Origin of the sequence: Isoptericola maris, from assembly GCF_048065335.1 — a bacterium.
GTDB lineage: Bacteria > Actinomycetota > Actinomycetes > Actinomycetales > Cellulomonadaceae > Isoptericola > Isoptericola rhizosphaerae.
Genome location: NZ_JBLUNY010000004.1, coordinates 113873 through 168932 on the forward strand (window position 1 = coordinate 113873; position 55060 = coordinate 168932).

Genomic DNA, 55060 nt, shown 5'->3' on the forward strand with positions numbered 1-55060 from the left:
ACTTCGAGGCGAGGACGAGGTGCGGCACGTCAGGGAGCCTAGTCGACCGCCAGGACGTCGCCCGAACCGTTTCATGCCCTTTCGGCGCGTGCGTTTAACGTTACATTCGGGTGGCGCGGACCAGGCTGGCACCGGCCCCGCGTCACCGTCCCGGCAGCGTCGCCGAGGACCCCACCGGAGGGAGCGTCATCATGCGACAACCCATCAGGACCCGAGGCCGTCGGGCGCTGCTGTCGTCCGCGGCGGCACTGCTCGTCCTCGGCGGAGCCTACGCACCCGTCTCGGCGACGTCGCCGAGCACCACGGCGCAGCAGACGAGCGCCGCACAGGCCGCGACCGAGGGTTGCGGTCAGCCCGCAGGCCTCACCACGGGGAACCACACCATCAACAGCGGCGGGCAGGCCCGCTCGTTCCGCCTCGACGTGCCGGACGGGTACGACCCGGACCGGGCTCACCGCCTCGTGGTGGGGCTGCACTGGTGGCACGGGACCTCGGCGGACGTGGAGAATCAGCGCTACTACGGTCTCGAGCCGCAGGCCGGCGACAGCACCGTGTTCGTCGCGCCGCAGGGCATCGACAACGCGTGGCCCAACTCGGGTGGCCAGGACGTCGCGTTCATCGACGACGTGCTGAGCACCGTCGAGTCGGCACTGTGCATCGACACCTCCCAGCGGTTCGCCACCGGCTTCAGCTACGGCGGCGGCATGAGCAACGCGCTGGCGTGCGCGCGCGCCGACGTGTTCCGCGGGGTGGCGGTGCTCAACGGCGCGCAGCTGTCCGGGTGCGCCGGCGGGTCCGAGCCGATCGCCTACCTCGGCTCGCACGGGGTCGTCGACGACGTCCTGAACATCTCCCAGGGCCGCCAGCTGCGTGACCGCGCCCTGCAGACCAACGGGTGCCAGGCGCAGAACGCGCCCGAGCCTGCCCCGGGCAGCGGTACCCACGTCAAGACCACCTACTCGTGCGACGACGGCTACCCGGTGGTGTGGATCGCCTCGGACAGCGGGCACATGTGGGACGCGCGCGACCAGGGGCAGGCGCAGTCCTGGGTGCCGGGCGAGATCTGGGAGTTCTTCACGGCCCTGGGCTCCGAGTCGCCGGACCCGGACCCGACGCCGGACCCGGACCCCACGCCGGACCCGGACCCCACGCCGGACCCGGACCCCACGCCTGGTGAGGACTGCACGGCGACGTACAGCACCGCGAACTCCTGGTCGGGTGGGTACCAGGGCGAGGTCACGGTCCGAGCCGACGCGCCGACGTCGTCCTGGAGCGTCAGCTGGGAGCCGTCCGGAAGCGTCGACCAGGTGTGGAACGGCGAGGTGACCACACAGGGCGGGACCGTCGTCGTCCGCAACGCGTCGTGGAACGGCCAGCTCCCTGCGGGGGGCACGGCGACGTTCGGCTTCCTCGCCAGCGGCGAGCCGACCACCCCGGACCTGACCTGCTCGAGCTCCTGACGCCGACGGCGCCGCGCTCTCAGTAGCCCATGTACCGGCCCGGCCGGTGGTTCAGGGCGAGCACGAGGTTGAGCAGCGCGGCGCCGACGGCGGAGACCAGCACGGTGAGCGGTTCGACGACGGTGAGGGCCAGCAGCACCACGGCGGTGTCGAGGGCCATCTGCACGTACCCGGCGCGCCAGCCGAGCCGTTCCTGCGCGACGAGCGCGACGATGTTGAACCCGCCGATGCTGGAGCGGTGCCGGAACACGATGAGCAGGCCCACCCCGGCCAGCACGTTGCCGCCGAGCACGCCGAAGAGGGTCGGGACGTCGATCGTGCCGAACATCGCGGCCTGCAGGGAGCTGAACAGCGACACCAGCGCGATCGAGAGGCCGGTGCGGAGCGTGAAGTCCCACCCCTTCTTCCAGATCGCCAGGGCGAAGAACGGCAGGTTCACCAGCGCGAAGAGCCAACCGAACGGGAGGTCGACGGCATAGCTCACGAGCAGCGACAGCCCGGCCGTGCCCCCGGTGACCGCCCCGACGGACTGGAGCAGGAACAGCCCCAGCGACACCACGAACGTCCCGGTGAGGAGGCCGAGGGCGTCCTCCAGGAGGCTGTGCCTGACGCCCTCCGGCTTGAGGTCGGACTGACGGGGTGCGGTGCTCATCGAGATCCCTCCGGGGTCGGGGCGGGTGGCGCCGTCGACCGGGGGTGGTGGTGCGACGGCGTGCCTATGTTCACACGTCGACGCGGCTGCTACGTCAGCAGCGCCGCGGCGACCAGCAGGACGACGGGCGACGCGAGCGTCGTCACCAGGATCGTGTCCCGGGCGAGCACCTCGCCGCGCCGGAAGCGTGCCGCGTAGTTGAAGATGTTCTGCGCCGCGGGCAGCGCGGCGAGCGTGACCGCGGAGACCACCGCGTCGTCGTCGAGCCCGAACCCGTAGCGCGCCACGACGAACGCGACGGCCGGCATCACCACCGCCTTGAGCGCTGCCGCGACGACCACCGCCGCGCGTCCCTCCTGGCCGCGCAACGGCCTCGAGCCGTGCAACGACATCCCGAAGGCGAGCAGGATCATCGGGATCGCTGCACCGCCGAGGATCTCCAGCGGGGCGAAGACCACGTCCGGCACGCGGGCACCGGTCAGGGACACGGCGCCGCCCGCCAGCGCGCCGAGGATGATGGGGTTGCGCACGGGCTGGCTGAGCACGAAGCCCAGCGAGACACGGTTCTCGCTGGTGCTGGAGTCCAGCAGGAGCAGCACCAGCGGCGAGACGATCAGCAGCTGCAGGCCGATGACCGGCACCACCGCGGTGGCGTCGCCGAGCACGTAGAGGGCCACGGGAAGACCGATGTTGCCGGCGTTGACGTAGCCGGCACCGAGCGCGCCGATCGTGGCCTCGGGCACGCGCAGCCTCAGCCACAGCAGGTTGACCGCGACGAAGACCGCCGCGGCGCTGGCGCCGGCGATCGCCTGGACCAGCAGCGGCGCGCCGAGCAGGGCGCCGAGGTCGGCGTCCGCCACGACCGTGAACAGCAGGGCAGGGCTGGCGACGAAGAAGCCGATCCGGTTGAGCGTCGTCCCCGCCTCCGGGCCGCCGAGCCGGAGCCTCCCGGCGACGTACCCGGCGGCGATGACGACGCCGATGATCGCGAAGCCGGTGAGGATGCCCTGCACGTCAGGCGAGCGCCTCGCGCAGCACGTCCAGCCCGACCGAACCGAGCCCGAGCGCGCGGGCGTGGAACGCGCGCAGATCGAGCTCCTCGCCCTGTGCGGCCGCGGCCGCACGGGCCTCGTCGCGCGCCTGCTCCCACAGCCGCTGCCCCACCTTGTACGACGGCGCCTGGCCGGGCCAGCCGAGGTAGCGGTCCAGCTCGAACCGGACGAACTCCTCGGGCATGTTGACGTTCGCCCGCAGGAACCGCCAGGCGTTCTCTGCATCCCAGGTCTCGCCGGTCCCGCCCCAGGCGGCCGGGAGGTCCTTGCCGAGGTGGACGCCGATGTCGAGCACGACGCGGGCCGCGCGCAGCCGCTGGGCGTCCAGCATGCCGAACCGGTCGCCGGCGTCGTCGAGATAGCCGAGGTCGGCCATCAGCCGCTCGGCGTACAGCGCCCAGCCCTCGCCGTGCCCGGACACCCAGCAGGCCAGGCGGCGCCAGGAGTTGAGCGTGTCGCGGGCGGCGACGGCGGCCGCGCACTGCAGGTGGTGCCCCGGGACGCCCTCGTGGTAAACCGTCGTCTTCTCCCGCCACGTGTTGAACTCCGTGACGCCCGGGGGCACGGACCACCACATGCGGCCCGGCCGGGAGAAGTCGTCGCTGGGCGGGGTGTAGTAGATGCCGCCGGTCTGGGTCGGGGCGATCATGCACTCGATGGTGCGGACCGGTCCCTCGATCTCGAAGTGCGTCCCGGCGAGGTCCGCGACGGCCTCGTCCGCGCACTCCTGCATCCAGGCCCGGAGGGCACGGCTGCCCACGAGCCGGCGTGCCGGGTCGGCGTCGAGGGCGGCGACGGCGTCGGCCACGGTGGCGTCGGGGCCGGCGATGGTGCGGGCCAGCTCCTCCTGCTCGGCCACGATCCGAGCCAGCTCCTCGAGCCCCCACTCGTAGGTCTCGTCGAGGTCCACCGTCGCGCCGAGAAACTCTCGCGAGTGGCGCGTGTAGGCCTCGCGGCCGACGGCGTCGGCGTGCGGAGCGCGGGGAGCGAGCTCGCGTTCGAGGAAGTCGGCGAGCTCGCCGTACGCCTGGCGAGCCGCCGTGGCACCGCGCTCGAGCTCGGCACGCACCAGGCTGCAGGCGGAGGACTCGTCGAGCACGAGGCCGGCCTGCTCGCTCCGCACGAGCGCCGTGAACGTGGAGCTGTCGCCCGCCAGCTCGCGGGCCTGCGCGGCGGCGGCTCGCACCTGCCGGATCGCGGCGACCCGGCCGCGCTCCGCGCTCCAGGTCAAGGACTCGGTGTACCCGGCGAGGGCCTGCGGGATTCCGTCGAGCCGCGCGGCGATGTTCTCCCACGCCTCGACGGTGCCGGTGGGGACCACGTCGAACAGGTCGCGGAGCTGCTGCACCGGGGATTCGATGTTGTTCAGCGACGACTGCGGGTCGCCGGCCTCGTGCTGCTCGACGGCGAGCCCCACGCGCTCGCGCATCGCGGCGAGGGTGACCCGGTCGACGTCGTCCACCGGTGCGGCGCCCGAGGCCTCGAGCTCGTCGAGGCGGCGCAGGAGCGCACGGTCGACGTCGGCGCGGGCGTCGTGGCCGGCGGGGGAGAGGTCGGGGAGCTCGTGGTCGTGGCCGGGCAGCCCCATCATCGTGGCGGCGTTGGGCCGCAGCGCCGCGACGTCGCGGACGTACGCGTCGGCGACGTCGTCGAGCGGGGTGCGGGGCCGGGCGGTGCCGGGGTGGTCGCCGGTGGTCGCGCCGGTGGTCGTGGCGCTGGTGGTGGCAGGCGTGTCGTGGGTCACCCGCCCGAGGCTATCTCAGCGCCAGCAACCGGTTACCTCGCCACGAGCGTCTCTGTCCGGCCCTCATGGACCGCTGATACGGGACGGACAGAGACGCTCGCGGTGGCTCGGAGACCGTCAGACCGGCGGGGGCGTGCGGTCGTCGTACCGCTCGACCCGGTGGCTCGTGTGCGAGCGCTGCCTGTTGTAGACGAGCCCCAGGATCAGCGCGAGGACACCTGCGGCGATGCAGATGTAGCCGACGACGTTGAGATTGACGACCTCCCACGTGTCCGGCGCGATCGCGAAGGCGAGGATCGCCCCCACCACGATGAGGAAGATGCCGCTTCCGATACCCATCAGCGTGCCTCCAATCCCGGGCGACGGGACGCCCGCGTCCCCTCGATCATCGCCAAGAACGCCTGGTCACGCACGTGCGGCGCGGAGGAGGAGAACGAGCGTCACCGTCCGGTCGTGTAGCGGGGACTCACGCATGAACCTCCGATGCCTGATCTTCCGCTACGTCGCCCGCTGGAGTCGCAGCGTCGGCGAACCAGGCAGCTACCACGTCGACGAGGAGGCTCTTCTCTGCTGCCTGCACGCGGGCACGCAGCTGCTCGATGTCGTCGTCCGGCCGGACCTCGACCTCCCGTTGGGCGACGATCGGTCCCTCGTCATACTCCGCGGTGACTTGGTGGACCGTCGCGCCGGTTCGCGTCGCGCCGTCTGCCAGGACGGCTGCGTGCACCCGGTCGCCGTACATCCCGTGGCCGCCGTAGGCAGGTAGCAACGCTGGATGAGTGTTGACGACCGCGCCCTCGAACCGTTCCAGGACCCGCGGACCGAGCCGCTTCATGTACCCGGCAAGCACGACGAGGTCGGCCCCGGCTGCGTCGAGGGCGTCCAGCATCGCGGCATCCAGCACGTCCGGTCCCGGGTGGGTCCTGCCACTGAGGTGAAGGGTCCTGACACCGCGGTCGCGTGCACGGGTGAGGATCCCGGACCGGCTGTTGTTGCCGACCACGATGGCGACGTCCGCGTGGATCGTGCCGTCGTCGACGGCATCGAGCAGGCGGGAAGCCGTCGTGCCGCCGCCTGAGCCGAGGACAGCGAACCGGCCGCGAGGTCGGATGGCGTCGCCGCTCACGGATGCTGCGAGCGACGGACGTCGTCGGCCCAGCCGCGGTGGTAGCGGACGACGACGGTGTCCGAGCCCGGCGCCCACCAGACGGCGACCGGGTCGTCGGGTCGCGGGCCGGGGGCGTCACCGTCGGCCCGCAGCAGCGACCAGGTGTCCTCCGCCGTCTCGTCGCCACGTGGGTAGGTGAGCAGGCCGCGCAGCATCGTGCCGTCCTTCAGCTCGCGGGTCGAGACGGTGACCGAGCCGGTCACGGCGCGTGCGTCGGACTGCAGGGCAGCGGCGGACCGGTCCTCCTGCGCGAACCGCTGGTCGTCGCGGTAGCGGACCAGGGCCGCCACGGCGGTGACGGCCAGCGCGGCCATCAGGGCGAGCATCAGCCACATCTCGAGCTCGCCCGACGGGTTCTCCACGAGCCGCTGGGCCACGTACACGGCGACCGTGGCGACCAGGGCCGGCAGCCACAGCCACCGGCGGACCACACCGGGGCGCTCCGGTCCGGGCACGTCGCCGAGCGGCACCTCGACGTCCTCCGGTGCGTCCACCTGCTGCCAGACGACGCTCACGAGCGCAGGCTCCAGCGCCACGCGTCGGCATTGTGCCGGCCCGCGCGGCCGCCGAAGCTCCGGGCGGTCGCGCCGGCGCCGTTGCCGCGCAGCGTGCGGACGTGGTTGGTCCACTCGTCGACCGGTGCGACGTCGTCGGGCTCGTCACCGTCGGCCGACACGGCGGCGAGGCCCGCCACCAGCGCGGCCACCTCGACGTCGTCGGGCTCACCGCGCACCACACGGAACTGGGCGTTCACTCGTCCTCCTCGTCGTCGGGGTCGTCGCCGAACGCGGGCGCGAGGCCGCGCGACGCCGCCCACTCCAGCACGTGGTACCCGCCGGTCACGAGGCGGGACGCAGCCTCCTGGCCGGCCTCGTCCAACAGCTCGATGACGCCGTCGAGCGTCATCGACGCGCCGGCGGGCGGGTCCGCCACCACGAAACCGAGGTAGAACGCCTCGGCGGGGACCGTGCCCTCCGGCAGGTCCTCGTCGGTCTCGGTGTGCTCCGCGTCCGGACCGGGCTCCCAGACGGACGTCGTCAGGTCCGGGTGCATCCCGAGCGCGTCGTGCAGCTGGTCGAACACCGCCGCGTTGAGCGTGCCGACGCGGTTCTCCAGCGCGAGGATGCGCGGGTCGTCGTCCGCCTCGGACGCACCGAACTCCGCCCGGACGCCGACGGCGGTGTCCACGTACTGGTGCAGCGCGGCCGTCAGCGCCTCCACGGCGCGGTGCATCGGCTCGGCGTCCACGTCTCCCAGCGGGGCCGGGCCGTGGGTGGCGTCCTCGTGGCTCATCGGTCGATCTTCTCAGACCTCACAGCGGGATGTTGCCGTGCTTCTTGGGCGGCAGGCTCGCACGCTTGGTGCGCAGCGCGCGCAGCGACCGCACGACCTGCACGCGGGTCTCGGACGGGCGGATCACCGCGTCGACGTAGCCGCGCTCGGCCGCGTCCCACGGGTTGACGATCCGCTCGGTGTACTCGTCGGTGAGCCGCTGACGCTCCGCCTCGACGTCCCCGCCGTCGTCGGCGACCTGCTTGAGCGCGCGCCGCTGCAGGATGTTCACCGCGCCGGACGCGCCCATCACGGCGACCTGCGCCGTCGGCCAGGCGAGGTTGACGTCCGCGCCGAGCTGCTTGGAACCCATGACGATGTACGCGCCGCCGTAGGCCTTGCGGGTGATCACCGTGACCAGCGGCACCGTGGCCTCGGCGTACGCGTAGATGAGCTTGGCCCCGCGGCGGATGATGCCGCTGTGCTCCTGGCCGACGCCGGGCAGGAACCCGGGCACGTCCACGAACGTCAGGACGGGCACGTTGAAGGCGTCGCAGGTGCGCACGAACCGTGCGGCCTTCTCCGCCGCGTCGATGTCGAGCGTGCCCGCCATGGACAGCGGCTGGTTGGCGACGATGCCCACGCTCTGGCCCTCGACGTGCCCGAAGCCGATCAGCACGTTGGGCGCGAACAGCGGCTGCACCTCGAGGAACGAGTCCGGGTCGAGCACCGTCTCGACGACGGAGCGCATGTCGTACGGCTGGTTGTCGCTGTCCGGGACGATCTCGTCGAGGGTGGCGTCCGAGTCGGTGACCTCGAGCTCGCTCTCCTCCTCGGGCGGGAACGTCGGGGCGTCCGAGAGGTTGTTCTGCGGCAGGTAGCCGACCAGGTGGCGCACGTAGTCGATGGCGTCGTCCTCGTCCTCGCCGAGGTAGTGCGCGACGCCGGAGGTGGCGTTGTGGGTGCGCCCGCCGCCGAGCGTCTCGAAGTCCACGTCCTCGCCCGTGACCGTCTTGATGACGTCCGGGCCCGTGATGAACATGTTCGAGGTCTTGTCCGCCATGACGATGAAGTCCGTCAGGGCGGGGGAGTAGACGGCGCCGCCGGCGCTCGGCCCGAGGATCAGGGAGATCTGCGGCACCACGCCCGACGCCGCGACGTTGCGCCGGAACATCTCGGCGAACTGGGTCAGCGCCGCGACACCCTCCTGGATCCGTGCGCCACCGCCGTCGGAGATGCCGATGATCGGCACCCCGGTGCGCAGCGCCAGGTCCTGCACCTTGGCGATCTTCTCGCCGTGCACCTCGCCCAGCGAACCGCCGAACACGGTGAAGTCCTGGGAGAACACGCACACCTGGCGGCCGTCGATCGTGCCGTGGCCCACGACGACGCCGTCGCCCGGCAGCCGCTTGGCGTCCATGCCGAAGTTGCGGCTGCGGTGGGTCGCCAACGCGTCGAGCTCGGTGAAGCTGCCCTCGTCCAGCAGGGCGTCGATGCGCTCGCGGGCGGTCTTCTTGCCACGGGCGTGCTGCTTGGTCCGGGCGTTCTCCTCGGGCTCCGCGACGGCGATGGCGCGGCGGCGCTCGAGCTCGGCGAGCTTGGCGGCAGTGGTGTTCACGCAAGCGACCCTAGATGGTGGGAAGCGACGAATCGATGCGCGACAGACCTTGAGGCCTCCGGGATCTTTGTGGGGACCGCACAACCCGACCGCCGTGGCGTGCACCGGCCGCACCCGCGAGGATGGACCGGTGAACCGCGAACCGCTCGACGTCGACGCCCTCCGCCACGCCCTCTGCCGTCCCGACGGTCCGCTCGCGCGGCTCGACGTCGTGGGGAGCACGGCCTCGACCAGCTCCGACCTGGCCGACCGGGCTCGGGCGGGGTCGGCCCAGGTGCCCGCAGCCCTGGTGGCCGAGCATCAGACGGCGGGCCGCGGACGGGCGGGGCGGACGTGGCGGACGCCCGCCCACGCCGCGCTGACGGTGTCGTTCCTCCTGCGTCCGCAGGTGCCGCGCGCGGCGCTCGGCTGGGTGCCGCTCGCCGCGGGGGTCGCCGTCCTGCGCACGCTCGCCGTCCTGGGTTGCGAGGCCCGGCTGAAGTGGCCCAACGACGTCCTGCTGGAGGCGTCCACGCCCGTCGAGGGGCTCGGCGCCTATCGCAAGGTCGCGGGAGTCCTCGCCGAGGTCGTGCCCGACGGCGGGGCACCGGCCGACGAGCCGCCTCTCGTCGTCGTGGGCATCGGTACCAACGTCTCGCAGCAGGCCGACGAGCTGCCGGTGCCCACCGCCACGTCCCTCGCGCTCGCGGGTGCCGCGGCCGACCGGAACGCGCTGCTGGTGGGTCTGGCGCACGAGCTGACGGACGCGGTCGGACGCCTGGAGGCGGCGGCGGGTGACGCGTCCGGAGCCAACCTCGCCCAGGAGTACGCGGCGGCGTCGGCGAGCCTGGGCAGGCGGGTGCGGGCGGAGCTCGCCGGCGGCGACGACGTCGTGGTGGGCATCGCGGACCGGGTGGCCGAGGACGGCGCCCTCGTCCTGGCGACCCCTGGCGGCGAGCGCGTGGTCAGCGCGGGCGACGTGCACCATCTGCGGGAGCATCCGTAGCCCGGACGTCGAGGAATCTCCCAGGTGACGCTGGCTACAGTGGCCCGGTGACCAGCGACACCCCCCAGAACAGCGCCGCGGCGGTCGACGACGCCGCCGGCCGCGCCGACGAGGCCATCCTCGGCGGTCCGCGCACCTACACCCTCGACGACCTCGTGCAGGGCACGGGCCTGTCCCGGGAGTTCGTCGAGTCGTACTGGCGCTGGCTCGGGCTGCCCGTCACGCGGGGGGACGAGGCGCGGTTCACGGCGGCGGACATGGAGTCCCTGCGGGAGATCGGCGCGCTGATCGAGGAGGGGCAGCTCGACGAGCAGGCGCAGATGACCCTCGTGCGCTCGCTGGGGCACACGGCCGACCGGCTCGCGCTGTGGCAGGTCGAGGCGTTCGTCGAGCACCTCGGCCGTCGGTTCGAGCTGGACGACGTGAGCGCGCGGCTCGCGGCGCTCGAGAGCATCCCGGGGTTCGCCGACATCCTCGCGCGTCAGCTCGAGCACGCGTGGCGTCGTCAGCTCGCGGCGCTCATGGGCAGGTTCGCCACCGAGTTCGGGGGATCGCAGGGCGCGCGCCCCGTGCCGGACGAGCTGCCCCTGCGGCGCGCGGTCGGCTTCGCCGACATCGTCTCGTTCACCAAGCGGACCGCCGGCCTGGGCTCGCAGGAGCTCTCGGAGTTCGTCCAGCAGTTCGAGGCCCGCGCCCGCGACGTGATCACCGAGGCGGGCGGCCGGGTCGTCAAGACCATCGGCGACGCCGTGCTGTTCGTGGCCGACGACGTCACCACCGGTGCGGAGTGCGCTCTCGGCCTCGCGGCGCCCCACGCCACGGAGCAGGAGATCCCCGTGCGGGTCGGTTTCGTGTGGGGCCGCGTACTGTCGCGGTTCGGCGACGTGTTCGGCCCGGACGTCAACCTGGCGTCACGCATCACCGAGCTCGCCGAGCCGGCCAGCGTCCTGGTGGACCCGCCGACGGCGGCGCTCCTGGCCTCCTCGTCGAGGTACGCGCTGACCGCTCAGGCGCCGCAGGAGGTCCAGGGCCTCGGCGAGATCACCCCGGTGCGCCTGCACCGCGCTTTCACGGCGTCCTGACCAGGGTGCCCTGACGGGACCGCGGGTCATACCGCCCGGTCGGCGGTCTTCCCGGCGTGCCCGCCCTGCAGGTTCTTCAACGCTCCCAGCGCCCCTGGCAGCAGCCTGAGCTGTGCTCGCCGCTCGGCGGCGAAGGTGCGCCGGTCGCCCGCCGACCACCGGCGGTCGAACAGTCGCTTCGCCGCCGCGAGCGCCTCGGGGCGGCGCTCGACGAACCGGGCGGCGAGGTCGTGGGCGTCGTCGTACGGCGTGGCCGACGCCGTGCCGGCGAGCCCGAGCGCGACCGCCTCGGTGCCGCTGACCTCGTCGGCGGTGAAGGTGAGCCGCTTGGCGGTCTCGATCCCGACGAGCTGGGTCAGCGAACGGATCCCCGTCATGTCCGGCACCAGCCCCCGCGCGGTCTCCATGACGCACCAGCGTGCGTCGGGCGTGGTGAGGCGCAGGTCGGCGGCGAGCGCGAGCTGGAGCCCTGCTCCGAGGACGGCGCCGTGCGTGGCCGCGATGACGGGGACGGGCAGACGTCGCCACGCCCAGCAGGCCTCCTGCAGCGGGTTCGTGCCGCGCCACGTCGGCACGAACGCGCGAGCGGTGCCGCGCGGGTCCCGGGCGGCGGACCCGAGGTCCATCCCGGCGCAGAAGGCCCGCCCCGCACCGGAGAGGACGACGGCACGCAGCGAGCGGTCGCGACGCAGTCGGCGAGCGGTGGCACCGAGGTCGTGCACCATGGCCAGCGACAGGCCGTTGAGCTTGTCCGGGCGGTCGAGACGGACGTCTGCGACGCCGTCGGTCACGGTGCAGGTCACGTGGCTCATGGCGGTCACCCTATGGCGTCGGGCGCCCGGCGGCCGTGGTGCGGGAGCCCGGCGAGCGGCGACGGTCCGCGCTCAGACGCGGACGACTCTCAGCGCGTCCAGCTCGGCCAGCGGCGAGAAGTCGTCGTCCTGGGTGACGACGGGCAGGTCGTTGGCCAGGGCGATCGAGGCGATCCAGAGGTCGTTGACGTTGATCCGGCGTCCCGACTCGGCGAGCCGCACGCGGAGGCGGGCCCAGTGTGACGCGGCGGCCGCGTCGACCGGCAGCAGCGCCAGCGGTGAGATCGCGTCGAGGGTGGTCAGCCTGCGCGCGCGGGTCTCCGAGCTCTTGGCCGCCAGGACTCCGGCCTGGAGCTCTGCCCGCGTGATCACCGAGACGAACGACTCCTCGGGGAGCGCGGTGCCGTCGAGCCGTCGACCGGACTCGGAAGCGATGAAGACGCTCGTGTCGAGCAGTCCTCGCGTTTCACCGGCGGTCACCGGACGGGACCGAGGTCGTCGGTCGTGTCCCCTGCCAGCTCGGCCAGCTCGCGGCGGAGGTCCGGATCGGCCTGGACCGTGCCGAGGATCTTGAGGAGCTCGGCACGCCGGAGCGAGCGCGGGCGGGTCGAGCTCACGGGCCCGATCTCGGCGACCGGGGTGCCGTGCTGCGTGACCGTGACGTGATCGCCGCCGGCGACCCGTCGCAGGATCTCCGACGTGTGGTTCCGCAGGTCGCGGCTGGCGATCGTGGTCATGTGCGCAAGCGTAGCACTTTGCGCACACCTGCTGACCGTCCATCCCGAGGAGCTGAGCGATAGCGTTCCGCACACCGACGGCGCTCGGTGGCAGCCCGGCCATGATCGAGATCGCCCGCCAGTCCCTGGGGGACGTCGTCCCGCTGCGGGTCGCGGATCTCGAGGATTGACCCGAGCTCAGGCGGCGCCGACGACGTCGGGGTCCAGCGGTTCCGGGTCAGGCTCGAGCAGGCCGGGGTCGTCGTTGCGGACGTTGCCGACGCGCGACCGGACCGGCCGGACGGCCATCGGCGTCTCCGTCGTGTCCAGGAGGCCGTAGGCCTCCTCGGCGCCGACGGCCGGGTCGAGCCAGGCGTCCCAGGCGGACCGGGGGAGGGTCGCGGGGGTGCGGTCGTGGATGCGCTCCAGGTCCCCGGTGGCGGCCCGGGTCACGATCGTGGCCGAGACCATCCAACGGTCAGGGTCGTCGTCCGCGCGGCTGCGGTCGCGCCAGAACTCGTAGAGGCCGGCGAAGGCCGCGACGCCGCCGTCGGCCGGGTGGATCCAGTAGGCCTGCTTCGGGACCTTCTTCGTGGTGGTCGGCAGGTCGAGCTTGCGCCACTCGTAGTAGCCGTCCGCCGGGACGAGGCAGCGGCGGACGCCGAGCGGCCGGGCGAACGCCGGCTTGTCGAGGAGCGTCTCGGAGCGGGCGTTGATCATGCGGGCACCGATGCTCGGGTCCTTCGCCCAGCCCGGGACGAGCCCCCACCGTGCCGCCTGGAGCGAGCGGGTGATCTCGCCCGACGTCGTGCTGCCGTCCGCGAGGCGCTCGCGGCGCGGGCGTTCGACGACGATCCGGACGTCGTCCGTCGGGGCGACGTTCCAGCGAGGGCCGAGCACGCGGGCGTCCTCGGCGATCTCGGCGATCGCGAGATCGTCGGCCAGCGCCTGGGAGTCGGTGAACGAGGCATACCTGCCGCACATGTGCCCATGGTGGCGCACGCCACCGACAACCGTCAGTCGCCCGGTGGTGAGCGGGCTCACCGACCCTTCCCGTCGCCCTTCTCAAATCGTTTCGATACGATGGCGGTCATGCCCGAGAACCCGACCCAGCCGCAGCGTGCGCGCTCGTCGTTCCGCTGGGTCGTCATGCTCGGGTCGCTCGCCGCGGTCCCGGCCTTCACGGTCGACATGTACCTGCCGTCGCTGCCGGAGGTCGCCGCCGACCTGGGCTCGAGCGCCTCGTTCGCCGCGCTGTCGGTCTCGATCATGCTCGTCGGCGGTGCGGCCGGGCAACTCGTCATCGGGCCCCTGTCGGACCGCTACGGCCGACGCCGTCCCCTCATGTGGGGGCTGGCGATGCACGTCGTCACCTCGCTGCTGTGCGCGTTCGCGCCGAATATCACGATGCTGGTCGCGCTGCGCCTGCTGCAGGGCTTCTTCAACGCCGCCTGCGGTGTCGCCGCGATGGCGATCGTGCGCGACCGGTTCGTCGGCTCCGAGGCCGCCCGCATCCTGTCGCGCCTCATGCTCATCATCGGCATCGCGCCGCTGCTCGCCCCGACGTTCGGCTCGCTGGTCGCGAGCGTCGCGTCCTGGCGCTGGGTCTTCGGGGTGCTCGCCATCATCGGCGTCACCATGGGCTTCGTCGTGTGGAAGTTCCTGCCCGAGACGCACCCGGTGTCGCGCCGCCGGGCCGGCGGGGCACGCACGGTCGTGGGCGGCTACCGCCACCTGCTGCGGGACAAGCACTTCATGGCGCTGGCACTGCTGCCCGGCCTCGGCATGGCCGTGCTGATGAGCTACGTCGTGACCTCGCCGTTCGTGTTCCAGGAGGTCTACGGGCTCAGCCACGCGCAGTTCTCCCTGCTGTTCGCCCTGAACGGCGTGGGCCTGGTCGGCTCGGCGCAGATCAACGCCGCCCTGGTACGCCGCGTGGCGCCGATCAGGATCCTGCGAGCGTCGCTGGTGCTCCAGGGCGTGGCGGCGGTGGCGCTCCTGGTCGTGGCGATCACCGGAGCCGGCGGGCTGGTGGGGCTGCTCGCTGCGCTCTGGGTGACCGTCGCGTTCACCGGCCTCATCCCGGCCAACGCCTCGGCCATCGCGCTGTCCCGGCACGGGGAGCGCGCGGGCACCGCCGCCGCGGTCATCGGCGCCGTGCAGTCCGGCGTCGCGGGCATCGTGTCGCCGCTGGCCGGGGCGCTCGGCGGCGACGCCGTCGCGATGACGGCCGTGATGCTGGGGGCCTGGACGTGCGCCATCGGCGTGCTGGCCATCGCCACCCCCGCGTTCCGGCGCGGTGGCTGGGTCCAGCTCACATAGCAGCACTTCACCCGGTCGCCCTCCAGGTTTCACCCGGGGTTGGGCCGGGCGACGCCCTGGCTCAGTGGTATGTGGCCATGCGCAGAACAGCGAAGTCCGCACACCTTGCCCGTACCGTCGCGGCCGGCACCGCCGCGACGTTCCTGCTCACCGTCGCCCTCGCGGCTGCCGGCACCGCGACCGCCGGGACGGCCGCGGCCGGCGACCGCCCCGGACCGGGTCGGCACCACCACGAGATCCCCGTCCTGGAGGGTCGAGCGACCCTCAGCGCCGACTTCCTCGCCGAGGGTCCGCCGTCGGGCGCCGACGCCTCGTCCGCGAACGGTCGGCAGGGTCCCTGGGACGGTCAGGTGATCCCGGGCTTCTCCGCGATGGTCGACAACGGGGACGGCACGTTCTGGGCCCAGCCGGACAACGGGTTCGGCACGCAGGACAACAGCGCCGACTTCCTGCTGCGCAGCTACCTGGTCGAGCCCGACTGGGACACGGGCACGCGGCGTTCCGGGTCGGGCGACATCGAGATCCTGGACCGCATCGACTACGACGACGCCGACCACGTGCTGGACTTCCCGATCGTCGGTGAGGACACCGAGGAGCGGCTGCTCACCGGGGCGGACTTCGACATCGAGTCGGTGGTCCGCGCGAAGGACGGTTCGTTCTGGGTCGGCGAGGAGTTCGGACCGTTCGTCCTGCACTTCGACGCGAGCGGAACGCTCCTCGAGGCCCCGATCCCGCTGCCCGGCGGGCTGCGGTCCCCGCAGAACCCGTACCTGGGCGACGGTGAGACGCCCGGCGTGCGCGCCAGCAGCGGCTTCGAGGCGATGAGCGCCTCGAAGAACGGCCGGTACCTGTACCCGGTCATCGAGAACGCGCTGGTCGGCGCCGAGGACGAGCGCCGCCGCGTCGTCTACGAGCTCGACACCCGTTCGGGCGAGTACACCGGCCGCACCTGGAGCTACCAGACGGACCTGCCGGGCAACGTGATCGGTGACTCGTTCACCGTGGGCAAGGACAGGTTCTGGTTCGTGGAGCGCGACAACTTCGACGGTGCGTCCTCGGTGACCAAGCGCGTGTACGAGGTGGACCTGCGCCGCACGGACGCCGAGGGCTTCGTGGCGAAGAAGCTCGTGCTGGACGCGCTCAAGATCGCCAACCCCCGCGGGATCGACGCGGGCGAGGGCTACGGCCTCGGGGAGAGGTTCGCGCTGCCGGTGCAGTCCTTCGAGACGGTTCTGCGCCTGCGCGACGGCCGGATCCTCATCGGCAACGACAACAACTACCCCGGCAACGACGCCCGCGTGCCGGGCACCCCGGACGACACGGAGATGGTCGTCGTCGACCTGCAGCGTCAGCGCACCCGGGACGACGGCGTCACCGTCGTCGGGCACCGCGGCGCGTCCGGGTACCGGCCCGAGCACACGCTCGCCGCCTACGAGCAGGCCATCCTGCAGTGCGCGGACTACATCGAGCCCGACGTCGTGGCAACGAAGGACGGGGTGCTCGTGGCGCGCCACGAGAACGAGATCGGAGGCACCACGGACGTCGCGGAGCACCCCGAGTTCGCCGACCGGCGCACCACCAGGACCATCGACGGCCGGGACGTCACGGGCTGGTTCACCGAGGACTTCACGCTGGCCGAGCTGCGGACCCTGCGGGCCGTCGAGCGGCTCGGCGACCTGCGCCCGGAGAGCGCCGTGTTCGACGGTCTCTACCAGGTGCCGACCCTCGACGAGGTGCTCGACCTCGCGCGTCGCTCCGAGACCTGCGACGGCCGGCAGGTGGGCGTCTACCCCGAGACCAAGCACCCGACGTACTTCGACTCGATCGGCCTGTCGCTCGAGGAGCCGCTGGTGGCCGAGCTGGAGGCGAACGACCTCGGTTCGCGGCGCGACCCGGTGATCCTGCAGTCGTTCGAGACCGGCAACCTGCGCGAGCTCGACGAGATGACCGACGTGTGCCACAGTCTTGCGAACATTCGGGCGTGGGTTTCCGCCGATGACCTGCACCGCCTCCGCAACGGGTTCCTCCTACGGGACGGACAACTGGACCGACCGCAACCGCTGCGAGGGCGGACCACTGAGCGTTAGGGGGTCCCGTCCGGCTCCGATGCCCTCTCCAGGCTTCGGACCGCTGCCAGGCGGTGGAGCTCAGACCGTCGGATGAGGAGTGCGGCAACGGGCGCCCGCGATCGCGCTGGCGGCGTGATGATTGGTCGTCATTCGCGCCCTTTGGTTCCTTCGCGCACCATCCGACGATGTTCGCCGCGGCCGGCGGCGTGCCCGCGTTGCGGGCGGAGTCGTTCAGTCGCGAGCGATGCGAAGGGCGACCCAGAGCGCGCACCTTCGGCAGATGTAGGCCGGTTCGCTCCCGAGTGCGTGGAGCGACCTTCGTGGCCGCTGGCGGCCGCAGCACGAGCATCGTTGCTGGGTGTCATCGGCCATGTCGCGATGGTGCCACGGGCCGGTGACCTTCGCGGGTCACAGGTAGCGGCAGACGTCCTCGGGGGAGCATGTGGCCGGGTCGCCGGTGGTGGCGTGCTCGCGCAGGATGGCGATCGTGGTGCGTAGCTGCGCGAGCTCGGCGAGCTGCCGGTCGATGACCGCGAGGCGGGTGTCGAGCAGGTCGGTGACGTGCTGGCAGGGGGCCTGGCCCCGGTCTCGGATGGCCAGCACCTGGCCGATCTGGGCCAGGGTCAGCCCGGCGGCTTGGCCCCGGCGGATGAAGTGCAGCCGGTCGAGCACCTCGGGGCCGTAGTCCCGGTACCCCGCCGGGCTGCGGTCGGGGTCGGGGAGGAGTCCGACGTCCTCGTAGTACCGCAGGGTCTTAGCTGTCGTGCCCGACGCCTGAGCCACCTCACCGATCCGCATGCCACTCATTCTGCCTTGACCTTCCAGTGCACTGGAAGGTCGATCCTGGTCCTGAGGCGCGGCAACAAGGGAGGACTCATGACGGCAACGGACAAGGGCAGGTCGTATGACCTGGCAGTGATCGGGTCCGGTGGGGCGGCGTTCGCGGCCGCGATCCGCGCCACCACCCTGGGCAAGCGGGTGGTGATGATCGAGCGCGGCACCATCGGCGGTACCTGCGTGAACACCGGGTGTGTGCCCTCCAAAGCCCTGCTCGCGGCCGCCGAGGCCCGCCACGTCACACTCGACGCCGCCCGGTTCCCCGGTCTGCCACTCCCCGACGCCCCACCGGTCGACATGCCCGCCATGGTCGCCGGCAAGGACAAGCTCGTCGGATCGCTGCGCAGCGAGAAGTACGCGGCCCTGGCCGCCGAGTACGGGTGGGCCCTCCACCCCGGCGAGGCCACCTTCGTCGGCACACCGACTGAGCCGGCACTCCGCGTGACCGGCCCGGACGGCACGGCGGAAACCGTCCGGGCCGCGCACCACCTCATCGCTACCGGCTCCACGCCCTGGGCGCCGCCGGTCCCCGGCCTGCAGGAGGCCGGTTATCTGACCTCGACGACCGCGATGGAGCTGGACCACGTCCCGGAGTCGCTGCTGGTCATCGGCGGCGGCTACGTCGCCATGGAGCAGGCCCAGCTCTTCTCCCGCCTCGGTGCCCAGGTCACCATGCTCGTCCGCTCACGGCTGGCCTCCCACGAGGAACCCGAGGCCGCCACCGCCCTGGAAGAAATCCTCGCCGACGAAGGCATCGAGATCATCCGCGGCGCGGTGCCCACCGCGGTGCGCCGCGACCCGGCCACCGGCGAGGTCACGGTCACCGCCACCACCGCCGACGGCTCACACGAGCTCCGCGCGGCCGAGCTCCTCGTTGCCACCGGCCGCCGCCCGGTCACCGGCACGCTCGGCCTCGACACCATCGGCGTGCGCGCCGGCAAGCGCGGCGAGGTCATCATCGACAGCCACCTGCGCACCACGAACCCGCGGATCTGGGCCGCGGGTGACGTCACCGCCCACCCGCAGTTCGTGTACGTCGCCGCGGCCCACGGCGCCCTGGTCGCCGACAACGCCCTCACCGGAGCCGGCCGGGAGGTCGACTACCGCCACCTGCCCCGGGTCGTGTTCACCAGCCCCGCCCTGGCCTCCGTCGGAATGACCGACCAGCAGGCCCGCACTGCCGGGATCCGCTGCGACAGCCGCGTCCTGCCCCTGGCGCACGTCCCGCGCGCCATCGTCAACCGTGACACCCGCGGGCTCATCAAGATCGTCACCGACGCCGACACCGGCCGCATCATCGGCATCACCGCCCTCGCCCAGGACGCCGGTGACCTCGCCGCCGCCGGCGTCTACATTCTCGAGGCCGGCATGACCACCGACCAGGTCGCCAACCTCTGGAGCCCCTACCTGACCATGGCCGAAGGCCTCAAACTCACCGCCCAAACCTTCACCACCGACATCACCAAACTCTCCTGCTGCGCAGCATGAACCCGCACAGGGATCCCTATACCGGAGCGTCGAGCCTGGCGACCTCTCTCGTTCGCTTTGGCTCCGTCAGAGACCGAACGCTCCTCCGCTGACGAGGATGACGATGCCGAGGCCGATCAGGACGATGGGGAACAGGATGTGTTCCCAGCGCTCGAGGACTTCAGCGATCGGCGGCCGGGTGGCAACGAACTTGGCGACTACGACCAGGACCGCGACGAGCGCGAGGAAGACGAGGCAGTAGGCGACCACTGCGATGGGTTCCACGCTGAGGAAGACGGGGACATAGACGCCGATGTTGTCTCCGCCGTTGGCGAAGGTGACTCCTGCGACGGTCCACGCGCTGACCTTCGTGCCCGTGACCTTGGCGTCATCGTCGTCATCGTCTCCGCGCCAGGCTTGCCATGCAGCCCAGAGACCGAGGGCCAGGGGGATGAGCCCGAAGTACGGGATAGCTGCTGAGGGCAGGAATGCTCCGGCTCCGATAGTCACCAGCACAGCGGCACCGAGGATGCAGGCGAACCCCACGTACTGGCCGACCAAGATGCGGGTGGTCGTCCCGCGTTGGCCCGCGCCGCGGGCGAAGAACAAGGAGAGCACGATGATGTCGTCGATGTTGGTCGCGATGAACAGGCCGATTGCCTGCAGGACCGCAGCCAGGATCACGCGCCCGCCTCTGCTGCGTCGCATCCGTGCACCGAGCAGGCAGGATCGATGCACGGGGCGTTCTCGTCAACCGCGAGGGTGACGTCAACCAGGGCGGTCAGCGCCTGCGTCAGGTGGGGATCGGCGATCTCGTAGCGCGTCTTGCGGCCCTCGGGTTCGGCAGCAACGATGCCGCAGTCGCGCAGGCACGCCAGATGATTGGACACGTTGGAGCGTGTGAGGTCCAGATCGCGGGCCAGCTCTGCCGGGTAGGCCGGCCGGTCGAGCAGCGTCAGGATGATCCGGGACCTGGTCGGGTCGGCCAGCGCGCGGCCCAACCGGTTCATCACGTCCAGGCGAGAAGCAATGGTCAGCATGCGCTGAACTATACAGCGAGGACTGAAGTGGTTTTACGCAGCCCGGAGTCGCTAAGCGTGCGAACGAGGCTGTGTCAGTTGGGGATCGACCCACGGGACGATTCGCCCGATCATCAGGGAACTCACGAAGCGGCGACAGAACCCCGCCACATAACGGCCAAGGCCACAACCGACGTGCGCCTCGCGCAGCTCGTCTCGGCGAGCGGCGCGCCGTACGACCTGGTCGCCGCAGGGGAGGACACGACGTACGAAGACCTGGTCACGCGGCGCGGCCTGCGGCAGATCTCCCGGTATGCGGACGGCATCGGTGCGGCCAAGGACGTGCTCGTCCCGCGGGAGGCCGACGGCACGCTCGGTGAGGCGACGGCGGTCGTCCGGGACGCCCACCGTGCCGGTCTGGAGGTTCACGCCTGGACGTTCCGCGCGGAGAACACCTTCCTGCCCGCCGAGCTCCGCTCGTCGGACGACCCGGCCGAGCACGGCGACCTCGCGGGTGAGATCCGCGCGTTCCTCGACGCCGGGGTGGACGGGCTCTTCACCGATCACCCGGACGTCGCCGTCGCGGCCCTGGACGGCCCCGCGGCCGGTGAGCGCCCCGGCCGCCCGGTGAAGGTGCCGTGAAAGGGTCGTTGTCCTGACACGCCCGGTAGGCCTGAATCCGGCGACCGGCTTAGGGTGACGGTGTGGAGAGCGCCAATCCCCGGCACGCAGGACCTCATGCCGGGCACAAGGTCCTGCGGTGGACGGCTCTCGGGCTGACGGGTGTCCTGGCCTTCGTCGGCTCAGGGGCGGTCGCGGGATACATCGACCTGCAGAACCAGATCGAGGTGTCCGACGTCGACTCCCTCCTGGGACGCGACGGCGACCCCGAGCCGCAGGCGGAGCCCCAGGAGCCGGAGGACCCGACCGACCCGTTCGCCGGCGAGTCCCTCAACATCCTGGTGATGGGGACCGACTTCCGCGACGCCGCCAACGCCGAGCTGGCCGGCTCCGGGGACGAGTTCCACTCGGACACCACGCTGGTGGTGCACATCAGCGGGGACCGCAGCCGGATCGAGACCATCTCCATCCCGCGTGACTCGCTGGTGGACATCCCGGCCTGCCCGCGTCCGGACGGCAGCACGACCTCGCCGCAGTACGGCGCCATGTTCAACTCCGCGTTCGCCCTCGGCGGCGGGCCGGAGCAGAACATCACGGGGGCGGCCGCCTGCACCATCCTCACCGTCGAGGCCCTGACGGGTCTGACCATCGACGACCACGTGGTCGTCAAGATGAACGGCGTGGTCGACATCGTCGACGCGATCGGCGGCGTCCCCATGTGCCTGCCGGAGCCGGTCGTGGGGGACAGCCGCTACAGCGATCTCGAACTCGCGGCCGGGCGGCAGGTGCTCGACGGCGAGACCGCCATCCAGTTCCTGCGGGTGCGCAAGGGCGAGGGCATGGGGCTCGAGCTCGGCAGCGACCTGCAGCGCATCGAGCGCCAGCAGGCGTTCATCGACTCGATGATGCGGGAGGTGCTCGCCCAGAACGTCATCACCGACACCCCGGCGCTGTACCGGATGGTCCAGGGTGCGCTGCGTGCCATCTCGACCAGTCCTGAGCTGGCCAGCCCTCGGGCGCTCGCGGGGCTCGCCTGGAGCGTGCGCAACGTGGACCCCGCGGACATCGTCTTCGAGTCGGTCCCGGTCGTCGACGCACCGTCCGACGCGAACCGCGTCGTGTGGACGGTGGAGGCGGCCGAGATGTGGGAGAAGTTCGCCGCCGACGAACCTCTGGTCGCCGAGCCGGAGCCGAGCACGTCCTCGTCGAGCAAGGGCGACGGCGGCGGGCAGGGCGACGAGGCCGAGGACGCCGAGGAAGTCAGCGTGGAGAAGTCCTCGCCGGCACCGTCGCCCAGCCCGTCGTTGCGCGAGGGCGTCTGCGCCTGAGGCGGTGGTTCAGCCCGGTGGGCCGGCCGGTGGCAGCACGCGGCGGGCCTGTTCCCGCAGCGCCGCGGTGACGCGGTCCAGCACGGTCGACCGCAGCCGCCACTGCTGGAGGTAGAGCGTGACGTCGACGGTCTCGGGCGCGAGGGGGACGACGTCGTCGTCCGGTGCGAGCACGTCGAAGCGTGCGCCGTCGCGGGGCAGCGGCCCCCACATGCCCCATCCCAGGCCGGCGCGGACGGCGGCGAGGAACTCGGCGGTGGAGGGCACGTGGTGGCGCGGAGGGTCGGGCACGTCGACGCCGGCCCGGTACGCGACGTCGCGCAACCAGCGGTCCTGCAGGTCGTCCGTGCGGGCGAAGACGACCATCGGCGCTGCGTCGAGCGCCTCCGCGGTGGCGCCGTCGGGGAACCAGCGGGACACGAAGCCCCGGGCGGCGGCCGGGCGGTAGCGGGTCACGCCGAGCGGCACCGAGGTGCAACCCTGGACAGGCTCGCGCTGCGAGGTCACGGCCGCCATGACGACTCCGGCCGGCAGGAGCTCGGCCGTGCGGTCCTGGTCGGCGACGTGCACGTCGAAGCAGACGCCGTCGACGGCCGAGAGCGCCGGCATGATCCAGGTCGCCAGCGAGTCGGCGTTGACCGCGATCGGCACGGTGACGGGCCGGCCGGTGTCGTCGTCGGCCGGGCCGAGCTCCGCCGCGGCCTCCGCGCCGAGCAGCTCGACCTGCCGGGCCAGGCGGAGCACGGTGCGGCCCGGTTCGGTCGGCACCGTGGGGCGCGTGCGGCGGACCAGCACGGTGCCCGTCGCGTTCTCGAGCGCCCGGACCCGTTGGCTCACGGCCGACGGGGTGACGTGCAGCGCCCGGGCCGCAGCCTCGAACGATCCTTCGGTGATGACGGCGGCGAGCGCCGCGAGCTGGCCCGAGTCCCATCGCATATCTGAAGTATCGCTTCATCAGGCGCAGAATGTTTCGCTGGACTTCATCGCGGCGCCTGCCTAGCGTCGGAGGAGTGCTCACCTTCCTCGCCGGGCTCGGCCTCGGTCTGTCGCTCATCGTCGCCATCGGCGCGCAGAACGCCTTCGTGCTGCGCCAGGGCGTGCGCCGTGAGCACGTGGGCGTGGTGGTGCTGGTGTGCGCGGTCTCGGACGCGCTGCTCTACGCCGCGGGTGGTGCAGGGCTGGGCGCCCTCGTCGAGCAGCACCCGGGGCTCGTCGAGGTGGCGCGCTGGGCTGGCGCTGCCGTCGTCCTCGGGTACGGCGCGCTCGCCGCCCGCCGGGCGTGGCGCGGCGGCGAGGAGCTCGAGGCGGTTGACGCCGTCCGGCCCGACGCCGGACGACGGCTGCGGCCGGTGCTGCTCACGGCGCTCGCCCTCACCTGGCTCAACCCGCACGTCTACCTGGACACGGTGGTGCTGCAGGGTTCGATCGCGGCCGGGTACGGCGACGACCGCTGGCTGTTCACGGGCGGCGCCGTGGTCTCCAGCGTGCTGTGGTTCGCCGGGCTCGGCTACGGGGCGCGGTACCTCGCGCCGCTGCTGCGCCGGCCGGGCGCCTGGCGGGTGGTCGACGGCGTGATCGCGCTCATCATGGTCGCGGTGGCGGCCTCGCTGGTGCTCGGCTGACCCCGAGGTGGTACCGCTCACGGCGAGGTGGTCGTCGGTACGGCCCGGCCCCGCTACCGCCCCAGCGCCGCGAGGCGCCCGACGGCGTCACGCAGCACCTCGGGACGCTTGACGAACGTGAACCGCACGCGCGAACGCAAGGCGTCGGCCGCCGTCGACCCCTCGCGGCAGAACGCCGAAACCGGGACGCCGACCACGCCGGCGAGCTCCGGCAGGCGCAGGCACAGGTCGTGGCCGTCCTCGAAGCCCAGCGGGGCGCCGTCGGCCACCACGAAGTACGTGCCACGCGGGACCACGACGTCGAAGCCCGCCGCCTCCAGGCCCTCGCACAGCAGGTCCCGGCGTGCGGCCAGCGACGCGGCGAGGGCGCGCGGCGTCTCGTCGTCCGCGAGGGCCAGCGCGATCGCCGGCTGGAACGCCGAGCCCGAGGTGTACGTCATGAACTGTTTGACGGTGCGCACGGCGGTGACGAGCTCGGCCGGGCCGTGCAACCAGCCCACCTTCCAGCCGGTGAGGCTGAACGTCTTGCCGGAGCTCGAGACCGTCAGCGTGCGCCCGGCCATGCCGGGCAGCGTCGCCATCGGGACGTGCTCCGCGTCGTCGTAGACCAGGTGCTCGTAGACCTCGTCGGTGAGGACGACGGCGTCGCGCTCGCGGGCGACGGCGGCCACCTGCTCGAGCTCGGTGCGCGTCAGCACGGTGCCGGTCGGGTTGTGCGGGGTGTTGACCAGGATCATGCGGGTGCGATCGGTGGCGGCCGCGCGCAGGGTGGCCGCGTCCAGGCGCAGGTCGACGGTCAGCGGGACCGGCACGTGCGTGGCACCGGCCATGGCGATCGCGGCGGCGTGGGAGTCGTAGAACGGCTCGAGGGTGATGACCTCGTCGCCGGGACCGGTCAGGGCCAGGATTGCGGCCGTCAGGGCCTCGGTCGCCCCGGTGGTGGCCAGGACCTCCGTGTCCGGATCGACGTCCAGGCCGTAGTGGCGCTGCTGGTGCTCGGCGATCGCGCGGCGCAGCTCGGGGACGCCGTCGCCGGGCGGGTACTGGTTGCGGCCCGCGTCGATGGCGGCCTTCGCGGCCTCCTTGACGTAGTCGGGACCGTCCACGTCGGGAAAGCCCTGGCCCAGGTTGATCGCGCCGGTACGGTTCGCCAGCACCGTCATCTCCGCGAAGATCGTCTGCCCGACGGTGCCGTCGGGCGCGAGCAGACCGGTCGCCGCGGCGACCTGGCGCCAGCGAGGGGTGGAGGTCATGCACCTGACACTACCGACCATGACCTCCGGCACTGGTGTTCCGTCGGCGCGCCGGGCGAGGGTGGCGGCGTGTCGTCGTTGCTGTGGGTGGGGCTGCTGATCGTTTGGGCCGTGTGAGCCGCGGCCCGGACGAACAGCCGTCTTTGCTCAGCCGGCCAGCAGGGCGTCGAGCTCGGCGTAGAACGCCGCGGGGTCGCCGGCGAGGGACGCCTTCACCATCGCGGTCCAGTCATCGACGATCACCTCGATCGAGCCGGCGGCCAGGCCGTCGAGCGACGTGCGCGGCACCTCACGCGGGTCGATCTTCGGCCCGTCGTAGCCGGCGGCGATGGCCGTGTCGGCCGCGCCGAGGAGCACGCCCTGGACGAGCGTGCCCTGACCGGCGAGCTCGAGGCGCACGCCGTTGGTCATGCTCCACTCCGCCGCCTTGGCGATGGCGTACGAGCCGGTGCCCGGTGCGACGAACCACGACAGTGCCGAGAGGACGTTCACGATCGCGCCCCCGCCGTTGGCGGCGAGGGCGGGGCGGAGCTCGCGGATCACGTCGAGCGTGCCCCACAGGTGCGTGTCCAGCTCGCGGCGCACGTCCGCGAGGTCGCCCGTGACGAGGGTGGCGCCGGTCGCGATGCCGGCGTTGTTGATCAGGAGGGTCACGTCCTGGGCCGCCGCGGCGGCCGCGGCGACGGACTCGTGGTCGAGCAGGTCGAGCCGCAGCGGCACCACCCGCGGGTCGTCGAGGTCGAGGCTCTCGGGACGACGGGCCGTCGCGTAGACCTTGCTGGCTCCACGCTCGAGCAGCTCCAGCACGAACTGGCGCCCGATGCCGCGGTTGGCTCCGGTGACGAGGGCGATCTGACCGGTGACGTCCATGGGTTCCCAGCTTTCTGCGTGCGGCATCTCAGGTTCGACCGGGTCGTGTCCGGCCCGGCGTCGGCTACGCTAAAACCTCACGTTGACGTCAAGGGCAAGTTTTGAGACCAGAATCACAGGAGGTGCGGATGCGCATCGGCGAGGTGGCGCACCAGGCGAGTGTCAGCACCAGAGCACTCCGCTACTACGAGGAGCAGGGCCTCCTCACCTCGGAGCGCACGGCCAGCGGCCAGCGCACCTACCCCGAGTCGGCCGTCGAACGGGTCCGGCTGATCCAGCAGTTCTTCGCCGCCGGTCTGCCCAGCCGCACCATCCTGCAGCTGCTGCCCTGCGTCGAGACCGGGCACGCCTCGCCCGAGCTCTTCGAGCTGCTGGCAGCCGAGCGTGACCGCATCACCGCCGCCATGGCGGACCTCACCGCCGCACGTGACGCGCTGGACCGCATGATCCACATCGCGAACCATCCGACGCCCGAGCACTGCCCAGCGCTGCGCGAGCCCGCCTGGGGTCCGTACGACGCGTCGGGTGCGACGGCGGTCGGCGTCGGCGGGGAGGCGGTCGGCCCGGGTGCGGCTGCGCCCACCGCCGTCTGAGCGCACCTGGGGCACCCGGGTCCACGATGCGGACGCGCGCGGTGTGTTCTCGATCATCGAGGGGGTCGGTGCGGGGACCACGGCGGAGGATCACGCCGCCGCGAGTTGTGAACAAGCATGTCGCCGCTGTGCCGTCGGTTGTCGGTGAAGTGGCAGCGGATCTGCACACGAGCACTCTGGCCCGGTGCAGGGCCGGGACTCCGGAACAGGCCGAGTGTGGGTCGGCGGCCTACTTCGTCTGGTTGGGGTGCCGCGTGTGGACCTGTTCGAGCCAGACCTGACCTGGTCTGCGGTCGGCAGGTGCGATCACCCAGTACCAGATCCGTGCCCCTCCGGGCAGCTCATACTGCCAGCGCTCGTGCTGCTTGCCGTCACGGTGGATGTATGCGAGATCGGCTTTCATCTCGTGGCAGCGTTCGGAGCGATCTCGTGGAGTCCTGGTGAGGTGGTCCCACGCCGTAGCCAGGGGGTTGAGCACGGTTGCCCTGAGGTCCTGCCAGCCTCGTTCGGCGTCGCGGCTAGCGAAGTAGAGGTCGTACTCGTTCTTGCGGGTGGGACGGGGGACGCGGCTCGCCTTGGCCACGGTCAGGCCACGGGACGATCGACGGTGCTCGGCTCGTCGAGCCACTCGGGCTCGACCCCGACCAGGCCGGCGGCGTAGGCCTCCGCGGTGGACTGCCAGGCGTGGATCGTGGTGGCCAGGTCTTCGAAGGCGGAGACGGCGGCGCAGGCACGCGCGACCTCGAGTAGTTCGGCGGCGAAGTCCTCGCGGTGCGGTTCGGGCAGGAACCGGATCCAGGGGAACGGTGCCTTGAGGCGCTCGGCGAAGCTGCCCGGCCACTCGCTGACGGCAACCGCGACGATCTGCGCAGCGAGCTGTAGGCCAGCGCGGCGCTGCTCGACGACGCTTGCGCGTTCCAGGACGAGGTCTTCACCGTCTCGGCGCGTGATGGTGACAGCGCCGCGGTCGGCGGCAGCCGCGACCGACTTGGAGTCGCGCGAGAGGTCAGAGAAGCGGGCGGTCTGGGTGAGCATGGTCAGATCGTATTCTGAATGTATTCAGAAGTCCAGGGTGCTGTGCACGAGGTGGCTGACCTGTCTCCCGGACGGACAGCTCGTCATCCGGCCCTCCGGCTCGCTGAGTCCGGGGTTCACACACGTCTCGGCTCGGATCCTCCCGATACCTCGGTGGCCGTGCGGTGCGCACACCTGGCGGAGGGCTGCCGGTGATCAGGGCGAGGCGGTGTGCGGACTCCCTGCGGTGCTGGCGGACGATATCCACGATGCGGACGCCGTGCGTGACCCGGTCAGGGAGGGGATCGGGGACGGTGCGGGGCCGATGGCCTGGCTGCAGCGCTCTGACCTGGGAAAACGCCCGATGAGGGTCGCGAGGACCACGGCGGGAGATCGCGCCGCCGAGAGTTGTCCACAGAGCGGCGGCAGGGCGGCGCATTCTTCGCTACTGTCGGCGACGCCTGGAAGGTCCGGATTACCCCCGAGGGAGAGGTCTGCCGGTGACCATCGACGTGCCCTTGCGCGACGATGCCACGAGCATCCTGCATCACGAGGTTCGCGAGCTGATCCGCCGCCGCGGCATCGACCCGGTCAGTGACCGTGCCGGCCTCGACCGGCTGGTGGCCGAGGCGGCCGCCGACTACGCCGAACGGGTGTCGCTCGGCGTCGTGCCTCCGCTGGCCGACACCTCCGCCTCGGTGCGGGCGGTGGCCGACGCGCTCGGTGGCCTCGGGCCGCTGCAGCCGTACCTCGATGATCCCGAGGTCGAGGAGATCTGGATCAACGCGCCCGCGCAGGTGTTCGTCGCCCGGCGGGGCGTCAGCGAGCTGACCACCACGCTCCTCACGTCCTCCCAGGTGCGCGACCTCGTCGAGCGCATGCTCACCTCCAGCGGCCGTCGCCTCGACCTCAGCAGCCCGTTCGTCGACGCGACGCTGCCGGGCGGAGAACGTCTGCACGTCGTGATCCCCGACGTCACGCGCGAGCACATGGCGGTCAACATCCGCAAGCACGTGGTGCGCGCCCATCACGTGGACCACATGACACGCCTCGGCGCGCTCACGCCCCACGCCGCGACGTTCCTCGACGCGGCGGTGCGGACAGGTCTGAACATCCTGGTCGCCGGGGCCACCCAGTCCGGCAAGACCACGATGCTCAACGCGCTCGCCGGATCGATCCCGGCAGGGCAGCGGGTGGTGTCCTGCGAGGAGGTGTTCGAGCTCCGGCTGCCGGTCCGCGACCACGTCGCGATGCAGTGCCGCCAGCCGAGCCTCGAGGGCACCGGCGAGATCCCGCTGCGGAGGCTCGTCAAGGAGTCGCTGCGGATGCGCCCCGACCGCATCATCATCGGTGAGGTGCGGGAGGCGGAGAGCCTCGACCTGCTCGTGGCGCTCAACGCAGGAATCCCCGGCGCCTGCACGATTCACGCGAACTCCGCGCGCGAGGCGATCACCAAGATGTGCACGCTGCCCCTGCTCGCCGGGGAGAACGTCTCCGAACGCTTCGTCACCCCCACCGTCGCCTCGGCCATCGACCTGGTGGTGCACCTCGGGGTCTCGGCGGACGGCGTCCGGCAGGTCCGCGAGATCGTCGCCGTGACCGGGCGCGTCGAGGAGAGCCGGGTCGAGACCGCGCAGATCTTCCAGCGTCGACCGGTCGCACTGGGTGGCGAGCTCGTCCGCGGTGACGGGTTCCCGCCGGGGGTGGAGCGCTTCCACCGTGCGGGGATCGACGTCAACGCGCTGCTGGCCGGTGAGTCCTGATGGGAGTGCTGATCGGCCTGGTCGCGGGCGTGGGCCTCGTGCTCGTCTGGCTTTCCTGCTGGGAGCCGACGACGTCCCGGGTGCGTCGCAGCAGGCGCAACCAGGTGCTGCAGGACGTCCTGGTCCAGGCCGGCGTGCCCCACGTCGGGCCGGGCGCTCTCTACGCGTTCAGCGCCGGCGTCGGCGTCATCGTGATGCTCGTCGGCCTCGCCCTGACCCGGTCCCCGGCCATCGCCTGCTGCTTCGCGCTCATGGCGGCCGCCGCGCCGGAGGTGCTGCTCCGTGTGCGGGCACGACGGCGGCGCGAGGGTCTGCGGGACGTCTGGCCGGACGCCGTCGACCACCTCGCCTCGGGTGTGCGTGCCGGGCTCTCGCTGCCGGAGGCGGTCGCACAGCTCGGTGAGCGCGGGCCCGCGGAGCTGCGCGAGCCGTTCGCTCGATTCGCCGCCGACTACCGCGCCACCGGGCGGTTCGGCGAGTGCTTGGACCTGCTCAAGGCGAGGCTCGCCGACCCGGTGGCCGACCGCATCATCGAGGCGCTGCGGCTCACCCGAGAGGTGGGCGGCACCGACCTCGGACGGCTGCTCAAGAGCCTCTCCGAGTTCCTGCGTGAGGACGCGCGCACGCGGGGCGAGCTCGAGGCGCGGCAGTCGTGGACCGTCAACGGTGCGCGCCTGGCCGCCGCCGGACCCTGGGTGGTCCTCGCGTTCCTCGCGACCCGACCCGAGACGGCACGGGCGTACGACTCGGCGGCCGGTGTGGCGGTGCTCGCGGCCGGGGCGGGATGCTCGGTGCTGGCCTACCAGCTCATGCGTCGGATCGGGCGGTTGCCCGAGGAGAGCCGGGTGCTGCGATGAGCCTCGCCGTCGCCGGGGCCCTGCTGGGGCTCCTCGGGGGAGTCGGCCTCCTGCTGGTGATCGCCGGGCTGCGGGGGCGGCGGATCACGCTGGACGAGCGCCTCGCCCCCGCTCTGCGTCCTCGCGACGCGTCCTCCGGACTTCTGCGCGACCACACGGTGCACAGTCCCTTCGGCGTGGTCGAGAAGCTCCTCGCACCCTGGGTGTCCGACGCCGCCCACTGGTTCGAACGGTTCGGCTCGACCCGTGAGGAGGTCCAGCGTCGGCTCGACCGCGCGGGCCGGGCCGAGACCGTGGAGCAGTTCCGTTCCCGCCAGCTCGTCTGGACGGTCCTCGGGCTCGTCACGGGCCTGGCCTCGGCGGTGCTTCTCGCAGCCACCCGCGGTTCGGCGGTGATCCCGCTCGTCGCTCTCGTGCTCCTGGCGGGAACGCTCGGCTTCGTCGCCTGCGATCGGCGGCTCAGCACGCTCGCCCAGCAGCGCGAGGAACGGATGCTCGCCGAGTTCCCGACGGTGGCGGAGCTGCTGGCGCTCGCCGTCACCGCGGGAGAGGGCCCCATGCCCGCCCTCGAACGGGTCGCCTCCACGGCCCGGGGCGAGCTCTCCACCGAGATCTCCACGATGCTCGCCGACGTCCGTGCCGGGGCACCCATTGCCGCGGCGCTGACAGCGATGGCAGACCGCACCAACCTGCCGTCGCTGACGCGGTTCGCCGAGGGGGTCGCCGTGGCACTCGAGCGCGGCACCCCGCTGGCCGACGTGCTGCGCGCCCAGGCGCAGGACGTCCGTGAGTCGGGCCGTCGCGCCCTGATGGAGGCCGGCGGCAAGAAGGAGGTCGTGATGCTCGTGCCCGTCGTCTTCCTCATCCTGCCCATCACCGTCGTCTTCGCCGTCTTCCCGTCCCTGGCCACCCTGCAGATAGGCCTCTGACCCACCGAAAGGCTGACCATGTCGCACGAAAACTCTGCCCGCCGACCGCTCGAGGCAAAACTGCGCCCGGTCCGGCGACCGGCGGCCGACGACCCTGAACGGGGTGACGTCCCCGGCTGGGTCCTCGTGACGCTGATGACCGCAGGGCTCGTCGTCGCGCTGTGGGCGTTGGCCGGGCCGCTGCTCGAGAGCGCGTTCACCGATGCGATCCAGAGTGTCACCGGGCGCTGACACCGTGACGGCCGGTTCGGGGGTCGAGCCCTCGTCCGCGACGGACGGCGAGCGAGGGTCGGCGGTCGCCGAGTTCGCGATGATCTCCGCGCTGCTGCTCGCCCTGTTCCTCGGCGTGGTCCAGGTGACCCTCGCGCTGCACGTCCGTGCACTGACGATCGACGCCGCGGCCGAGGGGGCGCGGGTGGCGGCTCGCGCAGACCGTGACCTCGCCTCGGGCGCACAGCGGACCCGGGATCTGCTGTCGGCTTCTCTCGGCAGCCGGTATGCGGACCAGGTGGTCGCACGGGACACCGTGCAAGAGGGCCTCGCCGTCGTCGAGGTGACGGTGCGCGCGCCGCTGCCGGTGGTCGGGGTGCTGGGACCGTCGGGGGCGATGACCGTCTCCGGCCACGCCCTGGAGGAGGCGGCATGACCGAGCGACGCGACCCCGAGTCTGGTGCAGCCGTGGTGGAGTTCCTGGGCGTCAGCGTGCTCCTCCTGGTGCCGCTGGTCTACCTCGTCGTGGCCCTGGCCCAGGTGCATGCCGCGGCGTTCGCGGTCGAGGGTGCGGCTCGTGAGGCGTCGAGGGCGGTGGTCACCGCCGACTCGTCGTCCGAGGGCGCGGCGCGAGCGGCGGCCGCGACCCGCCTCGCGCTGGGCGATCAGGGCTTCGACGTGGACGGCGCGGAGCTGCTGACGGTGGAGTGCTCCGCCGACCCGTGCCTGACGCCGGGCGCGACGATCGGCGTCTCCGTGCGCTACGAGGTGCCGTTGCCCCTCGTGCCCGCCGGGCTGCGCGGATGGGTGCCGCTGGCGGTCCCGGTCGAGGCGGCTCACGTGGCGCCTGTCGAGGAGCATGTGGCGGTGCGGCCATGACCGGGGCGCGGGAGGATGGGCGCATCATGCTGCTCACGGCAGGGTTCGTCGCCGTCGGGCTGATGCTGGTCGGGATGGTGGCTTCCGCGGCGTCGGTGCACCTCGACCGCAAGCACCTGTTCGACCTCGCCGACTCCCTGGCCGTCGCCGGTGCCGACTCGATGCGCGAGGCCACCTACTACGACCTCGAGAACGTGGGCAAGCCCGGGGCAGCCGGCACACTGACGTTGTCCGACGGCGACGTCCGGCGCGCGGTGGGGGAGCACCTCGCGCGTCAGCCGGCTTCGACGTCGCCCGGTCTGCGGGACGTCCAGGTCGTCGAGGCGGTCAGCCCGGACGGACGTGGCGCGCGTGTGAGCCTGGTGGCGAGGTCGCATCCGCCGCTGATCCGGTGGTTCACCGATTCGTTCGGTGGCGGCATCACGGTGACCGCGACGGCGGCCGCGCGAGCCGGATAGTCGACCAGAGCCGCCACCGGCACGTCGTCGGCATTCGGGTGCGCGAGTAGCCTCAGGTGGCCAGCTCCTGTCGCCAATCACCGAAGAACGTGCGGAGCTTGCTGACGTGATCGGCGCGCAAGGGCAGTCGACTATCGCCCAGCCGGTCGAGCTCTCCGAACATCTCGCGCAGCACACTGGTATCGAAGCCGGGGGCACGCTCTCGAGCGAGACCGATGAGGTCGTCCCGCGTGAAACACGCTGCGAGCGCGTAGACGTCGACGAAGTCGCGCGGGGCAGCCCGGCCGAACAGTGCGAGCATCTTCTGCCCTGCACTCTCTTCCACCGTGATGGTGGGACCGAGGACGGTCAGCGTCGGAACGGTCAGAGGCGGCGCATCGACGGCCAGATCGACAACGAGTTCGTCGCCGCCGACGGTCAGCAAGAGTCGCACGAACGTCGGGCTCGAACGCACGGTCTCGGCCACCCAGCCGTGGGCGGTCGCGGTCGCGATGAGCTCTCGACTCGCTTCTTCGATGCTACCCGCGCCGGTCGCGGTGAAGAGGTCGAGGTCATCCGTCGTCCGAGAGACGACACCTCTGGCGATCAGCGCCGAGCCACCGACGACCATGAAGCCTCGCGAGGACGCCAGGTCGAAGAATGCAGTCGCCACGGCGACGTGTGCCTGCGACAGGGTTTCGTGCGTCTCGGTGGTCGTGAGGACCTCGTCCTTCGCCTGCGGATCGGGCTGTCCGGTCATGCGGGAATCGTCCGCGCGGCGTCCACCAGTGGTTGCCAAGCCTTGCGGACCGCCGGTGGCAACCACATGCGATCCCACATCTCGGAGAGGAGCAAGCCGTCAACGAGCCGGAGGATGTCTGCCGGTTCACCCTCGCTGAGCACTGCCGCGTAGACCTCGGCACGGTCGTCCGGGACGGACAGGTCGAAGGAGTCGCGGTGGGACGACCAGAAGATGCGGCGTGGGACCTTGACGGTGCGCAGTGCTTCCGCCGTATCGAGGCGGGGAAGACGGTCGGGTACCCACACGTAGCGGCCGCGACCGATGTCGTGGCGCCTGAATGTCGGGGCCGTGTCCGCAAGCGCGACATCCGTTCCGGCCGCACGCAGAAGCCGAAGCAGTGTGTCGGCCGTCGGTATCTTGCGGTCGTTCTCATATGCCGAGATGGCGGTCCGCGACGTCGCAGCTCGCTCGGCGAGTTCCCGCGCACTGACGCCAGCGCGTGAGCGCGCCTCGCGCACCAGGCGACCAGCGGTGAGAGTATCCATGTGGATACGGTATCCCTCCGGATAATCAGCGGGCAAGCGCGCCACCCGTGCGGCTTGCCGCTCCTCGGACATGCCCTCGCAGCGCGGGGACGAGCGCCTGCGCCTGTCGGCGGCGTGCGCGTCAGCCACTTCGCGATGCGCGCTCGAACAGGCCCGGATAGTCGACGACGAGCCCGTCGCCGTCCACGGTGATCTCGCGCCGGAAGTCGCTGTCGCGGGACTCGTACAGGTATCGGTCGGTGTCGAGTGGGGTTACCGCTGCGGGTCGGTGGTGACCGTGAACGACTCGTGGTCCACGTACACCGTCACGATGTCCGCGAACTCGCCGACCGCCAGCCCGAGCCGACGGATCGGCAGCGTGTTTGTCGACCCTACTGGCCTGCTTGGCGAGGCCCTCGCGGAGGACTGCTCGACCACTATGTCCGAGACTCGCTCATCGTGAGTGCTGTGAAGGGTTCGCTTACGCGGTGGCCGCTCTAAGTCTCGTCGAAGACGACCCCAGCGACCGCGCTACACCACTCTGGCCAGCGCACCCCGTAGCGTTGGACAAGGTCGAGGTCCTCGAGAGCGATCAGTGGTTGGCGCTTCTGATCATCGGGGACCTCGACCCCTACCTCCAGCCCGTCACCCCGCCCGGGCTACTCCCCACCGGATCGGCGAAGAGCCGGATGAGTCGCGCCATCGTGCACACGCCATACTGGCCCCCATGAACGACAAGCTGCCCGTCGACCTGGACCAGATGTTCGACCTCGCCCGCGCCGGCGAGAGCCTGCTGCTGGAGTTCGTCGACGCCGGCGTCCCGGCCGACCACGCCGACGCCCAGGGCAACACCCTGCTCATGCTCGCCGCCTACCACGGGCACGCCACGCTCGTCCGCGGTCTGGCCGACCGTGGCGCCGACGTCAATCGTCTGAACGCCCGCGGTCAGTCGCCGCTGGCCGGAGCCGTGTTCAAGGGCGAGCCCGACGTCATCGAGGCCCTGATCGAGGCCGGCGCCGACGTCGACGCGGGGGAGCCGAGCGCCCGGGCGACGGCCGCGATGTTCGGACGGACCCTGCCGGGAGCCTCCTGAGCGGCAGGTAGGCTTGAACATCGTGGCCACCATCGACTTTCCCGCCGAGATCAAGGCGCTCCGCTCCACCCTCAAGACCATCGAGTCGGTGAGCGACCCCGCTGAGCTGCAGGAGCGGATCGAGATGCTGTCCGACCAGGCGGCCTCGCCGGATCTGTGGGACGACCAGGACAACGCGCAGAAGGTCACGTCGGCGCTGTCCCACGCGCAGAGCGAGCTCGAGCGGGTGAAGCGTCTCGCCAGCCGGATCGACGACGTCGAGACGCTCGTCGAGCTCGGCAACGAGATGGAGGACGCCGACTCCCTCGACGAGGCACAGGCCGAGGTCGAGGCGATCCGCAAGGACCTGCGGTCGCTCGAGGTCCGCACGCTGCTCAACGGTGAGTACGACGCCCGTGCCGCCGTCGTGACGATCCGTGCCGGTGCCGGTGGCGTCGATGCCGCGGACTTCGCCGAGATGCTCATGCGCATGTACCTGCGCTGGGCCGAGCGCCACGGTTACCCCACCAAGGTCATGGACACCTCCTACGCGGAGGAGGCCGGGCTGAAGTCGGCGACGTTCGAGGTCGACACGCCGTACGCGTTCGGTCACCTGTCGGTCGAGGCCGGCACGCACCGCCTGGTCCGCATCTCGCCGTTCGACAACCAGGGCCGCCGGCAGACGTCGTTCGCCGCGGTCGAGGTGATCCCGCTCATCGAGCAGACCGACTCGATCGAGATCCCGGAGAACGAGCTCAAGATCGACGTCTTCCGCTCCTCGGGCCCGGGCGGCCAGTCGGTGAACACCACGGACTCGGCCGTGCGCATGACGCACATCCCCACGGGGACCGTCGTGTCGATGCAGAACGAGAAGTCGCAGATCCAGAACCGCGCCGCCGCGCTGCGCGTCATGCAGTCGCGTCTGCTGCTGATCCGCCAGGCGGAGGAGGCCGCGAAGAAGAAGGAGATGGCCGGGGACATCAAGGCGTCCTGGGGCGACCAGATGCGCTCCTACGTGCTGCACCCATACCAGATGGTCAAGGACCTGCGGACCGAGCACGAGTCGGGCAACACGCAGAACGTGTTCGACGGCGCGATCGACGAGTTCATCGAGGCCGGCATCCGCTGGCGTCGTTCGGGTGGCGAGAGCTGACCTGAGCGCGACCGCGCCCACTACCTCGCGGCGTCGCGTACTACCTCGGCCGATCCGGTACTACATCGCGGGGCGCCGCTCTCCCTCGGCGGAATGGGTACTACCTCGGCGTTTGGCGGATTTCCGCGGTTTGTCCGTTGTTGCGCCAAGCAACAACTCGACCCTCGACCTACCGGCGTGTCCTCCGTCGGGCGGGCAGTGCCGTCGTGCGACTCTCAACCAGGCGAGCACCCGAGTCGAGTGGTGCCCGTCGGGGGGAGGGGCACGCAGTGATCAGGTTCGAGAGCGTCTCGAAGGTCTACGCCAGGGGGGCCAGGCCGGCGCTCGACGAGGTCTCCGTCGACGTCGAGCGTGGTGAGTTCGTCTTTCTCGTGGGCGCTTCCGGCTCCGGCAAGTCGACGTTCCTGCGGCTGGTGCTGCGCGAGGAGCGGCCCACCGGCGGGCGGGTCTACGTGGCCGGCCGCGACCTCACCCGCCTGTCCGGCTGGAAGGTGCCCTCGCTGCGGCGCGGCATCGGGATGGTCTTCCAGGACTTCCGGCTCCTGCCCAACAAGAACGTCTACGAGAACGTGGCCTTCGCGCTGCAGGTGATCGGGCGCCCGCGGCACACCATCAGCACCACCGTGCCGGAGGTGCTGGAGTGGGTCGGCCTGGACGGCAAGGAGAAGCGCCGCCCCCACGAGCTCTCGGGCGGCGAGCAGCAGCGGGTCGCGATCGCGCGAGCCTTCGTCAACCGCCCGCAGATCCTGCTCGCCGACGAACCCACGGGGAACCTCGACCCGACGACGTCGCTGGGCATCATGCGCCTCCTGGACCGGATCAACAGCACCGGCACCACCGTGGTCATGGCGACGCACGACGACGAGATCGTCAACGAGATGCGCCGCCGCGTGGTCGAGCTCTCCACCGGGAGCGTGGTGCGTGACGAGGCCGACGCCCAGTACGGCCGGCGGGAGGACATCCTCCCGCTGGTCGGCCCGGCCCCCGTGCTGGACGCCCCCGGCCGCGGCGTCCCGCGCCGCGGCGCCACGCCACGGATCGTCGTCCAGCCCGAGCCGGGCGACGTGGCCGCCGAGGAGGCGGCAGAGGCCGCCGTCGAGCAGGGCGCGTTCGAGCACGACGGCTCGCAGAAGGCACCGCCCGAGGACGGCACCGGGGAGCCCGACACCTCCGAGCTCCCGTCGCGCCGGTCCCGTCGTGCGATGTCCGGCGCCGGTACCGGGCACGAGGAGGCCTGAGCGGTGCGGCTGCAGTTCATCCTCGTCGAGGTCCTCCAGGGTCTGCGGCGCAACGCCACGATGGTGATCTCCGTCATCCTCGTCACGTTCGTCTCCCTCACGTTCGTGGGCGCCGCAGCGCTCCTGCAGGCGCAGGTCACCAAGCTGAAGGGCGACTGGTACGACCTCGTCGAGGTGTCCGTCTTCCTGTGTCCCGAGGGGTCCACGGAGCCGACGTGCGCGGAGGGCGAGGCCACCGAGGAACAGATCGCCACCATCGAACGGGCCATCGACACCGAGCTCGGCGACGTGGTCGCGACGACGTACTTCGAGTCGAAGGCGGAGGCGTTCGAGGCGTTCGAGGCCCGTTACCCGGACGGCTACCAGGGCACGCAGCTCACCGAGGACGACATGCAGGCGTCCTACCGGCTCCAGCTCGCCGACCCCGAGCAGTACCAGGTGGTCGACGAGGTCCTCAGCGGCCGTGACGGCGTCGAGGTGATCGAGGACCAGCGCGCCGCGTTCGAACCACTCTTCCTCGCGCTCAACCGCGCGTCCCTCGTCGCCGTCGGCCTCGCCGCCGTCATGCTCCTGGCCGCAGCACTGCTGATCACCACCACGATCCGGCTCTCCGCCGTGTCGAGACGGCGAGAAACAGGCATCATGCGACTCGTGGGTGCATCGAACCTGTTCGTCCAGCTCCCCTTCATGCTGGAGGGCGCCATCGCCGCGCTGGTCGGCGCCGTGCTCGCCGTGGGCGGGCTCTGGCTCGCCGTGCAGTACCTGGTGGTCGACTGGCTCGCCCAGTCCGTCGACTGGGTCAACTACGTCACGACCGCCGACGTGCTCGCCATCGCACCGTTGCTCCTCGGTGTCGCCGTCGCGCTCGCCGTGGTGTCCTCCGTCGTCACTCTGCACCGATACACGAGGGTGTGATCCCGTGACCCGCCGTCCCGCCTCCCGCCTGCGCCGGATCGTCGGTGCCGCCGTCGTCGGCCTGCTCGTGCTCGGGCCGTCCGCGCCCGCGCTCTCCGACGAGATCGACGACCAGCGAGCCGCCGCCGAGCGGGAGAAGGCCGAGAAGGACGCTGAGCGCGAAGAGCTCGAGGTCGCTCTCGAGGACACGAACGCCGAGTTCGCCCAGGCCGTGCTCGACCTCAACACCGTCGAGGCACGCCTGCCCGTCGCCCAGGCGGAGCTGGCCGAGGCCCAGGCCACGCTCGCCGAGGCGCGACGCAAGGCGGAGGTGCTCGCCCAGCGCCTCGCCGACGCCGAGGACGAGGAGGCCCGGATCTCCGAGGAGATCGCGGCCGGGGAGGGCAAGGCCGAGGAGGCCCGCACCGACGTCGTGGCCATGGCTCGGGAGGCATACCGCCGCGGTGACGACGTCAGCACGCTGGGGCTCGTGACGGGCGCCCAGTCCACGCGGGAGTTCCTCGAGGACGTGGCCGTCAACTCGTCGGCCGCGCGCAGCCAGTCCCGCGCCGTCGCCGAGCTGCAGGAGGCGGAGACGGTGGCGCGCAACCAGGAGGCGCGCCTCGCCGCGATCCGCGAGACCATCACCGAGCTCAAGGCGGAGGCGGACGCGAACGTCCTCGTCGCCGAGAAGGCGGAGCGGGACGCGGCGGAGCGCAAGGCCGAGGTGGAGCAGCTTATCGAGGAGCAGAAGCAGCTCAAGGCGACCATCGAGGAGCGGCGCGACGAGACCGTCGCCGAGCTCGAGGAGAACGAGGCGCAGCGCGCGGCCCTCAAGGACGAGATCCAGCAGATCATCGTCAAGCAGGAGGAGCGGGACCGCCGTCTCGAGGAGGAGCGCAAGCGGCGTGAGGCCGAGGAGCGCAAGCAGCGCGAGGCCGACCGCAAGGCCAACAAGGGCAACGGCGGTGGCGGCGGATCGAACTCCGGCGGTGGCGGCGGATCGAACTCCGGCGGCGGTGGAGGCGGAGGCGGGTCCAGCTCCGGCGGTGGCGGATCCTCCGGCCCGTTCCTGGGGTGGCCGACGAACTACCACGTGGTGACCAGCTCGTACGGTCAGCGCTTCCACCCGATCTACAACGCGTGGCGGCTGCACGCCGGGACGGACATCCGCTCCTACTGCGGCACCCCGATCTACTCCGCCCAGAGCGGGTACGTCGAGCAGGCGTACTACGGCAGCGGCCCGGGCAACAACGTGCTCATCAACCACGGCCGGCACAAGGGCGACAACGTCATGAGCCGTTACCTGCACCTGTCGCGCGACGTCGTCAGCGTGGGGGAGAAGGTCAGCAAGGGCGAGATCATCGGCTACTCGGGTACCTCCGGGAGCTCGACGGCGTGCCACCTCCACTTCGAGGTGTACGTCAACGGCGGCACGGTGGACCCGATGGGCGGCTGGCTGAACTGACCGGCGCGCGCCACCCCCCTGATCGCCGAGCGCGGAAACACCTGGACCCCCGCCGTCGGCCGCGTATCCTGAGACGCTGCGGTACCACGACCAGGGAGGAGGAGCCGTGTCCACCAAGGCCAAGGGCGCCAAGAAGAAGAAGTCGGACGACCCCCGCCAGGTCGTGGCGAACAACAAGAAGGCGCGCCACGACTACACGATCGAGGACGTCTTCGAGGCCGGCATCGTCCTGTCGGGGACCGAGGTCAAGGCGCTGCGCATGGGGCGCGCGTCGCTGCTGGACGGTTACGTCGCGATCGATCATGGCGAGGCGTGGCTGGAGAACGTCCACATCCCGGAGTACTTCCAAGGGACGTGGAACAACCACACGCCGCGCCGCAAGCGCAAGCTCCTGCTCCACCGCGACGAGATCGACCGCCTGGGCGTGAAGTCGCGGGAGAAGGGGCACACGATCGTGCCGCTGCGGCTGTACTTCCTGGACGGCCGGGCCAAGGTGGAGATCGCCCTGGCCCGAGGCAAGAAGGAGTACGACAAGCGGCAGAGCCTGCGTGAGAAGCAGGACGTGCGCGAGGCGCAGCGGGCGATGCGCCAGAAGGAGCTCCTGAGCTGACGGCTCCCACCCGACCGGGCCGGCCACCGAAATAAACCCGCGGCCCGCCCGGTTGATGATCTAGACTGGTCGCACCCGGACCACCACGTCCCAGCACGTCGGGGCAGGTGGGGGTGCGGGCTTTGACAACACCACAGGGGCTGATCGGTTTCGACGGTGGTCGTGATTCCAGGAGAAGCGGGCCGAGGAGGCAGGCTCATCTCGTGAACGATGCCTGCAAACCTATAGGTGCCGATAACAAGCGCACCGACTTCGCCCTCGCCGCCTGAGCGAGCCTCGAAGTCCGTGAGCCCGGGATTGCTCTCGACCCGGTAGCTCACGTCATCTAGAGAGCCACTGCTCGCAGTCCTCGTCGTCGGGACTGCGGGGACTTCTCGACGACTGGGCCCGTCCACACCTTGTCTGCGTGAGTGTGGGGGCCGAGAAAATCACAGCAGACTGCGCCCGGAGAAGTCCTGGAACAGCGTCACCGGACCCGGGTTCGATTCCCGGCAGCTCCACCCCGTGCACAAGGCTCGGACACTTGCCAGCGAACTCGCCGGCAGGAGTCCGGGCCTTGTGGTGTTTCGGGCACGGCTGTCTTCCGAGCCCGGGCGGCGAGGGCGATCCGTGGACCCGGTCGAGCCGCGTGCGCCGGGCGCGTCACACTGGTGCGCATGTCCGTGTCCGCACTCGTCGACCTCCTCGCCGCCCCACCGACGCTGCCGGTCGTCGACGGGCTCGGCGAGCTGGACGCGGCGGTGCAGGCCTCCGGGTCTGCGGTGCTGCAGTCCCCGCCGGGAAGCGGGAAGACCACCCTGGTCCCACCCGCGCTCGCCGTCGCCCTGGGCGGCCGTGTCGTCGTCACGCAGCCGCGTCGGATCGCCGCCCGCGCCGGCGCTCGCCGGCTTGCCGGCCTCCTCGGCGAGCCGGTGGGCCGCACGGCCGGCTTCTCGGTGCGTGGGGATCGGCAGACCGGTCCCGAGACCCTCGTGGAGTTCGTGACCGCCGGCACCCTGCTGCGCCGCCTGCAGCACGACCCGGAGCTCCCGGGCGTGAGCGCCGTCGTGCTCGACGAGATCCATGAGCGACAGGTCGATGCCGACCTCCTGCTCGCCATGCTGGTCGAGGTCCGTGCGGCGCTGCGCGACGACCTCGCCGTCGTGGCCATGTCGGCCACGGTCGAGGCGGGCCGGGTCGCGGACCTGCTCGGGGCCGGCACATCGGTCGTGACGGTGTCCGGGGCTCTCCACCCGGTCTCGACCGTGTGGTGCCCGACGCCGCGCTCGGCACCGCGGTTGACACCGGCGGGTACCGGTCGCGAGTTCCTCGGCCATGTCACCGACGTCCTGGGACGGGCTCTGCGGGAGCAGACCGGTGACGTCCTGGTCTTCCTTCCCGGTGCGCGGGAGGTCGACGACGTGGTGCGGCGCGCCCGCGCGGCGTGGCCTGATGCCGACGTGCTGCCGCTCCACGGCCGGCTGCCGGGACGGGAGCAGGACCGTGCGCTGCAGGCGACGTCCCGGCGGCGCGTCGTCGTCTCCACGGCGGTGGCGGAGTCCTCGCTCACCGTCCCGGGCGTCCGGGTCGTGGTGGACGCCGGACTCGCCCGCGAGCCTCGCACCGACCACCACCGTGGTCTGGCCGGGCTCGTCACCGTCAGCGTGAGCCGGGCCGCCGCCGAGCAGCGCGCCGGACGGGCCGGGCGCCAGGGCCCCGGGGCGGTGTACCGGTGCTGGTCCGAGGGTGAGCACGCCCAGATGGTGCGCCACCCCCGACCCGAGATCCTCACCGCGGACCTGACCGGCCCGATGCTCGAGCTCGCCGTGTGGGGTGCACCGGGCGGGCGAGGGCTCGCACTGCTGGACGCGCCACCGCCCGCTGCCGCGGAGGCCGCTCACGCCGTCCTCGCCGAGCTCGGCGCCGTGACGTCCGACGGCTCCGTCACCGCGCGCGGGCGGGAGATCGCTGCGGTCGGTATGGACCCTCGGCTGGCACGGGCGCTGCTCGACGGCGCGGCGGTGGTCGGCCCCCGCATCGCGGCGGAGACGGTCGCCCTGCTCGCTGCCGACGGCGGCCCGAGCGACGTCGACCTGACGGCGGCGCTGCGCCGCCTGCGCTCCGCACCGGGGCGAGGCGGCTCGTGGAGGCGCGAGGCGGACCGCTGGGAGCGGATTGCCTCGCGACCGGGCCGAGGTTCGCGCGTCGGCCGGGCCGGGAAGGTGTCCGGTGTGCCGGGGATGAGTCTGGACCTCGCTGTCGGGACCGTGACGGCCTTGGCCCATCCCGACCGCATCGCCCGCAGGCGGCCCGGGTCCGACCGGTACCTCATGGCCGGGGGAGCGGGCGCGCGCCTGTCCGGGGGCGCCCTGGCCGGCAGCGAGTGGCTCGCCGTCGCCGAGGCGACCCGGTCACCCGGGCAGCCCGACGCCCTCGTCCGGTCGGCGGTGCCGATCGACGAGGCCACCGCCAGCGACGCGGCTGCCGGGCTGCTGGGCACGGTGGACGACGTCGCGTGGCGGGACGGCCGGCTGGTGTCACGCCGCGTGGCGCGACTCGGGGCGATCGAGCTGTCCGCGGAGCCCCTGACCCACCCTCCGGCGGACCTGGTCGCCACAGCGGTGCAGCAGGGCCTGCGCACGGAAGGGCTCGACCTGGTGCCGTGGCCTCCGGCAGCCATCTCGCTGCGGCGTCGGCTGGCGTTCCTGCACGCGGCACTCGGCGAACCGTGGCCGGACGTCTCCGACGCGGCGCTGGAGGATCGTGTGCCCGAGTGGCTCGGGCCGGACCTCGACCGGGTGAGGACGGCCCGGGACCTGCGCCGCCTGGACACGACGACGGCGCTGCGCCGGCTGCTCCCGTGGCCCGAGGCCGCCCGGCTCGACGTGCTCGCCCCCGAGCGCGTCGTCGTCCCCACCGGCTCGGCCCTGCGTGTCGACTACTCCGACCCGGACCGTCCTGTCCTGGCCGTCCGGATCCAGGAGGTGTTCGGCTGGCAGGGCGCCCCCGCCCTGGCCGGGGGCCGTGTGGCGCTGGTCCTGGAGCTGCTCTCGCCGGCTCGTCGGCCGGCCGCCGTGACCGCCGATCTCGCCGGGTTCTGGCGCACGGGGTATCCGCAGGTCCGGGCCGAGCTGCGCGGGCGGTATCCCAAGCACCCGTGGCCGGAGGACCCGGCGGCCGCCAGCGCGACGAGCCGGACCAAGAAGGCCTCGCGCGGCTGAGGCCGCGGCGCGCCGACAGACCGCGTCCGGCGCCTCACGACGCGCGGGGAGCGGCCCGGTGCTGGACTATCGACTCCACCACCTTCAGGGTGGGACGTGATGATCGTCACAGAGGAGTGGTAGCCATGGCCGAGGGAAAGCTCGACGTCGTCGCGAGGCGGCTGGGTCTGCGGACCGATCCGATCATCTTCTTCGTCTCGGCCGCACTGATGGTGCTGTTCCTCGTCGTGCTGATGATCTTCCCCGCGCCGATCGGGTCGGCGTTCGGGAGCGCGCGCGAGTGGATCGTCACCAACCTGGGCTGGTTCTTCATCCTCGGCGTGACGGTCTGGCTGCTGTTCCTGGCCTGGGTCGCGCTGAGCCGCTACGGTCACCTGCGGCTCGGGCCGGACGACGCCCGGCCGGAGTACGGGAACCTGTCGTGGTTCGCGATGCTGTTCGCCGGCGGGATCGGCACGGTGCTGATGTTCTGGGGCGTCGCCGAACCGATCTCCCACTTCGGTACGCCTCCGTTCGCGGGGGTGGAGCCGTACTCGGCGGAGGCGGCCGAGGACGCGATGTCGGTCTCGTTGTACGACCTGGGACTGCACACCTGGACCATCTTCACGCTGCCGGGCCTCGCCTTCGGCTACTTCGTCTACCGGTACGACCTCCCGCTGCGTGTCAGCTCGGTGTTCTACCCGTTCCTCAAGGAGCGGATCCACGGACCGATCGGCCGGACGATCGACATCTTCGCGGTGCTCGGCACGCTGTTCGGTCTGGCGGTGTCGCTGGGCCTGGGTACCTCGCAGATCGGCGCCGGCATCAACCACCTGCTGCCGAACATCGAGAACAGCACCCTGCTCCAGGTGGGCATCATCACGGTGCTCACCGCGGTGGCCGTGACCTCTATCGTCGCGGGGCTGGACAAGGGCGTGAAGCGCCTGTCGAACATCAACATCCTCATGGCCGTCGGACTGATGATCTTCATCCTCATCAGCGGTGACACCGTGTTCCTGCTGCGCCAGATCCCGCAGAGCATCGGCGTCTACCTGCAGGACCTGACAGGGCTGGCGTTCTGGAACGACGCGATGTCGCCGTTCACCAAGGATGGCGGCTGGGGCTGGCAGGCCGACTGGACGGTCTTCTACTGGGCCTGGACGGTGACCTGGGCGCCGTTCATGGGCGTGTTCCTCGCGCGGATCTCGAAGGGGCGGACCATCCGTCAGTTCGTCGGTGGCGTGCTGCTCGCGCCGACGCTCTTCACGGTGGTGTGGTTCGTCGTCTTCGGCTGGTCGGCGATGGAGATCGACGGCATCGGCGGGTCGGGCGGGGTGATCTCCGAGGCGGTCTCGGAGGACGTGGCCCTGGCGATGTTCACGTTCTTCGAACAGTTTCCCGCTGCGACGCTGATCTCAGGGATCGCCGTGGTGGTGGTCGCCCTGTTCTTCGCCACCTCCTCGGACTCGGCGTCCCTGGTGGTCGACATGCTCTGTGCGGGGACCCCGGACGCCGGCCCCACGCGTCAGCGCGTCTTCTGGGGCGTGAGCGAGGGTGCGCTGGCCGCCTCGCTGATCATCCTCGGCGGAGTCACCGGTGCGAAGGGCCTCGAGGCCCTCCAACAGGTCATCACCGTGATCGGTCTGCCCATCTTCGTCCTCGTGTTCCTCATGATGGTCGCCATGATCAAGTCCCTGTCCTCGGAGCGCCGCGCGGCGATCGAGGCGCAGTTCGCGGGCGTCCTGGCCAAGCGCGACCGTGCTGAGTCCCGTGGCCGGCCGAAGGTCGCGGGCCGGGGCCGCAACCGCGGTGCCGACGAGGAACCGCTGGTACCCGTCGAGGAAGCGCCGCCCGAGGACACGAACGGTCAGCCCTGATTGTCAGGAGTGTTACCCAATTCGTTAGGGTGACGGTGTGCCGCACGACACACCGCCGACGACGGTCCCTACTGTTCCCTGCCCCGCCTCGGCCGAGCCGCGCCCCGGCGAGCTCACGCCGGCGGACGGCTCCCGCGTGGCTTCCCATCCAGCACTCGCCCCGGCGGCACGGTGGTGGCGCCGGGTCACCGAGGAGAGCTTCGGCCTCGACCTCGTCCCGGCGACGCTCACGGACGAGGTCGAGGACGGCGACGGCGCCACGGTCGCAACCGTCCGCTTCGTGCTCGACGAAACCCTCGCCGCCGGTGCCTACGCGCTCGACGTGAGCGACGCCGTCGTGCACGTGACCGCCGCCGACCTGCCCGGTGCGTTCGCCGCCGCGCAGACGCTGCGCCAGCTTGCCGGTGCCCAGGCGTTCCGGCGGTCGGCCGGGGCGCCGTTCGTGCTGCCGGCGGTGCGCCTCCAGGACGCGCCGCGCCACCACTGGCGCGGGGTGCTGCTCGACGTCGCCCGGCACTTCCTGCCGAAGGCCGACGTGCTGCGGTTCGTCGACCTCGCCGCGGCGCACCATCTGAACGTGCTCCAGCTCCACCTCTCCGACGACCAGGGCTGGCGCATCGAGATCAACCGGTACCCGCGACTCACCGAGGTCGGCGCGTGGCGGCGCGAGTCCACGGTGGGCACGTGGCGTACCGGCACCGCGGACGGCCGCCCGCACGGCGGGTACTACACCGCCGACGACCTGCGCGAGATCGTCGGCTACGCCCGCGAGCGCGGTGTCATGGTGGTCCCCGAGATCGACGTGCCGGGGCACGTGCGCGCCGTGCTCGCGGCCTACCCGGAGCTCGCCGCCCGCTCCGGCACGCACGAGGTCTCGACCATCTGGGGGATCAGCGACGACGTGCTCGACCCCTCCGAGGCGACGCTGGGGTTCTTCCGGGACGTGCTCGACGAGGTGTGCCGCGTCTTCGACGCACCGTTCGTGTCCCTCGGCGGCGACGAGGTGCCGACCACCGCGTGGAGCGAACGGCCCGACGTCGTCGACCGCGCCGCCGGGCTGGGTCTCGTCGCCGACGACGGCACCCCGGACGTCGCCCGCCTGCACGGCTGGTTCGTCGCCCGCCTCGCCGACCACCTGCGGACCAGGGGGCGCCGGGCGGTGGTGTGGGACGAGGCGTTCGGCCCCGACCTGCCGCGTGACGCCGTGGTCCTGTGCTGGCGCGGGCACGCGGTGGCGCTCGACGCGATGGCTGCCGGGCACGACGTCGTCATGGCGCCCGAGCAGGAGGTCTACCTGGACCACCGTGCCGCCGACGGTCCGGACGAGCCCGTCCCGGTGGGGTTCGTCCGGACCACGGCGGACGTCTATGCGTTCGACCCGCTGCCGCCCGCCGTACGGGACGCCCGGCCCGACCTGCCCACCGAGCTGCCCGGTGCCCTCCTGGGCGCACAGGCCCAGGTGTGGACCGAGCACCTCGACTCGGCGCGGCGCATCGACTACGCGGCCTTCCCTCGGCTGGCGGCCTTCGCGGAGGCGGTGTGGACCACCGACCCCGCGCCGCGGCACGTGGGCGGCCCGGCCGGCAACGCGTTCCTCGAACGGCTCGAGAGCGCGCACCTGCCGCGGCTCGCCGCGGCGGGCGTGGAGTTCCGCCCGCCGGGAGGTCCGCTCCCGTGGCAGACGCGGCCGGGCGTCGCGGGCTATCCGCGCGACCTCGCGGCCGAGCGGGCGGCCGCCGGGTGGGAGGGCGCGGGCGGCTGGGTCGCCGGCCGCGACGGCGCCGAGCCGGAGGCCCTCGCATGAGTCACCGGCCCGTCGACGTCGTCAGCGGCGTGGTGCTGCCCCGCCCGGACGGGAGCCTCTCCGCACCGCACGACGTGCTGCTGGACGCCGGCACGGTGCGGTCGGTCGAGCCCTCGACCACGCGCCGTCCCGGTCGGGTGCTCGACGGCGGTGGCCGGCTCGCGCTGCCCGGCTTCGTCGACGCGCACGTCCACGGCGGCAGCGCGGTGCACGACCCCGCCGTCCAGCACGCGCTGCTGCGGCAGGGCGTCACGTCGATCGTCACCGGGTCCGACGGCGTGGGGTACGCGCCGTCGTCGGCTGACGGCGCCGCGTGGGCCGCCCGGTACTTCGCCGGGATCGACGGGGCGCACCCGAGGTTCGACGGCGGCACCGTGGCGGAGCTGCTGGCCACCTACGACGGCGCCACCCCGGTCAACGTCTCGGCGCTGGTGCCGCACGGCACGCTGCGCCGGACCGTGATGGGCACGGCGCAGCGGGCGGCGACCGCGGCCGAGACCGCCGAGATGGTCGCCCTGGCCCGCCGGGGTTTCGCCGACGGGGCGGTGGGGCTGTCCACGGGGCTGGAGTACGTCCCGGCGGCGTGGGCGCAGGAAGCCGAGCTCGTCGCGCTCGTCGCCGTGGCCGCCGAGCACGGGCTGCCGCACGTCTCCCACATGCGCGGCTACGAGGACCAGGCCGGTCCGGCGCTCACCGAGCTGTTCCGCCTCGCCGCCGCGACCGGCGCCGCCACCCACGTCTCGCACCTGCACGGCCCCGCCGGACCGATCGCCGCGCTGCTCGACGAGGCCCGTGCGGACGGCCTCGACGTCACCTTCGACTCCTACCCGTACCTGCGGGGCTGCTCGATCCTCGCGATGGTGGCACTGCCCACGTGGCTGCCGCTCGCCGACCCGGACGCCACCCTCGCCGCGATCGACGACCCGGAGCACGGCGTCCGGCTGCGCGCGCACCTCGCGGACCTGGACGAGCTGTGGCCGCGCGTCACCCTCGCCTGGGTGCCCGGCCTCGACCCGGGCGAGGGGGACGTGGCGGGGCACGCTCTGGTGGACGTGGCCGCGCGCTGGCGGGTGCCGCCGTCGGAGGCGGCCCTGCGGGTGCTGCGCGCCTCACGGCTGCGAGCGAGCTGCGTGTTCGCCCAGCCGCCGACCGGGACCGCGGAGTCGGTGCGCGCGCTGGCCGCCCACCCCGCCCACCTCGCCGGCTCGGACGCCGTCTACCAGCCCGTCGGCGGGCACGCGGACGAAGGACGGCCGCACCCGCGGGGCTGGGGCGCGTTCGCCCGCTTCCTCGCCGAGCAGGTACGGGCCACCGGCGACTGGACCTGGCACGACGCCGCCGAGCACCTCGCGGCCCGCGCCGCGCGGAGGTTCGGGCTGACCGACCGCGGGCGCGTGGCCCCGGGCGCCGTCGCCGACCTGGTGCTCGTCGACCCGGACGCCGTGACCGACCGCGCGACGTACGACGCCCCCCGCACGCCCGCCGTCGGGATCGACGACGTGCTCGTCGCCGGGACCCCCGTGCTCGCCGGCGGCGAGCTGACCGGAGCCCGCCCCGGCCGCGGCCTGCGACCCACCGCCCGAGGGAGAACAGCATCATGAGGATCGACGACCCGCACCTGTCCTGGCCGCTGCTGACGCTCGACCGTGCCGCCGTCGAGCACAACGTCGCGACCGTGGCGTCGGCGCTGGCGGCGGCCGGCGTCGAGCACGCCCCGCACGTCAAGACGCACATGGCCCGTGGGCTGTGGGAGCGGCAGCGCGCCGCGGGCGCCTGGGCGGCGACGGTCGCGACGCCCGCCCAGCTCCGCGCGGTCCTGGCGTGGGGCTCCGCGCGGCGGGTGCTCCTGGCCAACGAGCTCGTCGACCCGCGCGACGCCACCCGGCTGCGGGCCGCGCTCGACGCGGGCGACGCCGACGAGGTCTGGGTCTGCGTGGACTCCGCCCGTGGCGTCGAGGTGCTGGCCGACGCGTTCGACGGCGTCACCCACCGCCGCCTCGGAGTGCTCGTCGAGCTGGGGGTCGACGGCGGGCGCACCGGCGTCCGCACGGTCGCGGGCGTCGCCGCGCTGGCCGCAGCGGTCGCCGGCGCCGGGCTGCGGCTCATGGGTGTCAGCGGCTACGAGGGGCCCGTCGCCGGGGGGACCTCGGTGCCTGAGCTGGACGCCGTCGCGCGCTGGTGCGTCCTGCTGCGCGAGGCGGGCGCCGCCGTCGCGCACCTCGTCGACGGCCCGGTGGTCCTGTCGGCCGGGGGCAGCGCCTTCGCGGACGTGGTGGTGCGCCGGCTGACCGTGGCGCCGGGAGCGCGCGTCGTGGTCCGCTCCGGTGCCTACGTCGCCCACGACCACGGGCACTACGCGCACGCCGACCCGTGGACCCGGCTCGGGGTCGCCTCGTTGCGCCCAGCGATCACCGTGTGGGCGTCCGTGCTCTCCGCGCCGGAGACCGGCCTGGCGGTGTGCGGGATGGGGCGCCGCGACGTCTCGTTCGACCTCGACCTGCCCCTGCCGCTGGTCGCGCGAGGCACGGACGCCGCGGGCCGGCTCGGGCCTGCCCGAGCGCTGGACGCGCGGGTGACCGCGCTCGACGACCAGCACGCCTACCTGCACGTCCCGGACGACGACCTCGCCCCGGGCGACGTGGTCGGGTTCGGCATCTCGCACCCGTGCACCACGTTCGACAAGTACCGCACGGGGCTGCTCACCGACGGCGACGACGTCGTCGGCACCCTGACGTTCGAGCTCACGGAGGATCGATGACCACGACCAAGACGGCGATCAGCACGCCCGACGCCCCCGCACCGGCGCACACCTTCCATCAGGGCGTGCGTACCGGGCCGTTCGTCCAGGTGTCCGGGCAGGGGCCGGTCGACCCGGCGACGGGGGAGTACCTGTTCCCGGGCGACGTCGCGGCCCAGACCACGCGGACGCTGCAGAACGTGCGTGCGATCGTCGAGGCGTCGGGTGCGACGTTCGACGACGTGGTCATGCTGCGCGTCTACCTGACGTCGCGCGACGACTTCGCGGCCATGAACGAGGCGTACGGCGCCTTCGTCACGCAGCACTGCCCGTCCGGCGTGCTGCCGAGCCGCACCACCGTGATGGTCGGGCTGCCGCGCCCCGAGATGCTGGTCGAGATCGACGCCTTCGCGGTGACCTCCGCCGCTGCCTGAGGCTCAGTGCGTGAGCTCGGGCTGGCGCCGCGACTCGCTCGTGCCGGGCCCGTCGGTGCCGCCGTCGGGCCCGGAGCCCGGTCCGCCGGACGTGCCGCCGGGTCCGCCCGGCACGTCGGCACGGCGACGCCGGACCAGCCGGTACACGACGTAGCCGGCCGCGGCCACGACGAGCCAGGGCAGCAGGACCCCGAGGACCAGCACCACGGTCTCCACGCTGGCGACCAGGGCGTTCCAGCCGGTGGCGAGGCCGCCGGAGAAGCCGCCGCGCGGGCCGGCGAGCTGCGCTGCCGGGGCGTCGATCCGCACGTGGAGGGTGGACATGGCGACCAGGTCGCTGAGCGCCTCGCGCTGGGCTACCAGCGAGTCCAGCTCGGCCTGGCGCTGGGACAGCTCGCGCTCGACCTCGAGCAGGTCGGCGGTGGATCCCGCCGAGGCGAGGAGCTCGGTGAGCCTGTCGGTGGACGTGGTCAGCGCGGAGATGCGGGCGTCGAGGTCCTGGCCCCGGCTCGTCACGTCCTCGCTGGACATCTCGATGTCCTGGACCGTGCCGAGCCCGCGCAGCGCCTCGACGGCGCTCGAGGTCCGGTCCGCCGGGACGCGGACGGTCAGCTCGGCAGAACCGGCCGAGTCGTCGTCGCCCGGGTCCTCGTGGCGTTCCTCGACGTGCCCGCCGGCCTGCTCCACGAGGCGGACCAGCTCGGCCGACGTCGTGGCCGGGTTCTCGGAGAGCAGCGTGAGGTAGCCGGTCACCACGACCTCGCGGTCGACGACGGTGTCGGCCTCCCCGTCCGCGGGAGCGGTCTCGTCGGCCACGGCCGCCGCCTCGCCGGCCGCGTCCTCGGCGGTGGAGACCTCCACGCCGGACTCCGCGGCGCCGTCCGCCCCGGTGCCGGTACAGGCGGCGAGACCGAGGGTGAGGACCGCGGCGAGGGCAGCGGTCACGGCGCGGCGAGGTCGGGGTCGCAGGGGCATGGGCTCGACTCTAGGGTGCTGACCTGCCCGGACGCGCGCTGTGATCGATATCGTGATGCGACCGTGGCGAGACCGTGATCTGCGTTTCCGACGGCCGTGACGGCGTGGGGTAACGATCAAGTAACGAACGCCGACGGGTGATGGACACCACGTCTGTTAAGACGCTCTACTAACAAACATGACCACGACGACGACGCGCACCAGCCGACGAGGACTGGGCGGCGGCCTGCGGGCCACCTCGAAGGTGCTCCCCGAGCACGCCAGGGCGCACAACCGGTCGCTCGTGCTCCAGCACCTCTTCCACGAGGGGCCGACGTCGCGGGCCGGGCTGGCCCGCGCGACAGGACTGACCCGCGTGACCATCTCCGACCTCGTCGGGGTGCTCCTCGCGGAGGACCTCGTCGAGGAGCTCGGCACCCAGCCGGGGCGCCGGGTGGGCAAGCCCGCGATCCTCGTCGGGATGCGCACGGACGCCTACCAGATCGTGGCCGTCGACCTCTCCGACGACACCGTGATGCGCGGCGCCGTGCTGACCCTCACGGGCGAGGCCGTCGACCGGCGGTCGCTCGAGGTGGGGGACCGGCGCGGGGACGAGCTGGTCGAGCTGCTCGCACGCTTCGCCCGGCGGCTCGTCGCGGCGGCCACCCGTCCCGTGATCGGCGTCGGGATCGGCTCGCCCGGCGTCGTCGACCACTCCGGCCGCGTCGTCGAGGCGCCGAACGTCGAGTGGCAGGACCTGCCCCTCGCTCGCGTCCTCACCGACCGGCTCGGCCTGCCGGTGCACGTGGCCAACGACGCGAACTCCGCGGCGCTCGGCGAGTACACCTACGGCGGCGCGGCGGACTCCATGCTCGTCCTGACCGTGGGTCAGGGTGTCGGAGCGGGCGTCATGGTCGACGGCGCGCGGGTGCACGGCGCCGCCGACGCGGCCGGCGAGCTCGGCCACGTCACCGTCGTCGACGACGGCGAGCCCTGCGCCTGCGGACGGCGGGGATGCCTGGAGACCGTCCTGTCGACACCCGCGCTGCGGCGTGCCGTCGAGGGGCTCGACCGCGAGGCTGCGGACGCCGTCCTGGCGGACGTCGGCCGCACTCTCGGCAAGACCCTCGCGCCGGTCGTCGGTGCGCTGAACCTCGCCGAGGTGCTGCTCTCCGGACCTCCGGAGCTCCTCGCCGGGTCGTTGCGTACCGCCGCCCGGGACGCGCTCGTCGCCCGCATCATGCCGGCCACCGCGGCCGGCCTCGACCTCCGCATGGCCGCGCTGGACGACGACGTCGTCCTCGCCGGCGCTGCCGTGCTCGTCCTCGGCGCCCAGCTGGGCGTCTCCTGACCGACCGACCCGCCTGACCCGCCGCAAGCCACCCGACCGACCTCCCGGCTGGTGCCATCTGGTACCGGCCGACCCTCGCCCCAATTTGGAAGGAAACCGAACCAGTGAAGAGAGCACGCAACGTCGTCGCCGCGGCGACGACCGTCACCCTGGCCCTCGCCCTGTCCGCCTGCGCGTCGGGCGACACCCCCGCCGACGACAGCGGTGAGACCGCGGCCGAAGAAGCCCCCGCGGGCGACATCCGCGTCTGGCTCGTCGGCTCCGACACACCGGAAGAGGCGCGCGAGCACCTCAAGACCACGTTCGAGGCCGAGAACGAGGGCTCCACCCTCACGATCGAGGAACAGTCCTGGACCGGCCTCGTCGACAAGTACACGACGGCGCTGTCCGGCTCGGACAGCCCCGACCTCGTCGAGATCGGCAACACCCAGGCACCCGCCTTCACCTCGGCCGGCGCGTTCCTCGACCTCACCGACAGCTACGAGGAGCTGGGCGGCGACGACCTGCTCCCCGGCTTCGTGGAGTCCGGGTCGTTCGAGGGGCAGTTCTACGCCGCCCCGTACTACTCCGGTGCCCGCGTGGGCATCTACTCGACGGAGATCACCGGCGACGTCGAGGTGCCGGCGACCTGGGACGAGTACCTCGCCAACATCGAGACGCTGGCCAGCGACGAGGTCTCCGGGCTCTACACACCGGGCAAGGACTGGCGCAACGGGATGGTCTTCGTGTGGGCCAACGGCGGCGACATCGCGACCGTCGACGACTCGGGCACCTGGACCGGCGGATTCTCCTCGCCCGAGTCGATCACCGGCCTCGAGCAGCTGCAGGACGTCATGCTGAACTCGAACCACGCACCGGCCGACTCCGACGAGACCGACCCCCAGGTCCCGTTCTGCGCCGGTGAGATCGGCTACCTCACGGCCCCGAGCTGGGTCCGTTGGTCGATCGCCGCCGCCGAGGACGCCGAGGTCCCCGGCTGCCTCGAGACGTACGGCGCCGAGGACAAGCTCTCCGCGTTCGCCATCCCGGGCGCCGAGGAGGGCACCTACGCCCCGGTGCTCGCCGGTGGTTCGAACATCGCCATCCCGACGAACGCCCCGAACCCCGAGCTCGCCCGGAGCGCCCTGGAGATCATCCTCTCGGACGACTACCAGGAGATCCTCGCCGCCAACGGCCTGGTCCCGGCCAAGGTCTCGCAGGCCGAGTTCATGGCGGACGACGCGTTCAGCCAGGCGTCGGCCGCCGCCGCTGCCGCCGCACAGCTGACCCCGGCCTCGCCCCTGTGGGCGGACGTGGAGGCCTCCGGCGTGCTCGAGGACTCGTTCGTCAAGCTCGCCCAGGGCGAGGACGTCGCCACCGTCGCGGCCGAGCTCGACGCCGAGATCGAGGAGATGCTCAACGGCTGACGTCCGTCAGCACGCCGGGGGGGGGGGGGGGGCCGCCCCCCCCCCCCCCCCCCCCCCCCCCTCTCCCCACCCGCTCGATCAGGGAGCACCTCGTGACCACCACCCCTGCCGCGCCCAAGGCGCCCCCGGAGGCCTTCGTCCGGCCACCGCAAGAGCTGCGGACCAAGAAGTCGTCGCCGTTCCCCTATGCGCTGCTCACCCCGGCGCTGGCCGTGCTCGCCGTCCTCGTCGCCTGGCCGATCCTCAAGCTCCTCGTCACGTCGTTCCAGGAGTACGGCCGTGCCCAGGCCTTCGGAGCCCCGCCCGAGTGGGTGGGCCTGGACAACTACGTCGAGGTCCTGACCTCCGGCGAGTTCTACGCCGTCCTCGCCCGCAGCGTCGGGTTCATGGTCGTGGCGGTCGTGCTGACGATGACGCTCGGGACGCTCGTCGCCCTGCTGATGATCCGCCTCGGCAAGGCGATGCGCATGCTCGTCACCGTCGGCCTGCTGCTCGCGTGGGCGATGCCGGCCCTGTCGACCGTGATGGTCTGGGGCTGGATGTTCGACACGCGCTACGGCGTCGTCAACTACCTGCTCACCCAGGTCACCGGCTCCGACTGGGCCGGTCACTCGTGGCTCATCGAGCCGCTCTCCTTCTTCCTCGTGCTCGGCCTCATCGTGGTGTGGATGGGCGTGCCCTTCATCGCCTTCACGATGTACGCCGGGCTCACGCAGGTGCCGGTCGAGACGCTCGAGGCGTCCCAGCTCGACGGTGCCAACGCCCGTCAGCGCTTCTTCCAGATCCAGGTGCCGTTCGTGCGCAGCATCATCATCGTGCTGATCGTCCTGTCGGTGATCTGGGACCTGCGTGTCTTCGCCCAGGTCTACGCCCTGCAGGGCATCGGCGGGCTCTACGAGAAGACGTCCACCCTGGGCGTCTGGATCTACCAGAAGGGCACCGCCAGCGGTGACTTCGGGTTCGCCG

General features: G+C 72.1%; 57 protein-coding genes, 1 other RNA gene and 2 pseudogenes (2 of these 60 cut by a window edge). 33 read left to right on the plus strand and 27 right to left on the minus strand.

What is annotated here, in order from left to right:
* On the minus strand, positions 1-28 hold the beginning of the coding sequence (locus ACH5HR_RS08425; protein WP_402376056.1) for a Maf family protein. It extends 617 nt beyond the left edge of the window; the window shows 28 of its 645 coding nt (coding positions 1-28); it begins with the start codon at positions 26-28; its stop codon lies off the left edge, out of view.
* A gap of 163 nt (positions 29-191) precedes the next feature.
* Between ACH5HR_RS08425 and ACH5HR_RS08430 the strand changes: the two genes are divergently transcribed.
* Complete coding sequence (locus ACH5HR_RS08430) at positions 192-1460, plus strand: CE1 family esterase (protein ID WP_416477350.1); 1269 nt, start codon at positions 192-194, stop codon at positions 1458-1460.
* Positions 1461-1479: 19 nt separating this feature from the next.
* On the opposite strand, the gene ACH5HR_RS08435 is transcribed toward ACH5HR_RS08430, so the two are convergent.
* The 9 genes from ACH5HR_RS08435 to ACH5HR_RS08475 all read right to left on the minus strand — a co-directional run bounded on the left by ACH5HR_RS08435 (position 1480) and on the right by ACH5HR_RS08475 (position 8966).
* A complete protein-coding gene (locus tag ACH5HR_RS08435; protein WP_402376061.1) occupies positions 1480-2112 on the minus strand; it encodes a YitT family protein in 633 nt (210 codons plus the stop codon).
* Between the two features lie 89 nt (positions 2113-2201).
* Entirely contained in the window at positions 2202-3125 is a 924-nt protein-coding gene (locus ACH5HR_RS08440; protein WP_416477352.1) for an AEC family transporter, read from the minus strand.
* 1 nt (position 3126) lies between these two features.
* Positions 3127-4908 (minus strand): DUF885 domain-containing protein, encoded by a 1782-nt coding sequence (locus ACH5HR_RS08445; protein WP_416477353.1) that lies wholly within the window; start codon positions 4906-4908, stop codon positions 3127-3129.
* Between the two features lie 117 nt (positions 4909-5025).
* Positions 5026-5247 (minus strand): DUF6458 family protein, encoded by a 222-nt coding sequence (locus ACH5HR_RS08450; RefSeq protein ID WP_416477355.1) that lies wholly within the window; start codon positions 5245-5247, stop codon positions 5026-5028.
* 127 nt (positions 5248-5374) lie between these two features.
* Positions 5375-6034, minus strand: coding sequence for a phosphoribosylglycinamide formyltransferase (gene purN / locus ACH5HR_RS08455; RefSeq protein WP_416477357.1), 660 nt, complete (start codon positions 6032-6034; stop codon positions 5375-5377).
* Positions 6031-6612: a hypothetical protein gene (locus ACH5HR_RS08460; RefSeq protein WP_416477359.1), complete on the minus strand. Its 582-nt coding sequence runs from the start codon at positions 6610-6612 to the stop codon at positions 6031-6033. The genes purN and ACH5HR_RS08460 overlap by 4 nt, the downstream gene beginning before the upstream one ends.
* Positions 6588-6830: an acyl-CoA carboxylase epsilon subunit gene (locus ACH5HR_RS08465; protein ID WP_402376073.1), complete on the minus strand. Its 243-nt coding sequence runs from the start codon at positions 6828-6830 to the stop codon at positions 6588-6590. The genes ACH5HR_RS08460 and ACH5HR_RS08465 overlap by 25 nt, the downstream gene beginning before the upstream one ends.
* Positions 6827-7369 (minus strand): hypothetical protein, encoded by a 543-nt coding sequence (locus tag ACH5HR_RS08470; protein ID WP_416477361.1) that lies wholly within the window; start codon positions 7367-7369, stop codon positions 6827-6829. The genes ACH5HR_RS08465 and ACH5HR_RS08470 overlap by 4 nt, the downstream gene beginning before the upstream one ends.
* Before the next feature lie 19 nt (positions 7370-7388).
* Positions 7389-8966, minus strand: a complete 1578-nt coding sequence (locus ACH5HR_RS08475) for an acyl-CoA carboxylase subunit beta (protein ID WP_402376079.1) — start codon at positions 8964-8966, stop codon at positions 7389-7391.
* A 130-nt stretch (positions 8967-9096) separates the two neighbouring features.
* On the opposite strand from ACH5HR_RS08475, the gene ACH5HR_RS08480 reads away from it, so the two are divergent.
* Both ACH5HR_RS08480 and ACH5HR_RS08485 read left to right on the plus strand, forming a co-directional pair.
* Entirely contained in the window at positions 9097-9951 is an 855-nt protein-coding gene (locus tag ACH5HR_RS08480) for a biotin--[acetyl-CoA-carboxylase] ligase (protein WP_416477363.1), read from the plus strand.
* Positions 9952-9998: 47 nt separating this feature from the next.
* The gene (locus ACH5HR_RS08485) at positions 9999-11033 is read left to right on the plus strand and encodes an adenylate/guanylate cyclase domain-containing protein (protein WP_402376084.1); all 1035 of its coding nucleotides are present in this window, start codon (positions 9999-10001) and stop codon (positions 11031-11033) included.
* Between the two features lie 26 nt (positions 11034-11059).
* Here the strand turns inward: ACH5HR_RS08485 and ACH5HR_RS08490 are convergent, their stop codons facing one another.
* From ACH5HR_RS08490 to ACH5HR_RS08505, 4 genes are all read right to left on the minus strand, one after another.
* Positions 11060-11845, minus strand: coding sequence for a crotonase/enoyl-CoA hydratase family protein (locus ACH5HR_RS08490; RefSeq protein WP_416477365.1), 786 nt, complete (start codon positions 11843-11845; stop codon positions 11060-11062).
* A 72-nt stretch (positions 11846-11917) separates the two neighbouring features.
* Positions 11918-12325: a type II toxin-antitoxin system VapC family toxin gene (locus ACH5HR_RS08495; protein WP_416477367.1), complete on the minus strand. Its 408-nt coding sequence runs from the start codon at positions 12323-12325 to the stop codon at positions 11918-11920.
* The gene (locus tag ACH5HR_RS08500; RefSeq protein ID WP_402376092.1) at positions 12322-12582 is read right to left on the minus strand and encodes a type II toxin-antitoxin system Phd/YefM family antitoxin; all 261 of its coding nucleotides are present in this window, start codon (positions 12580-12582) and stop codon (positions 12322-12324) included. The genes ACH5HR_RS08495 and ACH5HR_RS08500 overlap by 4 nt, the downstream gene beginning before the upstream one ends.
* 177 nt (positions 12583-12759) lie before the next feature.
* Positions 12760-13545, minus strand: coding sequence for an SOS response-associated peptidase (locus ACH5HR_RS08505; RefSeq protein ID WP_416477369.1), 786 nt, complete (start codon positions 13543-13545; stop codon positions 12760-12762).
* Between the two features lie 108 nt (positions 13546-13653).
* Here ACH5HR_RS08505 and ACH5HR_RS08510 point away from each other — a divergent pair, with 108 nt between their 5' ends.
* Both ACH5HR_RS08510 and ACH5HR_RS08515 read left to right on the plus strand, forming a co-directional pair.
* Entirely contained in the window at positions 13654-14883 is a 1230-nt protein-coding gene (locus tag ACH5HR_RS08510; RefSeq protein WP_402376096.1) for a multidrug effflux MFS transporter, read from the plus strand.
* A 77-nt stretch (positions 14884-14960) separates the two neighbouring features.
* Entirely contained in the window at positions 14961-16970 is a 2010-nt protein-coding gene (locus tag ACH5HR_RS08515; protein ID WP_416477371.1) for an esterase-like activity of phytase family protein, read from the plus strand.
* Positions 16971-17360: 390 nt separating this feature from the next.
* Here ACH5HR_RS08515 and ACH5HR_RS08520 read toward each other — a convergent pair whose 3' ends face one another.
* Positions 17361-17750, minus strand: coding sequence for a heavy metal-responsive transcriptional regulator (locus tag ACH5HR_RS08520; RefSeq protein WP_028708020.1), 390 nt, complete (start codon positions 17748-17750; stop codon positions 17361-17363).
* Between the two features lie 78 nt (positions 17751-17828).
* On the opposite strand from ACH5HR_RS08520, the gene merA reads away from it, so the two are divergent.
* Positions 17829-19277 carry a mercury(II) reductase gene (merA, locus tag ACH5HR_RS08525; RefSeq protein WP_030153508.1) on the plus strand — a complete coding sequence of 483 codons (1449 nt, stop codon included), beginning with the start codon at positions 17829-17831 and terminating at the stop codon, positions 19275-19277.
* 66 nt (positions 19278-19343) lie between these two features.
* On the opposite strand, the gene ACH5HR_RS08530 is transcribed toward merA, so the two are convergent.
* Both ACH5HR_RS08530 and cmtR read right to left on the minus strand, forming a co-directional pair.
* Positions 19344-19940 (minus strand): cadmium resistance transporter, encoded by a 597-nt coding sequence (locus tag ACH5HR_RS08530; RefSeq protein WP_030153505.1) that lies wholly within the window; start codon positions 19938-19940, stop codon positions 19344-19346.
* A complete protein-coding gene (gene cmtR, locus ACH5HR_RS08535; RefSeq protein ID WP_028708027.1) occupies positions 19937-20296 on the minus strand; it encodes a Cd(II)/Pb(II)-sensing metalloregulatory transcriptional regulator CmtR in 360 nt (119 codons plus the stop codon). The genes ACH5HR_RS08530 and cmtR overlap by 4 nt, the downstream gene beginning before the upstream one ends.
* 174 nt (positions 20297-20470) lie before the next feature.
* Between cmtR and ACH5HR_RS08540 the strand changes: the two genes are divergently transcribed.
* Together ACH5HR_RS08540 and ACH5HR_RS08545 are read left to right on the plus strand one after the other, a co-directional pair.
* A complete protein-coding gene (locus ACH5HR_RS08540; protein ID WP_416477374.1) occupies positions 20471-20917 on the plus strand; it encodes a glycerophosphodiester phosphodiesterase family protein in 447 nt (148 codons plus the stop codon).
* Between the two features lie 62 nt (positions 20918-20979).
* Complete coding sequence (locus ACH5HR_RS08545; protein WP_416477376.1) at positions 20980-22224, plus strand: LCP family protein; 1245 nt, start codon at positions 20980-20982, stop codon at positions 22222-22224.
* Positions 22225-22233: 9 nt separating this feature from the next.
* Here ACH5HR_RS08545 and ACH5HR_RS08550 read toward each other — a convergent pair whose 3' ends face one another.
* Positions 22234-23160 carry a LysR family transcriptional regulator ArgP gene (locus tag ACH5HR_RS08550; protein WP_416477378.1) on the minus strand — a complete coding sequence of 309 codons (927 nt, stop codon included), beginning with the start codon at positions 23158-23160 and terminating at the stop codon, positions 22234-22236.
* A gap of 74 nt (positions 23161-23234) precedes the next feature.
* On the opposite strand from ACH5HR_RS08550, the gene ACH5HR_RS08555 reads away from it, so the two are divergent.
* Positions 23235-23846 (plus strand): LysE/ArgO family amino acid transporter, encoded by a 612-nt coding sequence (locus tag ACH5HR_RS08555; protein WP_416477379.1) that lies wholly within the window; start codon positions 23235-23237, stop codon positions 23844-23846.
* Between the two features lie 53 nt (positions 23847-23899).
* Here the strand turns inward: ACH5HR_RS08555 and ACH5HR_RS08560 are convergent, their stop codons facing one another.
* Together ACH5HR_RS08560 and ACH5HR_RS08565 are read right to left on the minus strand one after the other, a co-directional pair.
* Positions 23900-25099, minus strand: a complete 1200-nt coding sequence (locus ACH5HR_RS08560; protein ID WP_416477381.1) for a pyridoxal phosphate-dependent aminotransferase — start codon at positions 25097-25099, stop codon at positions 23900-23902.
* Between the two features lie 147 nt (positions 25100-25246).
* Positions 25247-25969: an SDR family oxidoreductase gene (locus tag ACH5HR_RS08565; RefSeq protein WP_416477383.1), complete on the minus strand. Its 723-nt coding sequence runs from the start codon at positions 25967-25969 to the stop codon at positions 25247-25249.
* 128 nt (positions 25970-26097) lie between these two features.
* Between ACH5HR_RS08565 and ACH5HR_RS08570 the strand changes: the two genes are divergently transcribed.
* A complete protein-coding gene (locus ACH5HR_RS08570; protein WP_416477384.1) occupies positions 26098-26562 on the plus strand; it encodes a MerR family transcriptional regulator in 465 nt (154 codons plus the stop codon).
* A gap of 229 nt (positions 26563-26791) precedes the next feature.
* Here ACH5HR_RS08570 and ACH5HR_RS08575 read toward each other — a convergent pair whose 3' ends face one another.
* On the minus strand, positions 26792-27145 hold the full coding sequence (locus tag ACH5HR_RS08575; RefSeq protein WP_416477386.1) for a hypothetical protein: 354 nt from the start codon (positions 27143-27145) through the stop codon (positions 26792-26794).
* Positions 27146-27147: 2 nt separating this feature from the next.
* The gene (locus tag ACH5HR_RS08580; protein WP_416477388.1) at positions 27148-27597 is read right to left on the minus strand and encodes a type II toxin-antitoxin system Phd/YefM family antitoxin; all 450 of its coding nucleotides are present in this window, start codon (positions 27595-27597) and stop codon (positions 27148-27150) included.
* Between the two features lie 479 nt (positions 27598-28076).
* Between ACH5HR_RS08580 and ACH5HR_RS08585 the strand changes: the two genes are divergently transcribed.
* Genes ACH5HR_RS08585 through ACH5HR_RS08615 form a run of 7 tightly spaced genes read left to right on the plus strand, consistent with a single transcriptional unit; the run spans position 28077 to position 32672 of the window.
* Entirely contained in the window at positions 28077-29339 is a 1263-nt protein-coding gene (locus ACH5HR_RS08585) for a TadA family conjugal transfer-associated ATPase (RefSeq protein WP_416477389.1), read from the plus strand.
* Positions 29339-30196, plus strand: a complete 858-nt coding sequence (locus tag ACH5HR_RS08590) for a type II secretion system F family protein (RefSeq protein WP_402376126.1) — start codon at positions 29339-29341, stop codon at positions 30194-30196. Before ACH5HR_RS08585 ends, ACH5HR_RS08590 begins: the two co-directional genes overlap by 1 nt.
* Positions 30193-31125, plus strand: a complete 933-nt coding sequence (locus ACH5HR_RS08595; RefSeq protein ID WP_402376128.1) for a type II secretion system F family protein — start codon at positions 30193-30195, stop codon at positions 31123-31125. Before ACH5HR_RS08590 ends, ACH5HR_RS08595 begins: the two co-directional genes overlap by 4 nt.
* An 18-nt stretch (positions 31126-31143) precedes the next feature.
* A complete protein-coding gene (locus ACH5HR_RS08600) occupies positions 31144-31356 on the plus strand; it encodes a hypothetical protein (RefSeq protein ID WP_402376130.1) in 213 nt (70 codons plus the stop codon).
* A 4-nt stretch (positions 31357-31360) separates the two neighbouring features.
* Positions 31361-31771, plus strand: coding sequence for a TadE family protein (locus tag ACH5HR_RS08605; protein WP_402376132.1), 411 nt, complete (start codon positions 31361-31363; stop codon positions 31769-31771).
* On the plus strand, positions 31768-32214 hold the full coding sequence (locus tag ACH5HR_RS08610; protein WP_416477391.1) for a pilus assembly protein: 447 nt from the start codon (positions 31768-31770) through the stop codon (positions 32212-32214). The genes ACH5HR_RS08605 and ACH5HR_RS08610 overlap by 4 nt, the downstream gene beginning before the upstream one ends.
* 26 nt (positions 32215-32240) lie before the next feature.
* A complete protein-coding gene (locus ACH5HR_RS08615) occupies positions 32241-32672 on the plus strand; it encodes a hypothetical protein (RefSeq protein WP_416477393.1) in 432 nt (143 codons plus the stop codon).
* A gap of 52 nt (positions 32673-32724) precedes the next feature.
* Here ACH5HR_RS08615 and ACH5HR_RS08620 read toward each other — a convergent pair whose 3' ends face one another.
* From ACH5HR_RS08620 to ACH5HR_RS08635, 4 genes and pseudogenes are all read right to left on the minus strand, one after another.
* The gene (locus tag ACH5HR_RS08620) at positions 32725-33411 is read right to left on the minus strand and encodes a nucleotidyl transferase AbiEii/AbiGii toxin family protein (RefSeq protein WP_416477395.1); all 687 of its coding nucleotides are present in this window, start codon (positions 33409-33411) and stop codon (positions 32725-32727) included.
* Positions 33408-33938 (minus strand): helix-turn-helix domain-containing protein, encoded by a 531-nt coding sequence (locus ACH5HR_RS08625; RefSeq protein ID WP_416477396.1) that lies wholly within the window; start codon positions 33936-33938, stop codon positions 33408-33410. Before ACH5HR_RS08625 ends, ACH5HR_RS08620 begins: the two co-directional genes overlap by 4 nt.
* Before the next feature lie 121 nt (positions 33939-34059).
* Positions 34060-34170: pseudogene (locus ACH5HR_RS08630) on the minus strand (putative glycolipid-binding domain-containing protein); the annotation flags it as partial.
* 20 nt (positions 34171-34190) lie between these two features.
* Positions 34191-34355, minus strand: a complete 165-nt coding sequence (locus tag ACH5HR_RS08635) for a putative glycolipid-binding domain-containing protein (RefSeq protein ID WP_416477398.1) — start codon at positions 34353-34355, stop codon at positions 34191-34193.
* 289 nt (positions 34356-34644) lie between these two features.
* Here ACH5HR_RS08635 and ACH5HR_RS08640 point away from each other — a divergent pair, with 289 nt between their 5' ends.
* The 13 genes and pseudogenes from ACH5HR_RS08640 (at position 34645) to ACH5HR_RS08700 (ending at position 50383) form a co-directional block, all read left to right on the plus strand.
* Entirely contained in the window at positions 34645-35010 is a 366-nt protein-coding gene (locus tag ACH5HR_RS08640) for an ankyrin repeat domain-containing protein (protein ID WP_416477399.1), read from the plus strand.
* A 22-nt stretch (positions 35011-35032) separates the two neighbouring features.
* Positions 35033-36142 carry a peptide chain release factor 2 gene (gene prfB / locus ACH5HR_RS08645; protein ID WP_416477401.1) on the plus strand — a complete coding sequence of 370 codons (1110 nt, stop codon included), beginning with the start codon at positions 35033-35035 and terminating at the stop codon, positions 36140-36142.
* A 269-nt stretch (positions 36143-36411) separates the two neighbouring features.
* Positions 36412-37089: pseudogene (gene ftsE / locus ACH5HR_RS08650) on the plus strand (cell division ATP-binding protein FtsE); the annotation flags it as partial.
* A 294-nt stretch (positions 37090-37383) separates the two neighbouring features.
* The gene (gene ftsX / locus ACH5HR_RS08655) at positions 37384-38295 is read left to right on the plus strand and encodes a permease-like cell division protein FtsX (protein WP_402376152.1); all 912 of its coding nucleotides are present in this window, start codon (positions 37384-37386) and stop codon (positions 38293-38295) included.
* Positions 38296-38299: 4 nt separating this feature from the next.
* Positions 38300-39742, plus strand: coding sequence for a M23 family metallopeptidase (locus ACH5HR_RS08660; protein WP_416477403.1), 1443 nt, complete (start codon positions 38300-38302; stop codon positions 39740-39742).
* Positions 39743-39848: 106 nt separating this feature from the next.
* Entirely contained in the window at positions 39849-40352 is a 504-nt protein-coding gene (gene smpB / locus ACH5HR_RS08665; RefSeq protein WP_402376156.1) for an SsrA-binding protein SmpB, read from the plus strand.
* Positions 40353-40488: 136 nt separating this feature from the next.
* Positions 40489-40855: a transfer-messenger RNA gene (ssrA, locus tag ACH5HR_RS08670) on the plus strand.
* Positions 40856-41008: 153 nt separating this feature from the next.
* Entirely contained in the window at positions 41009-43552 is a 2544-nt protein-coding gene (gene hrpB / locus ACH5HR_RS08675) for an ATP-dependent helicase HrpB (protein ID WP_416477405.1), read from the plus strand.
* Between the two features lie 125 nt (positions 43553-43677).
* Complete coding sequence (locus ACH5HR_RS08680; RefSeq protein ID WP_416477406.1) at positions 43678-45408, plus strand: BCCT family transporter; 1731 nt, start codon at positions 43678-43680, stop codon at positions 45406-45408.
* A 37-nt stretch (positions 45409-45445) separates the two neighbouring features.
* Positions 45446-47212: a beta-N-acetylhexosaminidase gene (locus ACH5HR_RS08685; RefSeq protein ID WP_416477408.1), complete on the plus strand. Its 1767-nt coding sequence runs from the start codon at positions 45446-45448 to the stop codon at positions 47210-47212.
* Positions 47209-48813: an N-acyl-D-amino-acid deacylase family protein gene (locus tag ACH5HR_RS08690; RefSeq protein ID WP_416477410.1), complete on the plus strand. Its 1605-nt coding sequence runs from the start codon at positions 47209-47211 to the stop codon at positions 48811-48813. The genes ACH5HR_RS08685 and ACH5HR_RS08690 overlap by 4 nt, the downstream gene beginning before the upstream one ends.
* Complete coding sequence (locus ACH5HR_RS08695; protein WP_416477412.1) at positions 48810-49970, plus strand: alanine racemase; 1161 nt, start codon at positions 48810-48812, stop codon at positions 49968-49970. The genes ACH5HR_RS08690 and ACH5HR_RS08695 overlap by 4 nt, the downstream gene beginning before the upstream one ends.
* Positions 49967-50383 (plus strand): RidA family protein, encoded by a 417-nt coding sequence (locus tag ACH5HR_RS08700; RefSeq protein WP_416477413.1) that lies wholly within the window; start codon positions 49967-49969, stop codon positions 50381-50383. The genes ACH5HR_RS08695 and ACH5HR_RS08700 overlap by 4 nt, the downstream gene beginning before the upstream one ends.
* Positions 50384-50386: 3 nt before the next feature.
* Here ACH5HR_RS08700 and ACH5HR_RS08705 read toward each other — a convergent pair whose 3' ends face one another.
* Complete coding sequence (locus ACH5HR_RS08705; RefSeq protein ID WP_416477414.1) at positions 50387-51358, minus strand: DUF4349 domain-containing protein; 972 nt, start codon at positions 51356-51358, stop codon at positions 50387-50389.
* A 178-nt stretch (positions 51359-51536) separates the two neighbouring features.
* On the opposite strand from ACH5HR_RS08705, the gene ACH5HR_RS08710 reads away from it, so the two are divergent.
* The 3 genes from ACH5HR_RS08710 to ACH5HR_RS08720 all read left to right on the plus strand — a co-directional run.
* On the plus strand, positions 51537-52688 hold the full coding sequence (locus ACH5HR_RS08710) for an ROK family protein (protein WP_416477415.1): 1152 nt from the start codon (positions 51537-51539) through the stop codon (positions 52686-52688).
* A gap of 104 nt (positions 52689-52792) precedes the next feature.
* Positions 52793-54094, plus strand: coding sequence for an extracellular solute-binding protein (locus ACH5HR_RS08715; protein WP_416477417.1), 1302 nt, complete (start codon positions 52793-52795; stop codon positions 54092-54094).
* Between the two features lie 92 nt (positions 54095-54186).
* Positions 54187-55060 carry the 5' portion of a carbohydrate ABC transporter permease gene (locus tag ACH5HR_RS08720; protein WP_402376185.1) on the plus strand. 83 nt of this gene lie beyond the right edge of the window, so only the first 874 of its 957 coding nucleotides appear in the window; it begins with the start codon at positions 54187-54189; the stop codon falls past the right edge of the window.

Bases quoted from the DNA above. Each gene is read 5' to 3' on its own strand.
- ACH5HR_RS08430 (WP_416477350.1), top strand. From the start codon at position 192: ATGCGACAACCCATCAGGACCCGAGGCCGTCGGGCGCTGCTGTCGTCC.
- ACH5HR_RS08435 (WP_402376061.1), bottom strand. From the start codon at position 2,112: ATGAGCACCGCACCCCGTCAGTCCGACCTCAAGCCGGAGGGCGTCAGG.
- ACH5HR_RS08450 (WP_416477355.1), bottom strand. From the start codon at position 5,247: ATGGGTATCGGAAGCGGCATCTTCCTCATCGTGGTGGGGGCGATCCTC.
- ACH5HR_RS08470 (WP_416477361.1), bottom strand. From the start codon at position 7,369: ATGAGCCACGAGGACGCCACCCACGGCCCGGCCCCGCTGGGAGACGTG.
- ACH5HR_RS08490 (WP_416477365.1), bottom strand. From the start codon at position 11,845: ATGAGCCACGTGACCTGCACCGTGACCGACGGCGTCGCAGACGTCCGT.
- ACH5HR_RS08500 (WP_402376092.1), bottom strand. From the start codon at position 12,582: ATGACCACGATCGCCAGCCGCGACCTGCGGAACCACACGTCGGAGATC.
- ACH5HR_RS08505 (WP_416477369.1), bottom strand. From the start codon at position 13,545: ATGTGCGGCAGGTATGCCTCGTTCACCGACTCCCAGGCGCTGGCCGAC.
- ACH5HR_RS08510 (WP_402376096.1), top strand. From the start codon at position 13,654: ATGCCCGAGAACCCGACCCAGCCGCAGCGTGCGCGCTCGTCGTTCCGC.
- ACH5HR_RS08515 (WP_416477371.1), top strand. From the start codon at position 14,961: ATGCGCAGAACAGCGAAGTCCGCACACCTTGCCCGTACCGTCGCGGCC.
- ACH5HR_RS08520 (WP_028708020.1), bottom strand. From the start codon at position 17,750: ATGCGGATCGGTGAGGTGGCTCAGGCGTCGGGCACGACAGCTAAGACC.
- merA (WP_030153508.1), top strand. From the start codon at position 17,829: ATGACGGCAACGGACAAGGGCAGGTCGTATGACCTGGCAGTGATCGGG.
- cmtR (WP_028708027.1), bottom strand. From the start codon at position 20,296: ATGCTGACCATTGCTTCTCGCCTGGACGTGATGAACCGGTTGGGCCGC.
- ACH5HR_RS08550 (WP_416477378.1), bottom strand. From the start codon at position 23,160: ATGCGATGGGACTCGGGCCAGCTCGCGGCGCTCGCCGCCGTCATCACC.
- ACH5HR_RS08560 (WP_416477381.1), bottom strand. From the start codon at position 25,099: ATGACCTCCACCCCTCGCTGGCGCCAGGTCGCCGCGGCGACCGGTCTG.
- ACH5HR_RS08565 (WP_416477383.1), bottom strand. From the start codon at position 25,969: ATGGACGTCACCGGTCAGATCGCCCTCGTCACCGGAGCCAACCGCGGC.
- ACH5HR_RS08570 (WP_416477384.1), top strand. From the start codon at position 26,098: ATGCGCATCGGCGAGGTGGCGCACCAGGCGAGTGTCAGCACCAGAGCA.
- ACH5HR_RS08580 (WP_416477388.1), bottom strand. From the start codon at position 27,597: ATGCTCACCCAGACCGCCCGCTTCTCTGACCTCTCGCGCGACTCCAAG.
- ACH5HR_RS08590 (WP_402376126.1), top strand. From the start codon at position 29,339: ATGGGAGTGCTGATCGGCCTGGTCGCGGGCGTGGGCCTCGTGCTCGTC.
- ACH5HR_RS08595 (WP_402376128.1), top strand. From the start codon at position 30,193: ATGAGCCTCGCCGTCGCCGGGGCCCTGCTGGGGCTCCTCGGGGGAGTC.
- ACH5HR_RS08600 (WP_402376130.1), top strand. From the start codon at position 31,144: ATGTCGCACGAAAACTCTGCCCGCCGACCGCTCGAGGCAAAACTGCGC.
- ACH5HR_RS08610 (WP_416477391.1), top strand. From the start codon at position 31,768: ATGACCGAGCGACGCGACCCCGAGTCTGGTGCAGCCGTGGTGGAGTTC.
- ACH5HR_RS08615 (WP_416477393.1), top strand. From the start codon at position 32,241: ATGCTGCTCACGGCAGGGTTCGTCGCCGTCGGGCTGATGCTGGTCGGG.
- ACH5HR_RS08620 (WP_416477395.1), bottom strand. From the start codon at position 33,411: ATGACCGGACAGCCCGATCCGCAGGCGAAGGACGAGGTCCTCACGACC.
- ACH5HR_RS08625 (WP_416477396.1), bottom strand. From the start codon at position 33,938: ATGGATACTCTCACCGCTGGTCGCCTGGTGCGCGAGGCGCGCTCACGC.
- ACH5HR_RS08640 (WP_416477399.1), top strand. From the start codon at position 34,645: ATGAACGACAAGCTGCCCGTCGACCTGGACCAGATGTTCGACCTCGCC.
- hrpB (WP_416477405.1), top strand. From the start codon at position 41,009: ATGTCCGTGTCCGCACTCGTCGACCTCCTCGCCGCCCCACCGACGCTG.
- ACH5HR_RS08680 (WP_416477406.1), top strand. From the start codon at position 43,678: ATGGCCGAGGGAAAGCTCGACGTCGTCGCGAGGCGGCTGGGTCTGCGG.
- ACH5HR_RS08690 (WP_416477410.1), top strand. From the start codon at position 47,209: ATGAGTCACCGGCCCGTCGACGTCGTCAGCGGCGTGGTGCTGCCCCGC.
- ACH5HR_RS08695 (WP_416477412.1), top strand. From the start codon at position 48,810: ATGAGGATCGACGACCCGCACCTGTCCTGGCCGCTGCTGACGCTCGAC.
- ACH5HR_RS08700 (WP_416477413.1), top strand. From the start codon at position 49,967: ATGACCACGACCAAGACGGCGATCAGCACGCCCGACGCCCCCGCACCG.
- ACH5HR_RS08705 (WP_416477414.1), bottom strand. From the start codon at position 51,358: ATGCCCCTGCGACCCCGACCTCGCCGCGCCGTGACCGCTGCCCTCGCC.
- ACH5HR_RS08710 (WP_416477415.1), top strand. From the start codon at position 51,537: ATGACCACGACGACGACGCGCACCAGCCGACGAGGACTGGGCGGCGGC.